Origin of the sequence: Shewanella corallii (assembly GCF_023349125.1) — a bacterium.
Taxonomy (GTDB): domain Bacteria; phylum Pseudomonadota; class Gammaproteobacteria; order Enterobacterales; family Shewanellaceae; genus Shewanella; species Shewanella corallii.
On sequence record NZ_JAKIKT010000002.1, the window covers coordinates 749,728 to 807,398 of the forward strand.

Annotated in this window: 48 protein-coding genes (2 of these 48 only partly in view); 39 read left to right on the top strand and 9 right to left on the bottom strand. The window is 50.1% G+C overall.

Annotated elements, in window-relative coordinates:
- A protein-coding gene (locus L2725_RS08610) for a LysR family transcriptional regulator (RefSeq protein ID WP_249248564.1) crosses the window boundary here: on the bottom strand, window positions 1-463 show its beginning. The gene continues 497 nt to the left of window position 1, outside the view; the window shows 463 of its 960 coding nt (coding positions 1-463); it begins with the start codon at window positions 461-463; the stop codon falls past the left edge of the window.
- Window positions 464-605: 142 nt separating this feature from the next.
- On the opposite strand from L2725_RS08610, the gene L2725_RS08615 reads away from it, so the two are divergent.
- The 23 genes from L2725_RS08615 (at window position 606) to L2725_RS08725 (ending at window position 23,759) form a co-directional block, all read left to right on the top strand.
- A complete protein-coding gene (locus L2725_RS08615) occupies window positions 606-1,571 on the top strand; it encodes a sodium-dependent bicarbonate transport family permease (protein ID WP_249248566.1) in 966 nt (321 codons plus the stop codon).
- Between the two features lie 413 nt (window positions 1,572-1,984).
- Entirely contained in the window at window positions 1,985-2,608 is a 624-nt protein-coding gene (locus L2725_RS08620) for a response regulator transcription factor (protein WP_249248567.1), read from the top strand.
- A gap of 181 nt (window positions 2,609-2,789) precedes the next feature.
- Window positions 2,790-3,047, top strand: a complete 258-nt coding sequence (locus tag L2725_RS08625; RefSeq protein ID WP_115136230.1) for a Flp family type IVb pilin — start codon at window positions 2,790-2,792, stop codon at window positions 3,045-3,047.
- An 80-nt stretch (window positions 3,048-3,127) separates the two neighbouring features.
- Complete coding sequence (locus L2725_RS08630; RefSeq protein WP_115136231.1) at window positions 3,128-3,406, top strand: Flp family type IVb pilin; 279 nt, start codon at window positions 3,128-3,130, stop codon at window positions 3,404-3,406.
- 74 nt (window positions 3,407-3,480) lie between these two features.
- On the top strand, window positions 3,481-4,845 hold the full coding sequence (locus tag L2725_RS08635) for a hypothetical protein (protein ID WP_115136232.1): 1,365 nt from the start codon (window positions 3,481-3,483) through the stop codon (window positions 4,843-4,845).
- Entirely contained in the window at window positions 4,845-5,714 is an 870-nt protein-coding gene (locus L2725_RS08640; protein ID WP_249248568.1) for a hypothetical protein, read from the top strand. The genes L2725_RS08635 and L2725_RS08640 overlap by 1 nt, the downstream gene beginning before the upstream one ends.
- Complete coding sequence (locus L2725_RS08645; RefSeq protein WP_249248569.1) at window positions 5,714-6,388, top strand: hypothetical protein; 675 nt, start codon at window positions 5,714-5,716, stop codon at window positions 6,386-6,388. The genes L2725_RS08640 and L2725_RS08645 overlap by 1 nt, the downstream gene beginning before the upstream one ends.
- Before the next feature lie 4 nt (window positions 6,389-6,392).
- Window positions 6,393-6,587, top strand: coding sequence for a hypothetical protein (locus L2725_RS08650; protein WP_115136235.1), 195 nt, complete (start codon window positions 6,393-6,395; stop codon window positions 6,585-6,587).
- Between the two features lie 12 nt (window positions 6,588-6,599).
- The gene (cpaB, locus tag L2725_RS08655) at window positions 6,600-7,490 is read left to right on the top strand and encodes a Flp pilus assembly protein CpaB (RefSeq protein WP_115136236.1); all 891 of its coding nucleotides are present in this window, start codon (window positions 6,600-6,602) and stop codon (window positions 7,488-7,490) included.
- Complete coding sequence (locus L2725_RS08660; protein WP_249248570.1) at window positions 7,487-8,797, top strand: type II and III secretion system protein family protein; 1,311 nt, start codon at window positions 7,487-7,489, stop codon at window positions 8,795-8,797. The genes cpaB and L2725_RS08660 overlap by 4 nt, the downstream gene beginning before the upstream one ends.
- An 8-nt stretch (window positions 8,798-8,805) precedes the next feature.
- Window positions 8,806-10,488 carry a TadA family conjugal transfer-associated ATPase gene (locus L2725_RS08665; protein ID WP_249248571.1) on the top strand — a complete coding sequence of 561 codons (1,683 nt, stop codon included), beginning with the start codon at window positions 8,806-8,808 and terminating at the stop codon, window positions 10,486-10,488.
- Entirely contained in the window at window positions 10,481-11,332 is an 852-nt protein-coding gene (locus tag L2725_RS08670) for a type II secretion system F family protein (protein ID WP_249248572.1), read from the top strand. The genes L2725_RS08665 and L2725_RS08670 overlap by 8 nt, the downstream gene beginning before the upstream one ends.
- A gap of 12 nt (window positions 11,333-11,344) precedes the next feature.
- Window positions 11,345-12,208, top strand: a complete 864-nt coding sequence (locus L2725_RS08675) for a type II secretion system F family protein (RefSeq protein WP_115136240.1) — start codon at window positions 11,345-11,347, stop codon at window positions 12,206-12,208.
- A gap of 19 nt (window positions 12,209-12,227) precedes the next feature.
- Complete coding sequence (locus L2725_RS08680; RefSeq protein WP_249248669.1) at window positions 12,228-12,557, top strand: DUF192 domain-containing protein; 330 nt, start codon at window positions 12,228-12,230, stop codon at window positions 12,555-12,557.
- The gene (locus tag L2725_RS08685; protein WP_249248574.1) at window positions 12,542-12,994 is read left to right on the top strand and encodes a tetratricopeptide repeat protein; all 453 of its coding nucleotides are present in this window, start codon (window positions 12,542-12,544) and stop codon (window positions 12,992-12,994) included. The genes L2725_RS08680 and L2725_RS08685 overlap by 16 nt, the downstream gene beginning before the upstream one ends.
- A 9-nt stretch (window positions 12,995-13,003) precedes the next feature.
- The gene (locus tag L2725_RS08690) at window positions 13,004-13,684 is read left to right on the top strand and encodes a TadE/TadG family type IV pilus assembly protein (protein WP_249248576.1); all 681 of its coding nucleotides are present in this window, start codon (window positions 13,004-13,006) and stop codon (window positions 13,682-13,684) included.
- A gap of 32 nt (window positions 13,685-13,716) precedes the next feature.
- Window positions 13,717-17,766 carry an IPT/TIG domain-containing protein gene (locus tag L2725_RS08695; protein WP_249248577.1) on the top strand — a complete coding sequence of 1,350 codons (4,050 nt, stop codon included), beginning with the start codon at window positions 13,717-13,719 and terminating at the stop codon, window positions 17,764-17,766.
- 77 nt (window positions 17,767-17,843) lie between these two features.
- Window positions 17,844-18,257: a hypothetical protein gene (locus L2725_RS08700; RefSeq protein WP_249248578.1), complete on the top strand. Its 414-nt coding sequence runs from the start codon at window positions 17,844-17,846 to the stop codon at window positions 18,255-18,257.
- Window positions 18,258-18,386: 129 nt separating this feature from the next.
- Window positions 18,387-19,019, top strand: a complete 633-nt coding sequence (locus L2725_RS08705; protein ID WP_249248579.1) for a hypothetical protein — start codon at window positions 18,387-18,389, stop codon at window positions 19,017-19,019.
- On the top strand, window positions 19,016-19,456 hold the full coding sequence (locus tag L2725_RS08710; RefSeq protein WP_249248580.1) for a hypothetical protein: 441 nt from the start codon (window positions 19,016-19,018) through the stop codon (window positions 19,454-19,456). The genes L2725_RS08705 and L2725_RS08710 overlap by 4 nt, the downstream gene beginning before the upstream one ends.
- Before the next feature lie 104 nt (window positions 19,457-19,560).
- Window positions 19,561-20,763 carry a hypothetical protein gene (locus L2725_RS08715; protein WP_249248581.1) on the top strand — a complete coding sequence of 401 codons (1,203 nt, stop codon included), beginning with the start codon at window positions 19,561-19,563 and terminating at the stop codon, window positions 20,761-20,763.
- Between the two features lie 39 nt (window positions 20,764-20,802).
- Window positions 20,803-22,272, top strand: coding sequence for a hypothetical protein (locus L2725_RS08720; protein WP_249248582.1), 1,470 nt, complete (start codon window positions 20,803-20,805; stop codon window positions 22,270-22,272).
- Window positions 22,273-22,298: 26 nt separating this feature from the next.
- Window positions 22,299-23,759, top strand: coding sequence for an OmpA family protein (locus tag L2725_RS08725; protein WP_249248584.1), 1,461 nt, complete (start codon window positions 22,299-22,301; stop codon window positions 23,757-23,759).
- A 93-nt stretch (window positions 23,760-23,852) separates the two neighbouring features.
- On the opposite strand, the gene glnE is transcribed toward L2725_RS08725, so the two are convergent.
- Window positions 23,853-26,735 carry a bifunctional [glutamate--ammonia ligase]-adenylyl-L-tyrosine phosphorylase/[glutamate--ammonia-ligase] adenylyltransferase gene (glnE, locus tag L2725_RS08730; protein WP_428985278.1) on the bottom strand — a complete coding sequence of 961 codons (2,883 nt, stop codon included), beginning with the start codon at window positions 26,733-26,735 and terminating at the stop codon, window positions 23,853-23,855.
- A gap of 218 nt (window positions 26,736-26,953) precedes the next feature.
- Here glnE and L2725_RS08735 point away from each other — a divergent pair, with 218 nt between their 5' ends.
- The 8 genes from L2725_RS08735 (at window position 26,954) to L2725_RS08770 (ending at window position 33,669) form a co-directional block, all read left to right on the top strand.
- Window positions 26,954-27,910, top strand: a complete 957-nt coding sequence (locus L2725_RS08735) for a hypothetical protein (RefSeq protein ID WP_249248585.1) — start codon at window positions 26,954-26,956, stop codon at window positions 27,908-27,910.
- 14 nt (window positions 27,911-27,924) lie between these two features.
- Window positions 27,925-28,824, top strand: a complete 900-nt coding sequence (locus L2725_RS08740; protein WP_248935465.1) for a DUF350 domain-containing protein — start codon at window positions 27,925-27,927, stop codon at window positions 28,822-28,824.
- 13 nt (window positions 28,825-28,837) lie between these two features.
- Window positions 28,838-30,547 carry a polyamine aminopropyltransferase gene (locus tag L2725_RS08745; RefSeq protein WP_249248586.1) on the top strand — a complete coding sequence of 570 codons (1,710 nt, stop codon included), beginning with the start codon at window positions 28,838-28,840 and terminating at the stop codon, window positions 30,545-30,547.
- An 80-nt stretch (window positions 30,548-30,627) separates the two neighbouring features.
- Window positions 30,628-31,041, top strand: coding sequence for a YjfI family protein (locus L2725_RS08750; RefSeq protein WP_115136254.1), 414 nt, complete (start codon window positions 30,628-30,630; stop codon window positions 31,039-31,041).
- Between the two features lie 12 nt (window positions 31,042-31,053).
- Window positions 31,054-31,743 carry a PspA/IM30 family protein gene (locus L2725_RS08755; RefSeq protein ID WP_115136255.1) on the top strand — a complete coding sequence of 230 codons (690 nt, stop codon included), beginning with the start codon at window positions 31,054-31,056 and terminating at the stop codon, window positions 31,741-31,743.
- A gap of 71 nt (window positions 31,744-31,814) precedes the next feature.
- Window positions 31,815-32,462: a hypothetical protein gene (locus L2725_RS08760; protein ID WP_249248587.1), complete on the top strand. Its 648-nt coding sequence runs from the start codon at window positions 31,815-31,817 to the stop codon at window positions 32,460-32,462.
- A 7-nt stretch (window positions 32,463-32,469) separates the two neighbouring features.
- Window positions 32,470-32,799, top strand: a complete 330-nt coding sequence (locus L2725_RS08765) for a hypothetical protein (RefSeq protein ID WP_115136257.1) — start codon at window positions 32,470-32,472, stop codon at window positions 32,797-32,799.
- Between the two features lie 60 nt (window positions 32,800-32,859).
- A complete protein-coding gene (locus L2725_RS08770; protein WP_248935470.1) occupies window positions 32,860-33,669 on the top strand; it encodes a potassium channel family protein in 810 nt (269 codons plus the stop codon).
- A gap of 40 nt (window positions 33,670-33,709) precedes the next feature.
- Here the strand turns inward: L2725_RS08770 and L2725_RS08775 are convergent, their stop codons facing one another.
- The 3 genes from L2725_RS08775 to L2725_RS08785 form a co-directional block, all read right to left on the bottom strand.
- Window positions 33,710-37,594 carry an Ig-like domain-containing protein gene (locus L2725_RS08775; RefSeq protein WP_249248589.1) on the bottom strand — a complete coding sequence of 1,295 codons (3,885 nt, stop codon included), beginning with the start codon at window positions 37,592-37,594 and terminating at the stop codon, window positions 33,710-33,712.
- Between the two features lie 286 nt (window positions 37,595-37,880).
- Window positions 37,881-42,314: an Ig-like domain-containing protein gene (locus L2725_RS08780; RefSeq protein ID WP_249248590.1), complete on the bottom strand. Its 4,434-nt coding sequence runs from the start codon at window positions 42,312-42,314 to the stop codon at window positions 37,881-37,883.
- Window positions 42,315-42,534: 220 nt separating this feature from the next.
- Window positions 42,535-44,013, bottom strand: a complete 1,479-nt coding sequence (locus L2725_RS08785) for a CYTH domain-containing protein (protein WP_249248591.1) — start codon at window positions 44,011-44,013, stop codon at window positions 42,535-42,537.
- Window positions 44,014-44,245: 232 nt separating this feature from the next.
- Here L2725_RS08785 and L2725_RS08790 point away from each other — a divergent pair, with 232 nt between their 5' ends.
- The 3 genes from L2725_RS08790 to L2725_RS08800 all read left to right on the top strand — a co-directional run bounded on the left by L2725_RS08790 (window position 44,246) and on the right by L2725_RS08800 (window position 46,920).
- Complete coding sequence (locus tag L2725_RS08790) at window positions 44,246-44,926, top strand: TIGR00153 family protein (protein ID WP_115136261.1); 681 nt, start codon at window positions 44,246-44,248, stop codon at window positions 44,924-44,926.
- 24 nt (window positions 44,927-44,950) lie between these two features.
- A complete protein-coding gene (locus L2725_RS08795) occupies window positions 44,951-46,225 on the top strand; it encodes an inorganic phosphate transporter (RefSeq protein ID WP_249248592.1) in 1,275 nt (424 codons plus the stop codon).
- Window positions 46,226-46,338: 113 nt separating this feature from the next.
- Entirely contained in the window at window positions 46,339-46,920 is a 582-nt protein-coding gene (locus L2725_RS08800; RefSeq protein ID WP_249248593.1) for a TIGR04211 family SH3 domain-containing protein, read from the top strand.
- A gap of 55 nt (window positions 46,921-46,975) precedes the next feature.
- Here the strand turns inward: L2725_RS08800 and L2725_RS08805 are convergent, their stop codons facing one another.
- Window positions 46,976-47,221, bottom strand: coding sequence for a hypothetical protein (locus L2725_RS08805; RefSeq protein ID WP_115136263.1), 246 nt, complete (start codon window positions 47,219-47,221; stop codon window positions 46,976-46,978).
- Between the two features lie 305 nt (window positions 47,222-47,526).
- Here L2725_RS08805 and putA point away from each other — a divergent pair, with 305 nt between their 5' ends.
- Window positions 47,527-50,703, top strand: a complete 3,177-nt coding sequence (gene putA, locus L2725_RS08810) for a bifunctional proline dehydrogenase/L-glutamate gamma-semialdehyde dehydrogenase PutA (protein ID WP_249248594.1) — start codon at window positions 47,527-47,529, stop codon at window positions 50,701-50,703.
- 74 nt (window positions 50,704-50,777) lie between these two features.
- Here putA and L2725_RS08815 read toward each other — a convergent pair whose 3' ends face one another.
- The gene (locus L2725_RS08815) at window positions 50,778-51,155 is read right to left on the bottom strand and encodes a DUF2541 family protein (RefSeq protein WP_249248595.1); all 378 of its coding nucleotides are present in this window, start codon (window positions 51,153-51,155) and stop codon (window positions 50,778-50,780) included.
- A 325-nt stretch (window positions 51,156-51,480) separates the two neighbouring features.
- On the opposite strand from L2725_RS08815, the gene L2725_RS08820 reads away from it, so the two are divergent.
- On the top strand, window positions 51,481-52,680 hold the full coding sequence (locus tag L2725_RS08820) for an ABC transporter substrate-binding protein (RefSeq protein ID WP_249248596.1): 1,200 nt from the start codon (window positions 51,481-51,483) through the stop codon (window positions 52,678-52,680).
- Between the two features lie 27 nt (window positions 52,681-52,707).
- Entirely contained in the window at window positions 52,708-54,783 is a 2,076-nt protein-coding gene (locus L2725_RS08825) for a methyl-accepting chemotaxis protein (protein ID WP_249248597.1), read from the top strand.
- Between the two features lie 153 nt (window positions 54,784-54,936).
- Here the strand turns inward: L2725_RS08825 and L2725_RS08830 are convergent, their stop codons facing one another.
- Window positions 54,937-55,296 (bottom strand): 50S ribosome-binding protein YggL, encoded by a 360-nt coding sequence (locus tag L2725_RS08830; RefSeq protein ID WP_249248599.1) that lies wholly within the window; start codon window positions 55,294-55,296, stop codon window positions 54,937-54,939.
- A 147-nt stretch (window positions 55,297-55,443) separates the two neighbouring features.
- Between L2725_RS08830 and L2725_RS08835 the strand changes: the two genes are divergently transcribed.
- Complete coding sequence (locus tag L2725_RS08835) at window positions 55,444-55,827, top strand: hypothetical protein (RefSeq protein WP_249248600.1); 384 nt, start codon at window positions 55,444-55,446, stop codon at window positions 55,825-55,827.
- A 20-nt stretch (window positions 55,828-55,847) separates the two neighbouring features.
- The gene (locus L2725_RS08840) at window positions 55,848-57,224 is read left to right on the top strand and encodes a class II fumarate hydratase (RefSeq protein WP_249248601.1); all 1,377 of its coding nucleotides are present in this window, start codon (window positions 55,848-55,850) and stop codon (window positions 57,222-57,224) included.
- A gap of 92 nt (window positions 57,225-57,316) precedes the next feature.
- Here the strand turns inward: L2725_RS08840 and L2725_RS08845 are convergent, their stop codons facing one another.
- Window positions 57,317-57,671 carry the end of a TonB-dependent receptor domain-containing protein gene (locus L2725_RS08845; protein WP_249248602.1) on the bottom strand. It continues 1,748 nt past the right edge of the window, so 355 of the gene's 2,103 nt are visible here — the last part of the coding sequence; its start codon lies beyond the right edge, outside the window; its stop codon occupies window positions 57,317-57,319.

Genomic DNA, 57,671 nt, shown 5'->3' on the forward strand with positions numbered 1-57,671 from the left:
TGGGAGGATGACTGAACAGGTAGAGGTCATCCAATTGTTGCTCGAACCGCGACATAACATGGGCCCGGTTACCTATGTTCAGGGTCACTTCAACCTTGGGGAAATGGCGGTAGAAGGCTCCCAATATGCGTGGCATCACATACTTTGCCGTGGTAACCAAGCCGATATTGATATGCCCCGCCCTGCCTTCACGGCTTTGGGCCAATAAGGCATTGAAGTCATCAAACCGGGTAAATACATCAGCCACCGCCTGGTAGAGCTCACGGCCAATCTCAGTAGGTTTAAGTTGCCCTCCCCGACTTTCCAGTAATGGCTCGCCCACCAGCTCAGTCAGTTTTTTAAGCTGCATTGAAACCGTTGGCTGGGTCAGATGCAGGGCTTTGGCCGCTGCCGTGATACTGCCTTGTCTGACCACCTCTTGAAAAACCTGTAGCAGCCGGAAGCTTAAATGTCGTAAATTCATGGCATGAATACAAAATATTGCAATACATAGATAATCATCTATGCAAATTTAAAACACAATTTATTTTCAAATATATTGCAATACTGTCAAAATTCACGCCGCTACACATCTACCAAGAATCAGACAGTTACAGGAAACTGCCATGCCTGACATAGTAATTGCGTTTTTTGCCCTTGGCCTGCTGGCCGGTTTGGTAAAATCAGATTTGAAAGTCCCTGAGTCCATCTACGAAACCCTGTCTATTCTGCTGATGTTGACCCTTGGCCTCAAAGGCGGCATGGCCCTTCATGGCCAGGGAGAGCAACTGGTGATCAGCGAGCTGGTGCTGATTGCTGCACTGGGGTTAATCATCCCTCTCAGTCTTTACCCGCTACTCAGAAAGCTTATCCGCCTCTCCCGGGAAAATGCGATCAGTATTGCGGCTCATTACGGCAGCGTTAGCGCAGGTACCTTTGCCGTGGTTATCGCCCTTGCGGAACACCTTGGCTGGCCACTGAAGCCGGAAACCACCCTCTATCTGGTACTGCTGGAGCTGCCGGCCATTATCGTTATGCTCTGGCTGTACCGCTTTCTCAATGCCCGCAAGCCCATCAAACGTGAAGGTCTGGGTATAGCCAAAGTCAGCAGCGGCAATATCCTGCATGAAGCTCTCACCAGCAGAGGTGTGGTCTTGCTTACCGGCGGTGTGGCAATTGGCTGGGCCTACGGTGAGTCCGGCCTGGCGAGTCTGGCGCCGGTATTGATGGGAGGCTTTAAAACTCTGCTGGCGCTGTTTTTGCTGGAAATGGGCTTGTGCACCGCCAAAGTGTGCCGCCCTCTGCCAATGCGTCAGTGGCGACTGATGCTGTTTGCTGCGGGCATACCCTTTGTATTGGCCTGGTGCGGCATATTACTGGGACTGGCACTGGGTCTGCCAAAGGGCAGTATTCTGGTGCTGGCGGGGCTGGCAGCCAGTGCCTCCTACATCGCGGCTCCGGCGGCCATCAGAGCAGCAGTTCCCGACGCCAACATCGGCCTGGCAATGCTGGCATCATTGGGCATTACTTTCCCGATAAATGTGTTGATTGGTCTGCCTCTGTACGCTCAGTTTATTGAAATGATGCTCTAACCCTCTAATACCCATTAATTAAGTAAGGATAAAACGCGCCAAATAAGGCGCGTTTTTCATAACTGTATATGACAATTTGTTGAATATTTGCTTAAAGCACGTTAGTGCCCCTAGGTTTTTTGCTCCAAATTTTTATCAAAGCTACCCAATGAATCCCGGATTTTTAAAAGTAACACTAGCCTTTTGGGTAACTGAATATGCATGAGGAATATGTCTAAATACGCTGAAACGTTCAAAAGTTCCATCTAAAAGGCACATCTATATTCAGTAGATTCATATATTTACTCAATCGGTATCGCCTTTGACGGGGTGAGAATCCGAGATAGCAGACGAGAGCCAAAAACAGACTAAAATGCAATTGGGTATCTCATCAGATCCGCTAGATTGAACTTGATAAAGCAGTCGGAGACATGATGAAAGAGCTCATACTGGTGGCCCCTACCGCCACTGAGAAGAAACGCTTTGAAAGCTGGGCGCCCCTGTTTGGATATCAAAAAGTCCATACCCTGATGCAGTTGGAGGAACTGAGTTTCAGCGGCAAAAGCCAGCTGGCCCAGACACTGTTTATACACTTCCCAGGCTCAGCCTGCCTGCAGTCATTGAAGGTGTGCCCTGAGCACGAAAACCTTTCGCAGGCCCGTCATCTCGCGGTTATCCCCAAACCCTCATCATCTTTGGAGATGGCGCTGATGAACTATGGCTTTCGTGGCGTGCTGGCAGCTACGGCCAGCCGCGATTTGCAGGCTGTCGTGCTGGAGAAAGTCACCAAAGGCGAGCTGGCATTCAGTAATACCGCCATGTCTGAGTACATACTCTCATCCTGCAAGCCCGGTAAGGTCACCGGCTACCAACTGCTTGACAGTGTTACGCCAAAAGAGAAGCAGGTCATTATTCTTGTGTGCGAAGGCATGACCAACGAGGAGATAGCCAAGTCCATGAATATCTCGATAAATACCGTCAAAATGCACCTGCAGAATATCTACAAGAAAACCAATCTTAAGAGCCGCTCGCAGCTGCTGCTCACCTTCGGAAACTAGCTCAAAATAGCCAATGTCTCACAAAGCGTAAGCCAAAAGTATACCCCCAACAGTGGGGTATTGCTTTTTCATTCACATCCTTACGGGCAATTGATCCGCCCTCGCCTCTTTAGCAGAATCCATTAACGAACTCGTTACACACAGTTACAAATGTCACGTTCGACAAACCTTGGAGGTTTTTATGTTAAAGCGTAAGCAGAAAGGTCAGGGCATGACCGAATACATCATCATCGTTGCACTGATCGCCGTAGCTGCTATCGGTGTCTACAGCTTCTTTGGCCAGACTATTCGTAATCAGATGGCTGGTTTGTCAGCAGAAGTATCTGGTCAGAATTCCCAGGACCAAATTGATGCAGCACAAGCAGCGGCTGACAACGGTGCCACCAACGCAGATCAAAACTACGATTTGGGTGATTACAACGCTGGTGCAGACCAGTAATAGCCTGAGTCACGTCGGCAGCAGTAGGCTTCTGTCGCTGCTGCCTGAAGCGTGAAGACGTGCAAATCTGGGGGCGAACAATGAAATTCAAAGCTTCCTTGGGTCAGGGAATGACTGAGTACATCATCATAGTGGCACTGATTGCCGTATCAGCAATCGGTGTTTACAGCTTTTTCGGTAAAACCCTGCGTAATCAAACCGCCGGGGTCACGAAAGAAATATCAGGTCAAAACTCAGAAACTGAGATAGCAAGCTCTCAGACCGCATCGGGACAAGCCAGTACCGTCGCCGACAAAGAGTACAACTTGGGCAATTACAACGAAGGCGGTAACGACGCCAGTGGTGATACCGTTGACTGATGAGTGAGAGGTGACACATGAAGGCGCGCATTGGACAAAGGATAACATCAAGGATTCAACACTCAGGACAAGCCATGGTGCTGTCACTCGTGCTGATGTCCTTTGCCATGATGACAGTTTTGTTCAGCTACAATGCCTCCCAGCTCAATCTCAAGGGCACAAAGCTCCAGCAAACTGCAGACAATACCGCTTACAGTGTCGCTTCAATTGCAGCCAGGGACCTCAACTTCAAGGCCTACACTAACCGGGCAGCAGTCGCCAATCAGATTGCGGTGGCTCAGATGGTGGGCTTGTCATCATGGTTTGAGATGACTGATAAGTTTGGAGAGAATGCCTGCTATGCGCTTTGCTGGGTTCCCTATGTTGGCCAGGTCATCAGGGTCATCCAACGAGTCGTTCGAGGAATGAATCAAGTTGCTCAGCCCCTGTTCAGGGTGATGGTTTATGCTGAGGACGCGATTCTCTATGCCCTTAGTGAATCTCAACGTATTGTCCATTTCGCCGGTATAGTCTCCACCGCCGCAGCCACCGGCGACGTAGTCAGAGCAAATGACCCTCAAGCCAGTTTGGACTGGGTTCAAAACCCCCTTCTGGCAAACGATATAAGAAATACTTGGTTTAGTGCCCAGAAGCGCCACTCTCGTTCTCGCTGGAGACGTAACTCCCAGTCCTATCAAGATTTTATCGGTGTAACAGCCAGCTCAAAAGATCCTTTCACCCAAGGCAGGTCATACCGTCTGGGTGGTATATGGTCGGTCAACCTGGGATTGGTAAAGTGGAAAACCTATAAAACTGGCGGAAGTGATCTGATTGAAAACCGCAGATATAGACGCAATCAGGCTGAAAGTTGGACTGGGGTAGACACTCTTAGCATGCATTATGCGTATTTCCGATGTTCCTGGCGGGGATGCGGGTGGCGGCGACGTGAGATACCTGTTGGGTGGGGTGGAACCCGTTCTGACAATCGCGTTGAGTTACGCAGACAAGGAAATCGAAATCTCTGGGGTGGCAGTGGTCGAACCAATCGCAGTGCCACCTGGCTTGCCAAACGTAATCAGCAGACTCGAGGTGGTTACAATGGCGTCAGACCCTTTTACGCCCTTTCCGACCGAACTGCCCGCCAGGGACGAACTGACAACCTTGCGGTTGTCGTATCCAAAGCTCAGAACAACGTTCGTACCACCAGCGTAGTGACAGCGGGGAATACCAGAGCTAACCCGGCGATCAATGAACAGATGTCTGGCGACAGGATGACGGCGCTGGCAGCTGCGCAAGCTTACTACTCTCGCCCCAGAGATCTAATGAGCACACTGGGTTGGCGCCGTTCTGATAACAAACATGAGTACGGTAACCTCTACAACCCCTATTGGCAGCCACGACTTTCAGATACGACCAATGGTGAAAGGGCTTTCGTTCTGACATTGACGGAGTTGCTGTAATGACAAACCGTAAGCAGAAAGGTCAATCTTTAGTGGAGATGTCTGTCGCCGTTGCTTTTGTGGTTATCCCTCTGTTGGTGCTTCTGCCCTTTATATCCAAGTTGACCGGCATGCAGCACAGAGCGGATCAGGCTGCTCACTACACGGCTTGGGAGCGCACAGTCTGGTACAACTCAGCCCCCAGCCGTATGCCAAATGTCAGCGGTGTTTATGCTGCCAGACGTACCGAAACTGATATCGCTAAACAACTTCCATGGCGCATCTATCAAAGAGATGGCAATGCCCTGTTTACCACCAGTCAAAGAGAATGGAGCTGGCAGGAAAACCTCCACCCCATGTTGCGGGTTCAGCTAGGAGAAAGGGGACAACTTGAGCCTCTTTTGGCAGACGCTACTGAAAATGCCCCCGATGAGGACGAGTTGGCGAAATTTACCGGGCTTCAATCGTCCGGTAGCCAACTCCCGGGCTCCCTTGGCAGGGCTGTTGGTACTGCAGTCAATTTACTCTCATTTACCGGATTCAGGTTAGAGCAAGACCAGTTCTACCAAACCCGCGTTGAAAGCCAGCTGGAACAACTCGATCTGGAGCCATTTGACGAACTCACGTTGAATATCAGTGGCAACTCCGCACTATTGGCTACCGGTTGGAATGCCGCGGGTCCACACCATTTGAAAAATCGTTCTGAACGCTTGGTACTGACTAATTATATGAATAATGGCGTAATTCGCTGGGCACAACGCCTGTTGGGCATTTTGCCATTTGGACGGGAGTTGAGGCCAAGCAGTCTTAAGTTGGGACACCTTGAGCCGGACGTCCTTCCTCAAAATCGACTTTGCAATTACGGCAGTCGCGACTGTGGAGAACGCTGATGAAACGCATAATTTGTCTGCTCTTTTTAGCTCAACTCTTTACTGTCCATGCTGAAAATTGGCCGGAGATCAATTTCCCGCCAAAAGCTCAGGTACAGATTGTCGCCGATGACATGGAATATAACGGCTATCCAATGCGGACCTGGGCCGTAATGGTGCCTGGTAACAAAGATAAAGTTATCAAATTCTTCATGAATCAATGGCAATCATCCAGTGAGAAGTTCAGTGCCGTAGACTTTAACGGTGACTTCATCATCAATAGCCTTCAACCTCCTTTTTTGTTGACCGCTCGAATTTCTGAAGACCTGGGGCAAACACGGGTGCTGGTGGGCATAACCAAGAATCTGGATGAGAACGCGCTTAATAAAGTTGCCCGAACTCGTTTTCCCAAGCCATCCAATACTGATGTCATCTCTGAGGTGAAGTCCAAAGACCCATTAAAACAGGGAACAACCACCATATTGCTGAGCGAACGAGGATTGAGCTCAACTTACCACTTCTACAAAGACTATTACCGTCGCGCAGGCTGGCAAGGAGTCAGGGACATTCTGGACACGACTGAGGGCAAAGCTTCTTTGAGATTCAATCGTGGAACCGAATTTGTCGACGTCAGCTTTTCCACCCGAGACTCCCATGTCTACATAGTTGCCAACCAAGTCAAGGAAGGGAACTAATGCAATGAAAATAAAGCTTTTTCACAAAACAACAGGCCAGGCCAGCGTGGAGTATTTGGTTATTTGCGCAGCCTTGCTGGCAGCACTGCTCTGGCCATGGGAAGGGGATACGTCTCCCATAGAGATGTGCGTTCAAGCACTCATTGATTGGTACGAGGCCTTTTCATATCACAAATCACTTTCAATTTTACCGGGTTGACGGAGTCTAAGGATGGCCAGGAAATTACTGGATTATAACTGGATTTTATTATTTGTTGCTTTGGTCCTTGGCGGGGCTTCGGCTTGGATGGCCAAAAATTACTTTGAGGCCAAAGAGCGAGAGTTAATAGAAAAAATCAACAACAGCGCCATTCGGATGGCTGATGTTATTGTTGCCACTCAACCTTTGCAAAAAGGCGACGTGATTTCCAGAGAAAACATGTCTGTCAGGCAAATCAGAGAGGACACTTTACCGCTGGACGCGATTCATCCAAGCCGATTTGCCGAAATCAACGGTGAGATGCTACTGGAAACCATGGCACCTGGTCGGCCTTTGCTGGAAACCTATCTCCCCAGTATGACAGTGGCTCAGTTCTCCGACCTGCTCAAACCCGGTGAACGTGCGGTGACTATTGATGTAGATGATATCAACTCCACAGCGGGCATGTTGGTTCCCTCAGACCATGTTGATCTTATGCTGGTGTTTGACGATGAGGAAAGCGACAAGCGCAAACGTCTGCAGCTGCTGCTTGAAAATGTGACCGTGTTGGCCACTGGTAGACGCAGCGTTGATATCCACCCCGAGCTCGCTGATACCCTTTATGACAATCCCTCCGCATACAATACCGTCACTCTGGCTATGACCATTGATGATGCAGCCAGAGTATCTTTGGCCAGAGACAAAGGTTCCTTTGTGACTCTACTGCGTAATCAACAGGAAAGTCAGCCTGTTGAGTTTATCTCCATGCACGATGGCGAAATATTCGAGCCATCGGACAATACTCAGCATAGAACGGTAGAGATGATCATTGGTGGCAGCGGCCTCAAGATCACAGATGAAGAATATGCCCTTCCAGATGACATTCAGGATCAACTCAGCAGGTATCAGAATAACTCACTATGAAATCAATTATATCTATATTAATTACCCTGTTTTTAGTTTTACCCGTGCAGAATGCCTCCGCCCACAACAACTCTCCTTTGGAGCTCTATATAGGTGCTGTAGAGCTGTTACCACTGAATAATATTGAGCGGGTAGTCGTTGGTAACGGCAAAGTACTGAGCGCTAAAGTGGTTGATGATGCGGGAATTCTGGTCATTGCAGAAGGCGCTGGCGAGTCGGATCTGCAAATCTGGCAACGTGACGGCACTCTGAGAAAGGTCAGCGTGACAGTCACTTCCGGTAATCCTATCAATGAGTTGAAGCAGCTCAAAGCAAAATTAGAAGCTTTCCCAGGTACCATTATTACAGAAAAGGATGGCGTTTTGCTGGTTCAGGGCACGGTTGATCCCGACTATGAAGCAGCCCTTGAAAAGATAATAAGCAATCAGTTAAAGGTTGTTTCGCTTGTTAACTACTACAGATATGAAAAACCCCTTCTCCCTATGGTGAAGATAAAGGTTCAAATTGTTGAGTTTAAAAAATCCACTTTAAATAACATAGGTGTTCAGTGGGATACAGGTATGAGCGGCCCAGCGTTTGGTGCGGCAAAGGCATTCACCAGTAACCCCATTTTCACTGTCGCATCACCCGGTCAGTATGCAGAGGGTATTACCGAAGCGATCGCAGGAAGCATAGGTAATCTGGACAGCCGAGGCTGGAGCTATTTTGGCATAGTCACAGGGATTGGCTCACAGATTCAACTCCTTGCGGAAAAAGGTGACGCCAGACTGCTGGCTCAGCCGAACCTGGCAACCCGCAGCGGAGAGACAGCCTCCTTTCTTGCCGGTGGTGAGTTTCCCATTCGCAGCCTGAATGAAGTTGGCGGTGTTGATATTCAATTTAAAGAATACGGCATACGTCTCGACATAGAGCCATTGGTGGATGATGACAACAATATCACCAGTAAAATCATGGCTGAAGTCAGCTCCATAGACCCGTCAGTTTCGGTTGAAGGTACCCCTGGTCTGCTTACCCGCCGGACTGAGTCTGTTATCAACGTTAAAGACAATGAAACCATAGTGATCTCAGGCTTGGTTAACAGCGAGATGTCTAAATTCGTCAATAAGGTTCCTTTCCTTGGTGATATTCCAATCCTTGGCGAACTCTTTAAGTCCCGCGATTTTAAAAACAATCACACTGAACTGGTTATTTTCGCCACACCTGTGGTGGTTTATCCGGGTCAGGAAGAACATGACAGTCAGTTGAAGCGAGGCCAGGAAATGGTTGGGCAAGCTGACGATATCGAAACGTTCCACATTCTGGATTAGGGGGTGCCATGTTTAGCGTATTTGTCAGCACCACCAAAGGCACTAAAGTCGGCGAGTTCAATTGTATTCATCCCTCATGCCAGATAGGGAAAGACCCGGATCAGCTCATTGTCCTCAGAGGATTTAAGATCTCACGTCATCACGCGACTCTGAGCCAGAATGACGAAGGAATTTTTATCGAAGATGCCAGCAGCCTCACTGGTTTTAAAGTTAACGGTGAAAAACATGACAGCTTTGGCCCCCTTTCCTTCCAGGATCAGGTGCAAATAGGGGACTACCATATTCGGGTAAAGAGTAGTGACCCCCGTCCAATAGCAGCTCAACCCCAAACGCCATCAGAACCGGAAGAACCAATAGTTGAATCCTCTCCCACCAAAAAGGTCTCAGCTGAGGATGAAGTGCGGCACCAACAAATTTTATTGCGCAACGAATGGCGTAAAAAAATTCATAATGAACTGCTCAAGCAGATGGACTTGCGGAGGGTCAATGTAAGTGAAATGAGTGATGTTGAGCTCAGAGAACAAAGTGAATCCCTGATAAATAAGTTGATCGCAAGCTATCAACTGCCTGCTGAGATAGAAGTCAGCGCGCTCATTAAAGAAGTGCTGGATGAGACCATAGGTCTTGGACCACTTGAAGGTCTGATTGCCGATCCCGATGTCACTGAGATTATGGTCAACAGTCATGACCAGATTTTTTATGAAAAAGCGGGTCAACTGTTCCTGTCTGAGATCGCCTTTTCAGACGACCAGGCCGTGCTCGGGGCAATCGAACGAATTGTAACTCCAATAGGCCGCCGGATTGACGAAAGCTCTCCTATGGTAGATGCAAGACTCAAAGATGGCTCCCGGGTTAACGCTGTTATTCCACCACTGGCACTTAAGGGCCCCTGCATCACTATTCGTAAGTTTATGCAAAAAAGGCTGAGCTGCGATGACCTGATTGGCTTTGGCTCAATGAGCGCAGAGATGGCTGAGTTTCTGGAGATAGCAGTAAAGCAAAAACGTAATGTGGTGATTTCCGGGGGAACAGGCTCAGGTAAAACCACTCTGCTCAACGTACTGTCCAATTTTATCCCTGATGACGAACGTATTGTCACCGTTGAGGACGCTGCTGAGTTGCAGCTTTATCAACCCAATCTTGTATCCCTTGAGGCAAGACCTCCCAATCAGGAAGGTAAAGGTGCAATTGCTATTCGCGATCTGGTAAAGAACTGCCTGCGGATGCGACCGGACAGAGTCGTCATTGGTGAATGCCGTGGCGGCGAAGCACTGGATATGTTGCAGGCCATGAATACTGGTCATGATGGTTCACTGACCACTGCTCACGCCAACTCCCCCCGGGACTGTATCTCCAGACTTGAGGTAATGGTGATGATGTCAGGAATGGAACTGCCTGTTATTGCTATCCGAGAACAAATCTCATCGGCGGTGAACGTCATTGTTCAGCAATCCAGGTTTTCCGATGGCTCTCGCAGGGTCACCAGTATTTGTGAAGTCACAGGAATTGAAGGCAGCATAGTTCAGCTTTCGGAAATATTCCGATTCCAACAAACCGGCTTTGACGAGAATGGCAAAGTGCAAGGCTACTACACACCAACCGGTACCTTGCCTGAGTTCTACGAACAGCTGCGCAAGCGGGGTATTAAAGTTCGTCTCAATATCTTTGAGAGGCAACTGAACCATGAATAGTATTTTGCTCGCTATGGTCTTGGTTTTTCTGTCAGTGACACTACTGATTTGGTCACTCAGACATCTCTCTGTCTCTTGGGCGCAAAAATATCAAGAAACCTTTACCACTACCGCCAAGGCCAACCTGTTTGACTTGTTTCTGTTTATTGAACCTAAACAGCTGTTTTGGATGAACGTGTTCACCCTTCTCACAGTGCCTGTCATAGGCAGGTTGTTTTTTGGTTCATGGATACTCGGGTTTATCTTCAGTATCGTACTGGCCTTTATTCCTCGGTTCGCATATCGCTTCTTGCACCAACGCCGCAGACGCAAGTTTGTTCATCAGCTTCCTGATGCCTTGAACATGGTCGCATCTTCAATGCAATCAGGAGCCAATCTATCCAGTGCAATCGAGTTTATGGCGGAGGAATCTGAGGCACCACTGAAGCAGGAGTTTCAACTTTTCTTAAGGCAACAACGCCTGGGCGTGGAGTTTAATACTGCACTTTCCAATATGTATTCTCGCATCCCGGAAGATGAGTTCCAGCTGGTTGTCGCTGGCATGCAGATATCCCGTGACGTAGGGGGCAACCTTGCCGAAGTGCTATTGAGGCTGTCTGACACCCTGAGAAAGAAGATTGAGATGGAGGGCAAAATTAACTCCCTCACAGCTCAGGGAAAAATGCAGGGCTTGGTAATGACAGCTCTGCCTCTGTTTATTGGATTGGTGCTTTACCACATGGAACCAGAGGCCATGTCTCGACTGTTTTCCGAACCCGTAGGCTGGGGGGTTATCGTAATGGTGATCTTTATGTTGAGTTTTGGCTATCTGGCGATAAAAAAAATCGTCACTATCGATGTGTAACGGAGCTCTCATATGATCACTCTGTTCAGTATAGGATTCAGTCTCGCCATCGCCTTCCTGGTGTATAGCTGCGCCCGTATCTACCATGAGGTTCCCGCAGAAAACAGGGAGTTTATGGACCCTCTCTCTCCAGGTCTCCGTATTATCTGGCCCATGGTGCGATTGTTCGCCTATTACCTGGGGGAAAAACTCAGCGTTGACTATCTGGAGCGAGTCTCCAAACACCTGCAATTATCCGGGTTGTCATACATCATGACAGCCGAACAGTACTTTGCGATCCGTATTCTCAGCACTTTATTTGCAATAGGTTTGTTTTACTTTGCCAGTTTACTACTGGATTCATTCAGCCTGCTATATCTGTTTCTGGCGGGACTGATGGGCTACTTCCTGCCGGTGCTCACCCTCAATGACCTGCGTAAAAAGCGGCAGGGTCTGATCGTTCGAGCCCTGCCTGTTTATCTGGATTATCTCACCATGGCCATTGAGGCAGGACTGAATATGACAGGAGCCTTGTCACAGGCTGTAGAACGGGGCCCGGAAGGCCCTCTGCGTATTGAGTTTGAGAAGGTAATCAGAGACATGCGTGCCGGTATGTCCCGCTCACAGGCTTTTAGAAACATGGCAAACCGGGTTCAAATTACCGAAGTAAATAGCTTGGTCAGTGCGTTGGCTCAGGCTGAGCGAACCGGTGCCAGCCTGGGGAAAACCTTGAGGATCCAATCCGATCAACGCAGAGTTGAACGGTTCCAAAGAGCAGAAAAGAAAGCACTGGAAGCCCCGGTAAAACTGGTGTTCCCGCTCATAGTATTCATTTTCCCTGTGACATTCATGATTCTCGCCTTTCCCATCGCGATGAAGTTTATCTATGAGCTATAACATGCCGACATCAGCCCTTATGCAGGAGGGAAACACCAAAATTTCCAGAGTTTATCTGGCTAAGTCCCCCTGGCTGCGACTAAGGGGATTATTAGGAAGACGCCCTTTAAAGCAAGGAGAAGGCCTGCTGATCTCTCCCTGTAATTCTGTACATACCTTTTGGATGTCCTATCCGATCGATCTCATCTATCTGGATAGCAACGGCCTTGTACTAAAAGTCGTCGAACAGTTACTTCCCTGGCGCATGAGTGCCTGTAAGTCAGCCAGGTCGGTGGTGGAGGTGACAGCAGGATATGCATCCAAAGTAGATATAAAACAAGGAGATCACCTCACATGGCTAAATTCTTGATCCCTCTGTTGATGTTGATTTTTATGCAAGGTTGTAGCTCTGCCCCGCCACCACATAAAGGCAACAAAGACATTATGACCATCCAGGCACAGGCGGAACAGGCTTATCGCAGGGCCATGTTGGACCAGGCTGAAAGTCTTTATCTGGAAGTACTCAACAGCGTACCTAACTATGCTCCGGCATGGTTTCGACTTGGCAATATTTATACCCGTACAGGACGCCAGGAAGCAGCAATAGCAGCCTATCAAAGGTGTCTGGAGCTGGAACCCAATAATCAAAAGGCTTGGTACAACATGAGCTTGGTTAGACTAAAGCAGTCAACTCAACTGCTGCAGGAGGCCTCTGGTCGGGGTGACCAGAAGTCAGCTGTGCACCAACAGATTGAGGCGCTGCTGTCCGAGTTAACCCAATTGCAAAGTGCAACCCGAGGAAGTTAAGGAGTCGTCATGAAACCACTCCAGCACCAATCAGGCCAGAGTATGGTGGAGTTCAATATCGCCTTGCCCTTCATGATGCCCATCATGCTGGTGATAATGATGTTGATTGTTCAATGGGCATTTATCTACTCAGCCAAAAGCACCCTGGATGCAGCGACAGCCAATGCTGTCAGGGAAGGAACACTCAACAATGGCAGCCTGGCAGATATACGCCAGGGGTTGGCACGGGGAATGATGCCGCTTTATGCAAATGGGACAACTCCTGCAGATACCTTTTCAGCCCTTGCCAGAGCGGTAGTGGCGACCAGGGTACAAAGCCAAATTACCATACTTAATCCTAATCGTAGTGTATTTAACCGCTTCAGAGTCAGAAGCCGCATCAACGGCCGCAACATATATGAGATCCCCAACAACAACCTGATGTATCGCAATCCCGCCCCCTTGCCTGTGGACGGAAACAGACGAATCAATATTCAGGATGCAAATCTGCTGCAAATTGAAGTTCGCTGGTGCCAACGATTGATAGTACCAGTAGCCAATGTAGTGATCAGAGAGATTGTCACCGACATTTGGTTTCGTCCCAGCCGGGACCAACTTGCCTGTAATGCTTTAGGACTGGTCACAGGTGACGTCTATTTAGCCATGACTTCTCAGGGCCTGGCACGCATGCAAACGCCATTTCGTATGTAGCGCCCTTTAAAAAACGAGACAGGGAAATATCAATGAAGCACTCGCAAAAATATTCAAAACTCTGGCAAGTCCTGTTGCTGAGTTCTTTACTGGGTTTGTCCGCCTGCAATAGTGAGCTGGAGCCCGGAGAAGGCGGTAATCCAACAGACCCTACTCCACCCCCTACCCCGCCGACTCCTCCTCCAAATCCTGAGCCTCCGGCGGAAGGAACATGGGCCAACAAAGATGAGGACAGCGACGGCGTACTGGATGAGCAAGACGATTATCCATTTGATGCAGATAAATCTGATGCACCGCTGTTTGTGGACAGCGAGCCCAACGATAATCCCTCTGTTGCAACCCAAACCAACAGCTATCCGCCATTCAGCATAAAAGGAGCTATCTCCACAAAATCTGATAACGGCGACCTGTTCTCATTTAAAGGTGAGCAGGGCAGTTACTATACCCTTAGGCTCAGTTATCAAAATCCGGATTTCAATCCCAGCATCTACTTTTCCGATAAGGATGGTAATGCGTTGAATTTCGGTGAAATCGAGATCACCCCCTCACTTAAAACACTGGCCATCAATGTCAAGATTCCTGCTGATGGCACCTATCATGTGGGTGTGATTGATCTGAACTTTGATGGGGATGATAGCTTCACCTACGAAGCCAGGGTTTTCGAGGATTTGGACGTTGATGGCATGTATGACGAAAGAGAAAATGCCCTAGCCATCAATAACCGCTCCAGAGATACAGACGGTGATGGTCTGTCAGATACTGAAGAGTTTCTCTATGGCAGATACTATCCAGCTCAGGGCTTTGACCCCGATGGTGATAACATACCAAACTGGTCAGATACAGACAGTGACGGTGATGGCCTGACCGACAGCCAGGAAGGTGCTGACGATATCGATAATGATCAAAGAGGGAACTTCCTTGACACTGATGCTGACGGCAACAATATCAACGATAGTGTTGAAGCAGGGGACGACCTCAGCAAGCCAGTAGACACGGATATAGATCTACTGGCAGATTTCAGAGATCTGGATGACGATAATGACGGCCTGCTGGATAACAACGACCAGGATCGTTTGTTAGCCGTTCCTCAGAGTGCTTCAGCAACCATCAGTTTGCCCAAGGTCAACCATAATGGTACTGATGTAGACTTTTTGAGGATTGGAGATCAGGTTTTTGTCGAGTTGGATACGTCTCTTTCGTCTCAATCTCACTTTCTGGTCATTACCCGGGATAATCAGCCACCACTGAATTTACCGACAAGCACTCAGGGGCTAATCTCTACCAGCTTACCAACGAATGCCAATGCTCTTTTTGTGTCCGATGGTAACAGCCGCACCAATATCAGGCCGCTATCGCCAAACCCTGCGGGTACTCCGGTGATTATTGCCAACTCGGCTTTAATATTGGAAGAGAACAGTAATCTGAATTTGAGTGGAGTCAGCTTTGAAAATAACCCAACTCTGACTGCTGCTGGTGTTCCTCTGCAACTACTCAACAGCTCAGACACCCAGTTGGCCGCACTGACCCCGGACAGTCTAAGCGATGGCAAACTGCAGGTTAATAATGCCGCTGGAACGGGTAACAGTGTCAGCTACTTTGTCACCATAGAGGCTGATATTGCAGTCACCCCCACATCCGGAGTCTCGGCAGCTGACCTTACACTCGAATCACTACCCAATACCGAATTTGCGACTGGCTCCAATGGCTCAGCTCAGGTCAGTGCATTTAAAAACAGGATGACTCCTGTAATCAGTTTTATTGCGGATGGCGATAATCCATTGGGCTTTAGCTATCTCAGTGCTTACTTGCTGCCAGGGGAAACTCAGACATCACTGGATCTGGACAGCACCACATTCAAATACCTGCTCGACTTTGTTGGCATATCGCGGATCAACACGGATGACTTATCCAAATTCAGAAGCACAATAAGTCAATACCCTGAATATCAACAAACCTATGAGCACTTTGAAAGTCTGCTGGAAGGCTCGGCGACGGCGCTGGATAAACTCCAGTCGGCGACAATGACCTTATTGGTACAAAATGCCAACAGTATCTATAAAAAGTACTCCGAAACCACATCAACCAACGCCCGTCAGGCGTTAAGAAATGAGCTGATCAGTGCGCTGGAAAATATAGGTTTGCAACAACAGGCGAGCAGTTCCGGCACCATAAAGCCCACTATTGTGAATTATGGAACTGATTACTTTGATTACAGCCTGGCTGCGACCAACTTTCTGGATAACTGGTTGCCTTCCGATCCAAGTTGCCCGGATAACTCAGATATCAGTGACGAACAAAAGAATAAGCTCAGATATGACGGCTGCTCTGAATTGCAGAACAGAACCAAGCTTTACCTGAGTACCCTGATCATTCCTCTGGGAGAAGATGGTGAATATGATGAAACAAAGCTGGACTCGCCGCTTCGCCCTCATGTGAGAGCAGCTTGGGACGGCAATATGTTAGGCCCCCAGGGAGGAACCTTTCTGGGCATAGAGTTCTGGTCCAAAGACCAGTATTACAACCAGTGTCCTTATCAGAATTGCCTTTACCAGGTATTGGCTCCCGGAGTAGGTGATGCCGTTGGACCATCTCCGTTCAGTTTTCAAAATAATTCCCCCTATGACGCCGCCAATCTGGCAGCCAGAAGACATTTGGCTATTCGCACCATTATCGATGGTGTATTGCTGAAGTTTTTCGATCTGATATTGGTAGGCATTGGGTATGAAAGTAGCGGTTTCGATGCAGTAGCAGTCTCCAAACTTGTTATCCAATACTCTCCCAAACTGGTAGAAGAAGTTGAAAAGCTCTATTTGGATGAAAATGTCACCGGCGACGACATAGGTAACTTTGTTAAAGAGATCGCGCTGGAGTTCTACAAAAACGAAGTAGAAGTTCTGGCTGACCCTGCCAATGCAGGAAAACTGGGGCCCATCACGACCGCACTGCTTGAGCAGTACCTGAAGATTTCGCCAGAGGAAATAGCTTACCTTGCTGCGGGAGCTGCACTGCGGAAATGGACCCCATTTGTTGGTCAGATTGATGCCATTCTAACCGGAGCCAGAGTAGCTGACATCCTGGTCGATCAGGTCAAAACGGTTAAGGATATGGCCTTTGTACCAGTTAAATCTGACTTCACCATGACCTGGGGCTTAAAGATCATAGATATCGAACCCAGCATCATGGAAGCCAAACCTATCCCACGACCGCTATCAATAATAGGAACTGGTTTTGGTATTAATGAGCGTTGGTACTGGTTTGATGAGGAGCCTGTGACTTTCCTGCTGGATGAGGGCCGGGGTGGTGCTCAGGAAGTGGAAGTAGAGCATGACTCTGTAAATGAAACCGGCACCCTGTTGAAAATCACTGTACCCGCAGACCTTTTGGACGGTGCCATAGGCCCTATCAATGTCAGAGTTGAGCACAGAGGTGAAGAAGCCGTTTCCCCTGTTAAGATTCAGATAGGCGAAGGACTGGAAATCGCACGGCTGAAAGAGGACAACGGCCAGCCAGGTGATACTGTTATTATCGAAGGCGTAGGGTTTGGTGAGCTGGCCAGCGAAAACACCGTAACCTTTGCGGGCCGTAACGGTGCCAGGGTTGAAGCAAGCGTCACCAGAGTCGATCCAGGCAAACTAACGGTTACCGTTCCCCGCGGAGTTATAACAGGTGAAGTGACTGTCCAGGTTGGAGCCCAAACCAGCAACGGATTGGTATTTACCGTGCCTTTCCTGTTGGACATTACCTATGGTGACAATGGTAACTTTAATGATGACATCTTCAAGCTGGTTGTTAATGACAGAGTAATCGCTGACGGCGCGGCGCCAAAACGTCAGGTAGGTCCTATCTCTGTGCCTCTTGCAGCGGGTGTACACACAGTCAAACTGGTCGGCATCAGAGCAGAAGATGAAATTGGCACTTATTACATTCAGTTCGGTGGCGATGTGATAAGTGTAGAAGGAGATGCTCTCGAAGGACGGGATCTGCTTAAGGACAGTGTAAAAACCTTCCGGGTGACTGTTGGCGAAGTTCAGTCACCGGTAAGGCCGCAAACTGCACCGCTGGCCGAACTGCAACCGGAATAGCCCAAGGCTGTGGGCAGTGGAGTTTTTCCGCTGCTCACTTTTGAGGGGAGAGAGTTCAATCAATGGAGATCTGATAATTGAAAAAAACCAAAGCGATTTCTCTGAGCCTGGCAATACTGGTATCTCCTGTTGCCTTTGCAGAGTCTGATGCTCAACTGACCCAACGCTGTCTGGACACCTTCGATAAGATTGCTGCAAACGATATCGACTGGTTTCTGGCGCAGATGCCATCAACACCTTCTGAGGCTCAAAAAAAACAAGCCGCAAGAGTGTTGCAACGGGCACACGACAAGTTCCAGAACCATCCGCCACAGAATATTGAGGTTAAGCAGGTAAGCTATAAAGCCCCCAGCAAAGCCAAACAAGAGCGATTTGGTGCCACCAATGAAGCCAGGGTCAAACTGCTGATTGAAAGTGAAATGCGTCGTTCACACACTTCATGTAAGTTCCTTAAAACAGATAAAGGCTGGTTCCTTTCCTCGCTGCCTTAAACCTAAACCGATATAAAAAATCCGGCGGATATCATCAATATAAATGACTCCTTCTATCCCGGAGCCAAATGGCTTTATGGAATAGACAAACAAGAGAGATTCTATCTGGTTGGCAAGCGGCAGACCCGAATGATTTGGTTCGGTCTGATAAGCCTTGTGCCTTTAAGTGCCATGATATTTATGCTGCTTACCTCCGGGCCTGCAAAAGAGTGGGTTTATGCCTGGGCATCGCCACCTCTGGCTTTGTTTGCTCTGTGGGCCCTGGGCATCAGAGACAGGTTCGTTTTTGTCGGCCATGAGGTCCTACACCAGCAAACCTGGTGGAGGCTTTCGCCAAAATTGATTTCCCGCTGGCCCGCATCAAATTGCTCTTTGACCATATCGCCTGTGACTCAGGTAGAAGGAAAGTATTGGCTGAGCTTGAATACAACTGAAGGCTCACAAACTGAGGTGTTCAAAGAATGTTTGGGGCCACTTCAGGCCAGTCGGGATTTAGCCTTGAGCCTGGCTGCCGGTAACGGGTTGGCGGTATACGACCAATTTTCTCAGTACCCGGAAAAAGTGCCTTTAAAAGCCAAAGTTCCTCAATTTGAAGCGCAGGAAATACTGCAAGCCGCCATACCTGAAAGCATCAAACCTTTATCCACTGGTCAATTTCAGCCCGACTTTCAAATTTCCGGCACCCGGGTCAGGCTGATTTGGCCCCTGCCAGTTTTTCTCGCGTTGGCAATGTTTCTGGCCTGGTATGGAGGAGCCATATGACCCAGGCGATACAAACGTTGCGTATCAAGAAGCACTTTGCCGAGAAAATACTGGGAGTATTGTTAATGCTGCTTCTGCTGGCTCAGGTCTGGTTTGGTATGCCTGCAGAGACACACCTGATATTTGCCTGGGCGCTGATGGCAACATTGTGCTGGCATATGTTATTCAACCGCCAGTATTTGATACTTGACCAAGGCAGAAACCGACTCAGCCATATCAACTCCAGTCTCTATCCCGTCAGGCGCCAGGATATAAAACTGAGTTCAATCTCCGCTTTTACTGTATCTCGCAGTCGCATGCAGCGTGGGCGATATACACTATATGTGGTGCTCAAAGCCGATGCACAGCTGGACATCACTTCCGGCTCTCTGAGGCAAGTGGAGGAGATTGCACAGCAGTTATCAAAAATGACTGGCCTACCACTTGAACAGGACTAACTGCCAGATAGTCTTTTAGAATTACTCCACCTACCCACAACACCTACCTTTGACCTATTCAGCAGCGGCACTTTCAATGGCAATGTCTGACGGGAGCAAAGGAGATGTTCCGCGGTAAAGGGTCAATTATGGGCAAACCAACCAATTTACTAACTCTTAGAGCTTCCTACCTGTCGGTGTTATTACCATTACGCCTGTTGGTATTTTGCTATTTGGTACTTCAGTTTGTACTCATCTGGACAAGTTATGGCGGCGTCCTCAGCCTGCTAACAGCAACCGTTACGTTTGTGCTGCTGTCATCTTTCAATCGACAGTGGCAGATAGACTCCAAAAACCAGTTGCTGACGGTATCGAGTGGGCTGAAGCTTTATGAGCTCCCTCACCTAGATCGAATTAACCTATCACGTAAAACTTTCTCTCTCAGCGAACTGGGGCTGCTGAACATAAAGCCCTGGAAACACCTCACCAGTGTCAGCTTTACTTCCCCCAACGGCGATACCATTTGGCTGGCGACAAATTGGCAAGCCGATGAACTCAAACGTCGATTAACCTTGATGGGTATAAATGTAGAGATAGAGTCCAAGCGAGAGCATGATGACGATGAGTTGTTGAGAGAGGAACTGCTCGACCGCTTGAGCGGCCGCTTTTCTGCTCCTGAATTCAAAACCAGCTTTCCAACCTCTACCTGGTGGCAACCCATCCCTGCAGTAAACAGAGTCAAAGTCTGGACGCCTCTGGTGCTCAGCTTGGTCATTGGAGCTGTGGTTCTGGTATCAGGCAGTAACCTAGTTGCCGCAGTAATCCTAGTTGGGCTTGGCACGATCACCAGTCTGTTGGTTCGCAAGGTGTCCAATCATGCCTTTTATAACCCCACCGGCGCTTCTCAGTATATCGAAGTCACCCCCGAAGCCATCAGTTTGCCAGATCACTACTTCCCGTCACATACATGGCGAGGTAGCAGCCAAGTGCTGCATAAATCAGAGATCAACAATATAGAGTTAATATGGCATTGGTACCGGCGTTTTTATGACACCGCAAAAATCTCAACCCGCACGGCCTCTATCAGTACTTTCAACATCACGCTGAATGGCGGACAACAAATTACCCTGAGTAATAGCACAGTAAATTGTGCCCCTTTGATGGTGTCGCTGTTCAGACAGGGCTACCAAATCCATCTCAAACAAGTCCCGGATCCCTGGCGACATGGGTTTAAAGTTGGCGCACTGATTTTTCTGGTGCTACTGGTATGGATTATTGGGTCCGGTGTGTATGAGCTTTACCAAAATGGTCAGTTTCCATTTGACTGAAACGCCACCACACAAACAGACAATGGAGTAATCACAACGATGAAAGTACCTTTCGCCTGCTCAGTTTTGTTATTTGCTACATTGGTTATCAATAGTGCTCCTTCCCACGCCACTGACACAGATGCGGCAGTGGAGGCTTTTCAACAGGCGACGGCCGATATTCTCGAAGAAGGCAGAGAAAATGGGCAAAAATATTCAGAGCTGATTCAGGAGATGGGCGACCTTATGGCTGCCAGTGAGAGCGCCAGAGTCGCCCTGAAATCAGGAAATGCAGGCACGCTGGAATCTCTGGCCAGAAGTAATGTGTCACTTGGGAAAAAGTATGTCGCCGAGTACCGCAAATTTTTAAGGAATGTCGCCCCAAACTCCAGCTGTGCCCGACAACCCCAGACCCGAAGAATGTTGGAACAGGTCGAGGAGTTGGCTCTTGCCGCCAATAACATAGCTCCCCTCGCCGCTACGCAAGACGAAATGGAGGCCTACGCCGCTTTCATGGAGCTGAACAAGTATCAGGTTTTGGTGGCCAGTGTGCCCAATATGTTTGAGGCTGCCCAGTTGTGTGTGGTTCAGGATGGCCTGCCAGCTCTGGTCGAGGGAATGCAGGAATTGGAAGCATTGCTGGGTAATACAGTGGCCAACGGTGAGCTGGATGCCAATACTCTGCCACAACAAGCCCCCGAGTACCCACAACCGGGAGAGGATAACTGGATAAAGCCCAGTGAACATATCGTTGAACAGGTCAGCTTCTATCCCGACCAGATCCCCTCTTTCAATGACCTCAGTATTGTATACGCTGAAAACCGCGACCAACTTACCCAATTGCGCTTTTCCAACGGGCTCTCTATAGACGATAACCTGATGCTGGTTCTGCCGCCGTCAGCGGGGGCAAATGGTTACTACAGCGCCAGCATCACTGGCACCGTCGAAACTCAGGACTATATCGCCACTCTGCATATCAGAATAGAAAGGCTTGCGAGCAAACCCATTGCCGGTTTTTCCGGCGTGACGGATTCGTTGAAGACCTGCATAGACACTTCAGCCAAACAGCAGATGGCCGAATACGCCCATCAACTGGAAGTGATCAACTGCGGGCTCCCGGCAGGCGAGTTTGTTTCCCTTGAGGCACTGAGTGAGATGCCAAATCTGACTATGGTCGCTCTTAGCGGCGGCAAACTAGGGCCATTAACACCTCTGGGTAACCTGCCAGAACTTTCTAACCTTACGTTGGTTCAGTCCGACATCCCACGCTTTGGCGACCTGTCTGGTATTAAGGCGGTCATGCAGTTTTCCAAAGTACGCTCCCAAGACTGGATTGCCCTGGCTTCAGCAAACACAGACAGCATTATGATGGAGCAAATTCCCGACTGCAGTTCCCTCGACCAGCTGGCAAGGGCACCTGAGGTGGCTTTTTTATTGGGTAAACCCAGTGCCGGGGAGCTGAACGAATACCTGAGGCAACTGGATGCCGGTGAGAAGCGTATTGGCATTATCGCCAGCTGCAGCGAGTAATAAGTAAAAGGAAATCAGGATTAACCATGAAAAGATTAATCAACTTACCTCTTTTTGTTTCACTGGTCGCCGGTACTTTCGCCACCCTTGCAGCAGAGGATAAGCCCAATACTGGGCCCTTTACGGCCCCACAGGATGCTGAACTCTATAAGTCTGCCCGCAGGCACTTCACCCTCTACCCTCTGCTGAATGAGGTGAAGAGCAGGAAGGAGTTCAGCAGTGTAGAGGTTGGAGGAAGGTTATTTAGAACCAGCTATCAACTTCCTCCCGACTATGAACCTTTCAACCTGCTTAATAACTACAAAAACCGTATTCAGGAGTTAGGGGGCGAAGTTATTTTCGAGTGCAGCAATGAGTCATGTGGTAACCCGGAAAAGGTCAAGCGCTTTATCAAACCATTGCACACAACAGGCGATGATGACCCACACATACTGACAGCGAGATTTAGTTTCGAAAACAAAGAGGTATATACCTCAATCTACTGCTACAAATGGGCGAGGGCAGTAAACCTGCAACTGGATATCATAGAGGTGACACCAGAACCTCTGGATCTGGTGCAAATTGGCGAGTCCTACCTCAGCACCGGCGTGCAGGCCATCGAAGTTGAAGATTTAGCCAATAAAGATGTAAAAGGCAGTAAAGATCACCCCATGGTGACACGTCTTCCCGGCGCCTTTATTGATGAGTACAGTCAGTTTGATTTTGGCCAAACTAAGGTAGTCACAGCAATCACAGACGGTAAAGTTCAAGCCCGCGAACTTGAGGGGCGAATCACTGATATCGCTTATCAACTTCCCCGCAGCTACTCAGAATACGAAGTCAATGCCAATTACCGGGCAGCATTGGGAAAACTAGGGTTTGTTTCCCTGTTTGAATGCAATGGCAAGCAGCAATGCGGTCCCAAAATGAAAATCTATTATGCAATCGATCCACTGATAAACAATGGCCGTGATGAAAGTCAGTTTTATAGCCTTTACAAACTGAACAGACCGGAAGGAAATGTGTATGCCATGACCTACATTCTCGGGTACTCCGGTGGCTTGTGGACCAATTTGCGTATCATTGAAGAATCAACCCTCAAAGATGACCGTCTGGTGATAGATCTTGAAGGCCTGACCGACAAAATGACGCAAACCGGCCATGTGGCCTTGGACGGGCTACTGTTTGAGTTCGATAAAGATGTGATGCTGCCGGAGGCCGCTGAAGTGGTGATGACTGTGGCGACTTACCTTAAGCAGCACCCAAAGCAGAGCTTTTACGTGGTTGGTCATACAGATGACCAGGGCAAGCAGGGCTACAACCAGCAGCTGTCAGAAAAGCGCGCTCAGGCGGTGATTACTGAGCTAACCAAAAATCATGGTATTCCTGCACCACAACTTACTGCTGCTGGCGTAGGTGAGTATTCCCCTGTCGCCAACAACATGACTGATGAAGGTAAGAAGCAAAATCGCAGAGTAGAGCTGGTATTGAGATCAGATAAGAAGTAGCTCTCGGCTCCAGTTAGCTCCAAAACAGAAAAAAGTGGCGCCCCTGAATTTCAGTAAGGCGCCACTTTTCTATTGACTCTGGAATTAAGTTGGCTACGGCTGCCCAAGGACTTTGGAATAGATCTTTTCCACCAGCTCAGCCTGCTCCTCAACCTGAGTTTTGGGCAACTCTCCCGCCAGCCCCTGCAAGGTCAGCCTGTGGCTTTCATCCCTGAGCAGGCAATAGACGTGGATAAGCCCTTCAGCTTCCTCAGCAGACAATATTTGCAACTCTGCCAAATCCTCAAATATCCGCACATTGTCAGACCATGCTGTTAACCCGCCGTTGGCATGGCTGTTTGCCAGCACCAGATATTGAGCAATAAACTCGATGTCGGCTATTCCCCCAGAGCTTTGCTTGAGGTCAAACTCGCCCTCCTTCACCTTGAGTAAATGCTCGCGCATCTTACTGCGCATCTCCCGAACTGCTTTTGCCAGCTCGTCTGCATTTCTGGCCTGGGACAATACGGCATGACGTATCTCTCTGAACAGCTCTGCCAGTTTCTGGCCGCCATAAACCAGACGGGAGCGCACCAAAGCCTGATGTTCCCAGGTCCAGGCTTCGTTGGCCTGATACTCACCAAAGTTGTCAATCTCACTCACCAACAGGCCCGAGGAGCCCGAAGGCCGCAGGCGCATATCAACTTCGTAGAGTTCACCCGATACCGTCCGCGTTGAGAACAGGTGCAATATACGCTGTGCCAGCTTCAGATAGAAATGGCTGGCATCGATCTGCCGGTCGCCATTGGTTTGTACGCCTGCAGGTGCATTGTGCAGGAACACCAGATCAAGGTCAGAGCCATATCCCAGCTCTATGCCGCCCAGTTTGCCGTAACCCACTACCGCAAACCCCATCTCGCCTTCGGTCAGATGCGCGGGTACCCCGTGACGGGCAGCGACCTGTTGCCAGGCCTGCTGCACCACCTGCTCAATAATGGCTTGAGCCAAATAGGTCAGATGATCACTGACCTGCATAATCGGCAAAATACCAGTGACATCGGCGGCAGCGATTTTAAGCTGTTGCGATAACTTGAACTGCCGCAACGCCTCCATCTGCTGCTCCATATCATCTTCAGGAACCCGCAGCAGGGCCTGCCTGAGTTCTGAAGGGTAATCATCCAGTGAAGTAGTGTCATACAGCTGAACAGGATCGATAAGCTCATCGAGCAACATGGGGAAGCGCGCCAACTGAGTGGCAATCCAGGGACTGATGCAACACAGGCTGATAAGCTGCTGTCTTGCACCTGGGTTCTCGCACAATAGCTCAAGGTAAGTGGTTCGGGTCAGGATTTGATCCAATACCCGGGACACAGGCGCAAATGCCTCACACGGCGCCTTATGGGCAAATAAATCCTCCAGCAACTTTGGCATAAGCCGGTCCAGGGTATCCCTGCCCCTTGGGCCTATGGATTTGCGGCTGGTGTTCTCCCGCCACTGACTCAATACAGGCCAAAGCTTCTCATCATTGATGCCATGACTGCTGAGCATAGTCCTGGCTTCATCGTCTTCATACTCGTGCCAGAGTGTCGCCGTCCAGTGCTCCCTTTCCGACTCCTCTTCATCACCGCCAACAGTGTCCTTAAAGTGACGATGGATATCAGCCATCGCGTTGTCGATTCGGCTGCGCAGCGACTCAGGACTCTCCTCTCCCATGGCCAGACACAGGCGTTGCCAGTCCCTCACGCCACAGCTGTCATCACCGGGTAAGGTCTGGGTTTGCTTGTCATCAATGGCCTGCAGGAGATTCTCCACTCGACGCAGAAGTGAGTAACCTGACTTCAACTCATCAATAGCCTTGGCATCGAGTTGTCCCAATGCCTTTAAGGTATCCAATGCTCCATAGATACTTTGGGTTCTAAGGCTGGGTTCACGGCCACCACGAATAAGCTGAAAACTTTGCACCACAAATTCGACTTCGCGAATACCGCCCGGCCCCAACTTAATATTGTCACTGAGCTGGCGGCGACGCACTTCGCGGCTGATCATCTGCTTCATTTTGCGCAGCGCCTCAATAGCCGAGAAGTCGATATACCTGCGGTACACAAACGGCCGCAACATTTCCTGCAATGCAACCGCTTCCGGCGTTGAAGGGCCCAATACACGGGCCTTGACCATGGCATATCGCTCCCAGTCGCGCCCCTGTTCCTGATAATAATCTTCAAAGGCATGACTGCTGACCACCAGCGGACCACTATCACCATAGGGGCGAAGACGCATATCCACCCGGAACACAAAGCCATCCATGGTGACCTGATCCAGCAGGTTCACCAGCTTTTGCCCCATTCGGGTAAAAAACTGCTGGTTGTCCAGCGTCCTTCGGCCACCAGCCCCTTTCTGGTGTCGTGTTTCACCGTGTTCAGGGAAAACAAAAATAAGGTCGATATCCGACGAGAAGTTAAGCTCTCTGCCCCCCAGCTTACCCATCCCCAGAATAAGCAGATGTTGTGGATTGCCTTGGGTATCACAGGGAGTGCCGTACTGAGCAGTCAACTGACGGTACACCCAGTCACGGGACGCAATAATCAGTGCCTCTGCCAGTGCGGAAATGTCCTTCAGCGAAGTTTCCAGCGCAGTCAGGCTCAAAAAATCCCTATAGGCCAGGGTCACCAACCAGCGATTGCGAAAATCCCGCACACACTTTTTGGCCGCATTCTCATCGGAGATCTGTGCCAACAAGGCCTCCAGCTCACTCAAATAGTGGCTCGACTCATCGGCCGTTTCTGGAGCGGTAATATGAGTCAGCCATTGTGGATGGCGGCAGATCTGCCCGGCAACATAGTCACTCAGGCCAAGTATGCTTTTCACCTGCTGGCTCTGGGCTTGCGACAGCCCCTGCCAGGGATCATCACAGGTCTGGGACAGCAATCCTGAATATCTGTCAGCTTCCATTTGCAGCACCTGCGGAAGTTCGGTTGCACCCTGTCGCTCAATTGCCATATTTTACCCTGAACACAAATTAGCCATCGACATATTATGTCGAGAATGATATAGGTGGTGGATACTTCACCAAGCATGGCTTAACTGTACTCCTCAACCATAGCGGAGACACGCCAAAACTGAATTTGGTGAAGATACACCAAAGTGGAAACAAAACGGAAACTCTGTCTGGTTATGCTCTGCATAACATGGGGTTACCGTCTGACAATGGAGAGACCATGGTAGGTATCTTGAGTCGTACGCTGGTGAGTCTGTTGTTACTTATGCTGCTTACAGCCTGTGGCGGTGGCATAGGAGACGACATAGATACTTATCAGTCGCTGGTCAAAGAAAGACTGGCAACCCTGAGCACGCAAATGAATGACGGCCAGGTTCGCAATGCATCCTTACTGAAACAGTATGGACAGCTTCTGGGGCAAGAGCAGCCTCAATATGCCATGTTGGCCGAAGAGATAGCCAAAGACGCTACGACCGAAGGCCCCATGTACCAATCCCTGAAAAGGCGTTATCAGGACAGCCTGAATCCGGCCAATTATCTGAATCAGGATGAGCAACTGGCTGAACTTGAGAATCTTTATCAGGCAACTGACCCCGCGCTCTTTAACGACATGCTGTCAGACCCGCTTAATGTGCTGGCTGATATGTCAGGCGGGACCCTGGCACGGGTCAATGCCATGAGCCGAGAAGCCCAGACTCTGGCCAATGGCGCTGAAGACTTCGGCGCTGGTAGTCAGCTGGTTGGCAACCCCGCCTATGGTCAGTGGCAGACCAATAGCAGTGGTATGTCGTTCTGGGCCTGGTATGGCATGTACTCGCTTTTTTCCGACCTGTTTGATCGCAGAGTTTACTACGGCGACTGGTCCCGCAAACGTGGCTACAGTTACTACAACGATATCGGTCGTTACCGCTACTCCTCACCCAAGCAGATTAAACGCCAGGAGTCTGTATTTCGGGATCAACAAAAGCGGTACAAAAATCAGGGCAAGCCGTTCTCCAGTCCCTATGCCAAAACCCGAAGTGGTGCCTCCGGCTTGTCGCGTCAAAGCGCTCAAGCTCCCTCTCCTTCATCGGCACCCAAGGCCTCTCAGCGCAAGTTCAGATCCAACTATGCCAAGAGCAGCAGCCACAGAAACTCCTCAGGTCGCACTTCCCGCAGCGTCAGCCGCGGTAAATAACAAGGACACGTAAGATGACATTTTTACAGGAAATAGGTATTTCAACCGAGCTGGCAATCATACTGGCTATCGACCTGACCATTGCCGTTATCCTGCTCACTGCCATGCGTTATCTGCAGGGCTGGACAGTTAAAGTCAACTCAGGGGAAGAGCTGGCACAACGGGATAACTTTGCCTTTGGTATCAGTACTGCCGGAGCGGTATTGGCATTGGGAATAGTCCTGACCGGCGCTATCACAGGAGAAGCTGCATCCTCCTATACCATGGAAGCCATAGGCATGAGTGCCTACGGCATTTTCGGCTTGATTCTGATTAAACTTGGGCGTTTTTTGCACGACAAACTGGCGCTGCACAACCTCAATAAAAATGAGCAGATTATCAAGGGGAATGTCGCCGTTGCCATTGTCGATGCAGGTGCTGCCATAGCAACAGCTACCATCATTCGCGCAGTGCTGATCTGGGCCGAAGACCTGACCCTGGATACCTTTATTGCCATCTTCAGCGCCTTTATGGTGTCTCAATTGATGCTGGTACTGCTGACCCGTTGGCGCGAAAGCCGCTACGCCAGCCGTAATCAGGATATGCCAATGCAAAAAGCGCTGGAACAGGGGCATACAGCACTAGCCATACGTCATGCCGGTTACCTGATTGCCATGGGTATCGCTTTCAATGCTGCAAGCCACTTTATGATCTACCTGCCGACCGCTTATGTTGGCAACGTGCTCAGCTGGCTGTGGTTCTCCATTATCATGCTGGTATTGCTGTCACTGCTGCTGGCACTGGTTAAGCGTCTGGTACTTGCCCGTATTAATATGGCTGAAGAGGTCGAACAGCAACACAATATTGGTGTGGCTGCGGTGGAAATGGCCATCAGCATTGCGATTGCTCTCTTGTTAGCCGCGCTGATGGCTTGAGGTCACAACAGGAATGGATACCAGTTTACGTCAGCCAACAGGGATCCGCTGGCTGGATGATGCCTTACTGCTCGGCATTATGGCGGTGTTGGCCGGTTGCGGCCTGATATATGAATACCTGCTGTCTCATTATGCAGGTCGCATTTTGGGTGCCCTTGAGGCTGCCATCTACACCATGATAGGTCTGATGATTGTCTCAATGGGCCTGGGAGCCTTTGCTGCCCGCAAGATTCGATGCGCCTTTACCGGCTTTGCAGTGCTAGAGCTGGCAGTCGCCCTGTGTGGCTCTCTCGCTATCATCATTACAGCGGCGGTTATCGGCTTTGGCCATGTTTTGCCTCAGACCATAGCAGATACTTTTAACCTGCCACCGGATATGCTGCCTGAAGGCGGGCTTATCGACACTTTCCAAACACTGAGCCGCTACCTGCCCTATGTTTGGGGGGTGATACTTGGGTTAATGATCGGGATGGAGATCCCCTTAATCGCCCGGGTCAGACAATCCCTCAGCGAAGCTCATCTTATCCATAACGCCGGAACCATTTATGGCGCTGACTACATAGGTGCTGGTATAGGCGCTGCTATCTGGGTGTTGACCATGCTGGCGCTGGATATTCAACTGGCCGCAGCCCTGACAGCCAGCTTTAATCTGTTGGCAGGCTTTGTGTTTATCTTTAGGTTCTGGCACCAAATACGTCATGTAAGACTGTTACTGGCGGGACATATTCTGGCATCCGGCGTATTGATGATACTCGCCATCCATGGTCCCTCCTGGGAGCAGGGATTCAATAATCTGCTTTACAAAGACAAGGTGGTTTACCACCAGGCGACCCGTTTTCAACAACTCACCTTTACCGAGCGATTGCGAGGTGAAGGGCTTGCTCCGGTTTACTCACTCTACATCAATGGCCGCCTGCAGTTCGCCAGCGATGATGAACATATCTACCACAGCTTTCTGGTACATCCGGTATTGGCAGCATCGGCCCGTCAAAACAAGGTGCTGATTATTGGTGGTGGTGACGGCTTGGCCCTGAGAGATGTCCTCAAGTGGCAGCCTGAAAAAGTTACCCTGATGGATCTGGATGCAGATATGGTGACTTTGTTTCGGGGTGACAACCCGGCAATGCCGGAAAAGCTGAAGCAGCAGTTGACTCAACTGAATGTAAATGCGCTGCAGGACCCCAGACTTGAGCTGATTACCGATGACGCCTTCAATGGCGTGGATGACCTGCTGAAACGGGGTGATAAGTTCGACGCCATCATAGTCGACCTGCCGGACCCCAGCCACCCGGACCTGAATAAGCTGTACTCGGACTTCTTCTATCGCAAGCTGGCCAATCTGCTCAGTGCAGACGGCGCCATTGGGATCCAGTCTACCTCCCCCTACCACGCCAAAAAGGCGTTTATCAGCATAGGAAAAACGCTGGGCAGCGCCGGATTCAATGTCAATCAGTATCACCATAATGTGCCAAGCTTTGGTGAGTGGGGATGGACCCTGGGCACCCTGAAAGGCCGGGATGGCCAGCAGAGATTAACGCAGCTGGAGCAGTTACCGGTTGACGATCACTGGCTGACGACAGGTTTGGTACGGGCTTCATTCGAATTCCCCGCTAATTTTTACGACGGCAGCGAAGATATAAAAATCAATACCTTAGGAACTCAGCATATCTATATGTACCACAGAGCAGCCTGGGGAGAAGCTCAGGGAATGAATCTTTTTTAAACAATTTGTCATTACCGCTTGACATAATATGTCCAGCGGTTAATCTTTAACCCAGACATAATATGTCAGAGAGGACAATCATGAACATCCACAGCATTGCAGACCATCTAGGAAAGTTGGGCGACAACTCAAGCACTGGCTTGAAATTCGATTGTTTCCCAATATCAGGCGACGTAGACGTACTGCAGGTCAATATCGAAGGACGCGAAGAGCTGCCGATATTCGTTTCCGTTACTGACAACCAGATCCTCTGCATCAGTTATCTGTGGGGTGAGGATGAAGTGAAGCAGGAAAAGCGTATGGAGATGTTTGAAACCATGTTGGAACTCAATATTCCCATGCCCCTGTCAGCCTTTGCCAAGATAGACAATAAGTACGTGGTGTACGGTGCACTGTCTATCAAGTCCAGTATGGAAGAGATTGAAGATGAACTCTCCCTGCTGTCTGACAACTGTTTGGAAGTCATCGATGAGATGGCCGACTACCTCAACTAAGGAGCCAAGATTATGGGTATTTTAAATAAGATACTGACTGCATTCCGTGGTGGCGCCAATGAAGTTGGCCAGAGTATTGTTGATGCCAACTCCACCCGAATTTTTGAGCAGGAGATCCGCGACGCGGAAAAGCACCTGACTCAGGCCAAGCGTGATTTGACCGATGTGATGGCCAAAGAGATGCATGCCGCCCGTGAAGTAGACCGCATCAAACGCGCAGTCGCTGAGCATGAAGGCTACGCTTCTCAGGCACTGGATCAGGGCAATGAAGCGCTGGCAATAGAAGTAGCTGAAAAGATAGCGACTTTGGAGCAGGAACTGTCAGAGCAACAGTCTGCCAATGACAGCTTTACTGCCCATGCAGCCAGACTTAAGGATCTTGTTAAAAAGACCGAACGCCAACTGGCCGACTACAAGCGCCAGCTAACCATGGTGAAAACGACTGAAAGTGTGCAGAAAGCCACTGCCACTATTACAGACTCCTTCACCAGCAGTAACTCCAAGTTGCTGAATGCCAAGGATTCACTGGAGCGCATCAAAGCCCGTCAGCAGCAGTTTGACGATAGGCTACAAGCAGCTGAAAACCTTGAAGCTGAAGGCAGCGATAAATCACTGCAGGACAAGCTGGCCGCTGCAGGCATTGGTGAACAGAAAACCACAGCCAACTCAGTGCTGGACCGGATTAAAGCCGGTAAAAAGTAAAGTATTAAGTCCCGACCTGCCGGCAGTACTCCTGCCGGCCTTTTTCGTTTATCAACCACAGGAGTTGAGATATGGGATTTCTGGACAAACTGTTTGGCGATAAAAAGTCTCAGGCACCAAAGCGGGTGTTGGACCACCCTAAAAAACTCAACCCGGGAGATATGATCTCTCTGGACGACAGCTTTGCCCTGCCGTCCCAACTTAAGGGACAGCAACTCAAAGTTGAACACGTCTCTTGTTACGAATATGAACATAATCGCAGTGCCGAATGGCAGCTTAGAGGGAACGATAACCTGCCGGTATTTATGTCGGTTGAAACTGACGATGAAGAGTGGCTTTGCTTCAGCGTTAAAGTCACCCGGGATAAAGTGGAGCAGCTATTTGATCTGGATGAATTTGCAGAAATTTTCGAGGAACCCGGCCAGGCTGTATTAAAACTCAAGCCCGAGGCTCGAAGTCAGCTTCCTGAACTTGCCCACTGGCTTGCCGATGAGTACCATCAGTCCACTTTTGCCGCATATGGCTACTACCATCAAAATGATTATCGCCTGATGTCCCCTCCCACCGGCCGGGGTGAACCTTTTGAAAGCTATCGTCTCGACAGTGCTGATGAATCCCGCGCTGTGGAAATTGAAGTGTATGAAAGTGGTGAAACAGATGTCATGCTGACTCTGTACCGCCCTCTGTCGGACATTCGTGACTTCTGGCCCGGAGCATAGATTTCCCATGAGTAAATCACCGCAGCAACTACCTGAAACCTGGCAGGTCAATCAGAAGGCTGCCAAAGCCACTCAGGTCGCCTTCGATCTGGATGAGAAATTTCAATACTCAATTCGCAAAGCAGCATTGGATGCCGGCGTCAGCCCTTCTGATCAAATCCGAACCATTCTTGGTCTGCCGGTAGCGACCCGCCCTAAGCGTCCACGTCTGACGGTTTCACTGAGTGAAGCAGACTATGCCGCACTGGCAGAAAAATATGGCCTGACCACAGACTCACAGCTTGAAATCAAGCGTCGGGTATTGGATGAACTGGTGCAATTTGCCTCTGAAGATTGAAATGTCGGGGTCGGCTCTTTTATGCTGACCCCATAATCAATATCAGGGAACCGGGAAATAATGAGTGAACAAAAGGAGTTGAGAGTCAGGCAATTTGAGATGCCAACGCCGATAGATCTGGCGATGATGGTGCTCTCTCTGGTTTCCGTAGTGCTGGTACTGGTGTTGGCTTTTGGAAGACTCAACCCACAAACCCGGGAACTCCTGCTGTTTATCGATACCAGCATCTGCATTATTTTCCTCAGCAATTTTTTTATTGGCATGGTGCGGGCCAGAGACAGATGGTTCTACTTTAAGCACCACTGGATCGACTTTGTCGCCAGTATCCCAGCCATTGAACCATTGCGGGTGATGCGCCTGTTCCAAATCCTGCGGGTAGTTCGTCTGATCAGGGTAACCCGCTCACTGATTATTCCCCTGCTTCGTCAACGCAAACAAACCACAATCGCCAGTTTGCTACTGGCATTGGTGCTTATTCTGTCACTCTCTTCCATGCTGATTTTGATTGTGGAAAGCGGCGTGGAGGGAGCCAATATTCAGACCGCGCAGGATGCGGTCTGGTGGACGCTGGTAACCATCTCTACCGTTGGCTATGGCGACTTCTACCCTGTGACTACTGCAGGCCATGTAGTGGGTACTATCGTGATTGTCTGCGGCGTCAGCTTCTTCGGTGTTATCTCAGGTTATATGGCATCAGTTTTCGTCGCGCCTGAGCAACAGGAAAACGCAAAAGAGCAGCAAAAGGAGATGCGCAACGAAGTAGAGAATGTGCTGAAACGCATGGAGGAAAACCAAAACCGTATTCTGGCAGAGTTGGATGAAGTCAAAGCTGAACTGGCGAAACACAGGGAACAGTTTCCGGACAAGTAACCCTTTCATTGTTCTGAGCCAAAAGAAATACTGTTGACCACTATAAATCCAGGTCCAGAAACAGCTGAGTTTGATGAGTAAAATCATCCTGTAAAGCGCTGCTGTCTCCACCATGGGTGTCTGTCCCCCAGGTAACCAGGCTACCATCCTGGTTTCGGGCAACGTAAGCAAAATAGGTGTGCCATATGTGGGTAACACCATTGAATTGACTCTGCACAGCACTTGAGTCGCCCCCCATATGGCTAACGCCCCAGGTCACAACATCACCTGACTCAAGAGCGGCAGCGAATGCCATCTCTCCGCCGCTGACAAATTTAACACCCACCAGATCTGCCTGCACTGCGCTACTGTCTCCGCCACCACTGCCATTTCCCCAGGTCACCAGCGTTTTATCACTTTTTAACGCTGCATAAGCAAAAGAGTTGGCAAATACCTGCTCTACATTGGTAAGGCCAGCCTGAACAGCACTGCTATCACCTCCAAGGCCAGACGAACCCCAGGTCACAACGCTGCCGTCCCCTTTCAAGGCCGCAAAAGAGTAATAGTTTGAGGCAATCGTTTTGACATTGGTCAAATCGGCCTGAACCGATGCGCTGCTGCCACCGGATCCCAGCGCCCCCCAGGTAATCACTGAGCCGTCTGTTTTCAACGCAGCAAAGGCGTTACGATTGGGAAACATCTTGGAGATATTGGTTAAATCAGCCTGCACAGCACTGGCATCACCACCATTGGTCGTATTCCCCCAAGCCACAACTGTGCCATCAACTTTCAGGGCAGCAAATGCCGAATCATTATTATAGATTTCAGCGACGTTAACCAAAGAGGCCGCAATGCCAGAACAATTTCCTCCACTGCCGCTTTCTCCCCAGCAAATCACAGTGCCATCCTGCTTTAATGCCGCAAAAGCTGTATTGGTCGAAAAAACTCTGATGACATTGGTCAACTGGGCTTGCACACCACTGGAGTCCCCACCTTTAGCACTGTCCCCCCAGGTAACCACGCTGCCGTCAGCTTTAACTGCCGCAAATGCCCAATCTGTTGCATAAACTGCGATCACTGAGTTCAATTGCGCGTGCACACTGCTGGCATCCCCCCCATAATTAGCATTTCCCCATACGACCAAACTGCCATTGGATTTTCGTGCGGCAAATGCCTTATTGGAAGTAGTCACAGACTCAACATCGACCAAATCAGACTGAACCCCACTCGAGTCTCCACCATAATCAGCCAATCCCCAGGCTCTGGCAAATCCATCAGTACGCAGTGCCGTCATCGCATAATCATTGGCAATCACCTCATCTATGTATTCAGGCCGGATCACCACCTGAGCTGATGCTGTTTTACAGGCATTCCCCCCGTTTACGCCGCTGCCATCGGCATTACAGTATCGATTTTTTACGCTTACCCTCACGCCTACTCCATAATCCTTATCATCATCCACCAAGGCATATTCAGCGTCACTGCCAGTAACAGGAATACTGTCCACTTCAAATTGATATTCAGTTCTTGTGGGATGATCACAGCCAGTACAACTGACTCCTGAAGCAACAGGCCCAGAGTAATCCAGTGACAAAGAGGTCACTGCCGGTTCTGCAGGAGCACTGATGGTCAGAGACACGGCTGCGGAGGCAAGATTGCCTTCGCCGTCTGTCACCTCATAAAAGAAGCTATCGCTGCCATAGCTGATGTCGTCGGGGGTATAGTTAAGTACCAAGTCGCTGGCACTCAGTGCAGTGGTTCCCAATACAGCGCCATACACCCGGGACAGGCTAATATTTCTGCCTGTGGAGTTGGACACAAATGCCGAAACATCAATCGCCTGCAAGCCAGCATCCATGGCATAGCTTCCCAGGGTGATGTTATTTGCCGTTAGCACCGCCTGTGAGCTTGAGGTGATTTGAATAACATTGGACGCCGTGGCCAGTCCATCTGTGACGCTGTAGCTGATTGAGTCAGTACCGGTAAAGCCATTGGGCGTGTATTCAAGCTGCAAGCCAGTGCTGCTGATAGTGGCCGGTGCCGTAGCGCTGCCCAGCTCACTCAGAGTGAGTGAATCCCCGTCAGCGTCTGAAGTGTACAGGCTCAAATCAATACTCAGGCTGCCACCGGCATAAGGGTCGATTGCCAGTGTTATGGGCTGCGCGACCGGCGCTTGATTATCAATGGACACATTGACCGTTCCCAGAGCAAAGCCTCCTTTGCCGTCTGACACCACATAGCTGAAGCTATCCGCAGGAATGGAGGCCGAAGCGGTATAAGTCAGTTCCAGAGTGCCGGAAATCGTAACGCTACCCAGTGCGCCATAAACCTGAGTCACAGACAAACTGTCCCCATCGGCATCTGATACCAAGCCGGTAAGGTCTATCACCCGTTGGGAAGACGCCTGTATTTGCTGCAGCGTCAACGTCAGAGTCGTTGCTGCGGCGGTGGGAATCTGGTTTGCCGGTGTGGCATCAGACACAGTGGCACTGATATGACCCAGCGCGCTGCCACCTTTGCCATCCGAGACTTGATAGACAAACTCATCAGCACCAACATAACCTCCGGGAGTGTACTCCAGAGTTAATCCACTGACAGCAACCCGGCTGTCACCACCAAATATGGCAATAGAGAGCGGGTCAGAGTCGGCATCAGCAACCAATCCCAGCGCGGCTAAATCCAAGGTGACCTGTGTGACACTGTCAGTTGAAAAACTGTAATCAGCCGCAGTAGGAGAGGTATTGTCAGGCGCGGGGCTGGCATCCGTCACATTGACAACCAAGAGACCGGCCGCCATCCCGCCTCGTCCATCCGAAACCAGATATGTTGCCGTATCGACCCCAATAAAACCGCCGGGAGAATAAGTCACCAGCTCCCCGGACAGTGCAAAGCGAGAGTCCGCCTGAAGCAGTTCAGTCACACTGACAGCGTCTCCATCCACGTCGCCATAAGCGCCGTTCAATGAAATGGTCAGATTAGTGAGGCTGTCGGTGCTCGAGTTCAAGTCATTGGCATAGGGCAGATTGTTATCCAGGTCACTCACAGCCACGACCAAAGTTCCTGTCGCAACAACGCCTGAGGAGACAAGGGTATAGACAACCTCGGTAACGCCTGCAGCCAATGCAGATAGGCTAATCTCGTTGTCGCTGGCTATTGATGCGCTGACAGCGCTGTTGGAGGGTGTGACCTGACTTATCTGCCAGCTGTCTGATGCTGTCACTGCACTACTGATATCCAGCGTGACACTTTGCCCTGTGGTCATCTCCTGCACCAGCGTTGACACACTTAAAGTAGCCGGGGGCGGGGTGTTATCGGTCACCGTCATCTGAATCAGGCCTGCCGCCCAACCGCCCTTGCCATCGGTCACTATATAGGTGGCACTGTCGATACCCACAAAACCATTGGCGTGATAAGTCAGGATGTGTCCGTCAACTACAAACCTTTCATCACTTTGAAGTAAATCGGTCACCGTCAGCTCATCACCATCCCTATCAGAGATATAACGGGACAGGTCAATCTCCAGCTTAGCCGTTCCATTTGAAATAAGTTGAATGTCTGCCGCAGAGGGCGATGTATTGACGGGGCTTGAGACCACTATCGCCATATACCCCTGATAGATGTTCCCCCCCGACTCCACTCTGTATGTCACATCAGCCATACCAGCGCCATCGGCAATCACCTCCAGTTCAGTGGCAGACAGCAAAGCCACCCTGACAGGGCCGGTAACCGACAACACATCGGTAATTTGCCATGCCTCTCCCGAACTGACTTCTGACGACAGGTCCAATGCCCGCTGCTCACCCACACGGAATTCTGAAACAACCAGATTAATGATAGGAGCCGGAGAAGGATTGGTTTCAACGACTGAAAGCAAAGACAGGCCAGACGGCTCTTCAGGCGAAGGCGACTCAGACTCGCTGCAAGCAGACAACAAGACTGTGAGCATAAATACACTAACAAGCTGGCGAAGGTGCGACACTCAATATCTCCATCTCAAGTGTTTGCATCATAAATAAATTATTAAACAGACCACTACTGTATTAATAACTTTAGTCCAGCCAAGAGCGTCTTCCAGTGGAAAAAGGACTCACTCAATAGGGAGAAAACAGCCTCTGGCCCAACAAGAACCAAAAACTCACTTATGTAAAGTCAATACAATTAAGCTCTGCTGACAAGAGATTGTCTTCTTAAACTGGACAGAGTAAAGATCAAATACAGGCGTTATCTGATCACTAAAGATCCAGGTCGATAAAGATCTGACTGTAACCGGTAAAGTCGCTTTGAACCGCACTACTGTCGCCACCTTCAACCGAGTCTCCCCAGGTGACTATCGTTCCATCCTGATTCTGTGCAACGAAACTGGAACTGTTACTCCATACTTTAGTGACAGTATCGAAATCTGAGCTGACACCACTGCTATCCCCACCAAAATCGGAGTCTCCCCAGGTCACCACAGAGTTATCAGACTTAAGCGCCAAAAAGGCTTCTTCAGTAGCTATTATTTGTTCTACACCAGCGAGGTCTGACTGCACACCACTGCTGTCGCCCCCTGATGCGGCTAATCCCCAGGTCACGACCGTGTCATCACCTTTCAACGCCGCGTATGCAAATAAGGTCGCAGACAAGCTTTCCACATTGGTAAGCTGCGCCTGAACACTGCTGCTATCACCACCTAACGAAGCTGAGCCCCAGGTGACGACTGTATTGTCTGATTTCAACGCAGCAAATGTATGAGTGGTGTTTGAAATACTCTCAACCCCGGAGAGGTCGGCCTGCACACCACTGCTGTCACCGCCAAAGCTGACGTTCCCCCAGGTAACGACGCTGCCATCATCCTTCACGGCCGCAAAAGCACGCCAATTACCATAAATCCTGGCAACATTGGTCAGATCTGCCTGAACTGAACTGGCATCCCCTCCCTGCAACGAGTTCCCCCAGGCAACCACACTGCCATCCTCCTTTAACGCTGCGAATGCAAAGCGGGTAGCAGAAATCGAATCAACATTGGTCAGATCAGCGGCTACAGCGCTGGAATCGCCGCCATTGCTACTATCGCCCCAGGTCACAACAGTGCCATCTGACTTTAACGCCGCAAATGCCGTATCCGTGCCAAAAACCTCAGCGACATTGGTCAGTTGTGCCTGTACTCCACTACTGTTTCCACCACTACCACCAGACCCCCAAGTGACCAGACTGCCATCGGATTTTAGCGCCGCAAAGGCAACTGTATTGGCAAATACCTTGGTGACATCCGTTAAATCCGCCTGCACAGCACTGGCGTCCCCTCCTAACGAATTATGCCCCCAGGCTACAACGGTACCGTCATCTTTTATGGCAGCGTAAGCCCAATTAGTATTAGCTATGGACACCACATTAGTTAGCTGTGCCTGCACTGCACTGCTATCCGCCCCCTTGGAATCATCTCCCCAACTCACTACTGTGCCATCTGTCATCAAAGCTGCGTGACTGTACTCTCCGTTTATCACATCAGCGACATATTTGGGCTGTATCACCACCTGCCCCTCTGTTATCAGACAAGCATTACTGCCATTTACACCGGAGTCATCGGCATTGCAGTATTGGTTTTTTACCCTTGCCCGTACAGAGATGGTTTTCTCCTTGTCGTCTCCGCTTGGTGAGTAGACTGCACCACTGCCACTGACCGGGACTCCGGCTACCTCAAAATGGAACTCAGTACGAGCGGGATGATCACAGCCGGTACAGGTCAGAGAAGCCGTAACATCCCCCTGATAGTCCAGTGTCAACGAGGTAATAACCGGCGCTACAGGTGCACTAAGGGTAAGTGTGACAGTTGCCGTTGCGGTATTTCCCTCGCCATCAGTGACTTCATAGAAAATGCTGTCTGTCCCATAACGGATATTGTCAGGTGTATACCGTAATAAAAGGTCACTGTTATTAAATGACGTTGTCCCCAGACTGGCTCCGTAAACGTTGGAAAAGCTTATGCTTCGACCAGAGCTGTTGGAAACAAAGGGCGTCATATCAATTACCAACAACCCAAGGCTTAATGGAAAAGACCCCAGTGAAACATTATTTGCCGTTAGCACCGCCTGTGAGCTTGAGGTGATTTGAATAACATTGGACGCCGTGGCCAGTCCATCTGTGACGCTGTAGCTGATTGAGTCAGTACCGGTAAAGCCATTGGGCGTGTATTCAAGCTGCAAACCAGTGCTGCTGATAGTGGCCGGTGCCGTAGCGCTGCCCAGCTCACTCAGAGTGAGTGAATCCCCGTCAGCGTCTGAAGTGTACAAGCTCAGGTCAATACTCAGGCTGCCACCGGCATAAGGGTCGATTGCCAGCGTGATGGGCTGCACGACAGGCGCTTGATTGTCGATGGACACATTTATCGTCCCCTGAGCAAAGCCCCCTTTGCCGTCTGACACCACATAGCTAAAGCTATCCGCAGGAATGGAGGCCGAAGCGGTATAAGTCAGTTCCAGAGTGCCGGAAATCGTAACGCTACCCAGTGCGCCATAAGCCTGAGTCACAGACAAACTGTCTCCATCGGCATCTGATACCAAGCCGGCAAGGTCTATCACTCGCTGGGAAGACGCCTGTATTTGCTGCAGCGTCAACGTCAGAGTCGTTGCTGCCGCGGTGGGAACCTGGTTTGCCGGTGTGGCATCAGACACAGTGGCACTGATATGACCCAGAGCGCTGCCACCTTTGCCATCCGAGACTTGATAGACAAACTCATCAGCGCCAACATAACCTCCGGGAGTGTACTCCAGAGTTAATCCACTGACAGCAACCCGGCTATCACCACCAAATATGGCAATAGAGAGCGGGTCAGAGTCGGCATCAGCAACCAATCCCAGCGCGGCTAAATCCAAGGTGACCTGTGTGGCACTGTCAGTTGAAAAGCTGTAATCAGCCGCAGTAGGAGAGGTATTGTCAGGCGCGGGGCTGGCATCCGTCACATTAACAACCAAGAGACCAGCCGCCATCCCGCCTCGTCCATCCGAAACCAGATATGTTGCCGTATCGACCCCAATAAAACCGCCGGGAGAATAAGTCACCAGCTCCCCGGACAGTGCAAAGCGAGAGTCCGCTTGGAGCAGTTCAGTCACACTGACAGCGTCTCCATCCACGTCGCCATAAGCGCCGTTCAATGAAATGGTCAGATTAGTGAGACTGTCGGTGCTCGAGTTCAAGTCGTTGGCATAGGGCAGATTGTTATCCAGGTCACTCACAGCCACGACCAAAGTTCCTGTCGCAACAACGCCTGAGGAGACAAGGGTATAGACAACCTCGGTAACGCCTGCTGCCTGCGCTGTCAGTGCAATCTCATTATCGCTGGCTATTGCTGCGCTGACAGCGCTGTTGGAGGGTGTGACCTGACTTATCTGCCAGCTGTCTGATGCAGTCACCGCACTACTGATATCCAGTGTGACACTTTGCCCTGTGGTCATCTCCTGCACCAGCGTTGACACACTTAAAGTGGCCGGGGGCGGTGAGTTGTCCGTCACAGTGACCTGGATAAGGCCCGCAGCCCAACCGCCCTTGCCATCGGTCACTATATAGGTGGCACTGTCGATACCCACAAAACCATTGGGACGGTACTCTACTGTGCCCCCGGACAAACTGAACCTGTCACTCACCTGCACCAGAGAATCAACGGATACAGTGTCACCATCGGCATCGCCGATATAACTGCTTAATGGGATAGAGATGTCAGTATCGCTGTCAGTGGACAGCGTCACATCATTGGCAAAGGGAGACGTATTGTCACCATCACTGACCGCTACCACTATCAGTCCGGTGGCAATTAAAGTGCTGGAGGTCACTTCAACGCTTACTTCGGCTACGCCTTCAGCCAGCGCATTTAACGTCAGCTCTGAGTTGCTGCCAATATCAGCATCAACCGCAGTGCCATCCACACTGACCTGACTTATCTGCCAGCTGTCTGATGCTGTCACTGCACTACTGATATCCAGTGTGACACTTTGCCCTGTAGTCATCTCCTGCACCAGCGTTGACACACTTAAAGTGGCCGGAGGCGGGGTGTTATCGGTCACCGTCACCTGAATCAGGCCCGCAGCCCAACCGCCCTTGTCATCGGTCACTATATAGGTGGCACTGTCGATACCCACAAAACCATTGGCGTGATAAGTCAGGATGTGTCCATCAACTGCAAACCGTTCATCACTTTGAAGTAAATCGGTCACCGTCAGCTCATCACCATCCCTATCAGAGATATAACGGGACAGGTCAATCTCCAGCTTAGCCGTTCCATTTGAAATAAGTTGAATGTCTGCCGCAGAGGGCGATGTATTGACTGGGCTTGAGACCGCTATCGCCATATACCCCTGATAGATGTTCCCCCCCGACTCCACTCTGTATGTCACGTCAGCCATACCAGCGCCATCGGCAATCACCTCCAGTTCAGTAGCAGACAGCAAAGCCACCCTGACAGGGCCGGTAACCGACAACACATCGGTAATTTGCCATGCCTCTCCCGAGCTGACTTCTGACGACAGGTCCAATGCCCGCTGCTCACCCACACGGAATTCAGAAACAACCAGATTAATGACAGGAGCCGGGGAAGGATTGGTTTCAACGACTGGAAGCAAAGACAGGCCTGACGGCTCTTCAGGCGAAGGCGACTCAGACTCGCTGCAAGCAGACAACAAGACTGTGAGCATAAATACACTAACAAGCTGGCGAAGGTGCGACACTCAATATCTCCATCTCAGATATCCCTATCATGAGTCAGTTGTCAGGCAAGCCTTTGCCGTACCTATAACTTTAGTTCAGGTCAAAGGTTCTGCCAGTGAGGGAGAACAAGGTCACAATGGAGTTGCGATAGCCAAGGTCAGATCAAAAAAGAGCCCGCAGGCTCTTTTGTCATCACTCAATGAAAGCTTATCGCCAGTAGGGCGTCATGGCCTGAGCCGATTTACGGGAAAAGTCCAGTGCCAGCAGCAGACTGTCCTTTTTATTGGTCAGCCAATCGCTGAGATCCAGCTCCAACTGATGACTGTATTCATCTAAGAGGTTATAACTGCCGAGGGTCCGTATACCATTAACCAAATCCCCCCAGGGAGCCCGAAAACTATCCCGGCTTTGGGCGTCATACAGTTCGCCATAGGCAAACCCAACAAGAATAGCTTCATCCAACTGCTCAATGGCGCTCAGGTAATCAGTGTCAGACAGGGACTGGGTAGGCGGCATCAACTCCAGAATGCTCTGCCAGGAGGCTTCCTGCATCTTATCCGCCATCGCTTTCAAGGATACCTGAGGCAGCACAACTAAACCTTTCTGCAAGTCCAGCAGCAAACGCACCATGGCCAGTTGCAGTTGACCGTACTGTGGCATTCGCTGCAGCGAATGCAATTTAGCTGTGAAGTCAAACCCCGTCAACTCAGCTGCTGCTTTTGCTTCGAAAGCATCAGATTGTTGATGTTTGGAAGCGAGACTCTCTTCAATAATACCTGCGGCGTACTGTGCCTTATCAACAAAGCCCAGATTGGCTTCAAGTAACTCGAAACCTGAATCATAACCGGCTTCCCACAAGCCAAACTGCTGCAAGGTCAAACGTTGCAGTCGGATAATGCTGCGCAGGCGCTGCCATAATTCGACACACTGCAGCGGCACATGAGCACTCTCGGCAATCATCTGCTCAAGCAATTGCCACCGCTCCACACAGGTTTCCAGTAAAGTTTGCACGGCTATGTTGATATCGCTGTCTTTGGTGAGCTCAACATACTTAAGGGCTTCCAGAGACAAGGGGCTGGACTGAGACGCCAGTCGGTAACCCCGCTGAGCTTTGCTGGCCTTGCCGAGGCGAACGGGTATCCACTCAGCAACCTGGGTCGCCAACTCAATCAAGGCTGACACCTCACCGGCCAGCAGCTCAAACTCCAGCTCGCAGATCTCTTCCCGCTCACCGGAAGCTACTATCGTGCCGGTATCCAGTGCGATCTCCACCATGCTGTTACCTACATATACATGCCAGAGCTGACGGGTGAAGTTTGTGTCAAACAGGCAATACAGTTCATTCTGCACCGTGGCAATATCTGCATCCACAGGCCAGATTTCATCGGGAAACAGACTCAAAGTCGGAGTATCCGCTTCTATATCTATGTTGTACTCTGGACGGGAGTGAATGCCGCCAGCCACACGACCAGCAGTTTTTATGGTTTGTTCTCTGTGGTCACCTTCACCTCTCACTCTGAGCCCCATATCCCAGCGACGCAGCTGAAGATCCTGGGTATCAAAGTAGCGGTTGGTGAGTTGTTTGGTCGGCAATAGCTCTGAATGCTCCAGATTGGAGAGCTTTGTAGTCAGAGTTTGAAGGTCTGCCAGGTCAAGGAAGAGCTTGAGTTCGATTTCTGCGGCCATGAAGTAGAAGGGTCAGTTAGTAATCAAAGATTCATCAAAACGTCATTATTTATTCATAATGTAATATTGCTGTCATAAAAGGTCTCTAGGATTCGCTTCCAGAGTAGATTTATGACTCAATAGTATTAAAACTGTGCTTCGATATAAAAAACACAGTTTCATTAAGCGGACGCATGGGGTAACATTCGCCCGCTTTTTCCACTAAGGGAATAACCTTAATAGGTACACGGCTATGCCAGTAAACTCTATTTTGGGCGTGTTTGCAAAATCGCCAATCAAGCCTCTGCAAGAGCACATCGACAAAGTATACGATTGCGCATCTATACTTGTCCCATTTTTCGAAGCGACTATCGCAGGTGACTGGGATAGTGCCGTCGCACAGAGAAAACAAATCAGTCAACTGGAACGTGAAGCCGACGCGCTGAAGCGGGAGATTCGTCTGAATCTGCCTGGCGGTCTGTTCATGCCTGTTGAACGCACTGACTTGCTGGAACTGGTGACCCAACAGGATAAAATCGCCAACAAAGCAAAAGATATCTCTGGTCGCGTTATCGGTCGTGAATTACTTATTCCGGTAGCCATCCAAGGTCCCTTCATTGCCTATTTAACCCGCTGTCTTGACGCCGTTGAACTGGCGAAACAAGCCATCAACGAACTGGATGATCTGTTGGAAACAGGTTTCCGTGGTCGTGAAGTTGAATTGGTAGAAAAGATGATCAGTCAACTCGATGCCATCGAAGAAGATACTGATGATCTGCAAATTCAGGTACGTCGTCAGCTGTTTGCCATGGAAGCTGAACTCAACCCTGTCGATGTGATGTTCCTTTACAAGATTATTGAGTGGGTAGGCGACCTGGCTGATTTGGCCGAGCGTGTAGGTTCCCGCCTGGAGCTGATGCTGGCTCGCGTCTGATAACAAGGTTTTCAAGGTAACAACATGGTTGATGTATTAGTAACCCATGGCACGCTGTTAATTGGGATGGCGGCCCTGTTTGGATTTTTGATGGCTTGGGGTATTGGTGCCAACGACGTGGCTAACGCCATGGGTACCTCTGTAGGTTCCAACGCCATTACCATCAAACAAGCGATCATCATTGCGATGATCTTCGAATTTGCCGGTGCCTATCTGGCTGGTGGTGAAGTAACCTCCACTATCCGTAAAGGTATTATCGATTCAGCTTACTTCGTACCACACCCAGAACTGCTGGTGTACGGTATGATCTCTGCACTGCTGGCAGCCGGTATCTGGTTGATTGTCGCCTCTGCATTGGGCTGGCCTGTATCTACCACTCACTCTATCATCGGCGCCATCATTGGCTTCGCCGCTGTAGGTGTGGGCCCTGACGCTGTAGCCTGGGGTAAAGTAGGTGGCATCGTTGGTTCCTGGGTCGTCACCCCGGCAATCTCTGGTTTCATCGCCTTTGTGATCTTCCAGAGCGTTCAGAAGTTAATCTTCAACACCTCAGATCCTCTGGCAAACGCCAAGCGCTATGTCCCTTTCTATATGGGTCTGGCTGGCTTCATCATGTCTCTGGTAACTATTACCAAAGGTCTGAAGCACGTTGGTCTGCACCTGAGCACTAACGAAGCTTACCTGCTGTCTCTGGCTATTGCTGTGGTTGTTGGCGTTCTGGGTAAAGTCGCTATTGGTCGCCTGAAGATGTCTGGCGTTACCGGTACCGGCACCGACACTCAGTTTGGCGATGTTGAAAAAGTATTCGCTATCCTGATGGTTGTAACCGCATGTTGTATGGCATTTGCTCACGGCTCTAACGACGTAGCCAACGCTATTGGCCCTCTGGCCGCAGTAGTATCTGTAGTAGAAGCTGGCGGTGAAATCTCTTCCAAGGCTTCTCTGGCCTGGTGGATTCTGCCTCTGGGCGCCTTCGGTATCGTATTCGGTCTGGCTATCTTCGGTAAGCGCGTAATGCAGACCATTGGTAAGAACATTACCCATCTGACTCCAAGCCGCGGTTTCGCTGCTGAGTTGGCTGCTGCTTCTACCGTGGTTATCGCATCAGGTACCGGTCTGCCAATCTCTACCACTCAGACTCTGGTAGGTGCTGTACTGGGTGTAGGTATGGCGCGTGGTATTGCCGCTATCAACATCGGTGTAGTTCGTAACATCGTAGTATCCTGGGTAGTTACCCTGCCTGCCGGTGCTGGTCTGTCGATCATCTTCTTCTACATGATCAAATCAGCATTCGAATAAACTAAAGTTTATTACGCAGTTATACAGAGGGAAGTCATATGACTTCCCTCTTGCATTAGTGCCCCTGAATCCCTAGCATGTGGGGCAGTTCCATCTTTAAAGAGAATACTTTAGTGTTACGAATCCTTGCTTTGGTGACCATGCTGATAGCCTCACCAAATCTGCTGGCGGCGACTCAATCCGGCTATATTTCTGAAGATGTTTATATATTCATCCACGGTGGTCCTGGCACCCAGTATCGCATTCTGGGCAGTGTAGAAGCCGGTCAACCTGTCACTCTGCTGGGTGAAACCGACGGCGATTACAGTAAAATCAAAGACCATAAAGACAGAGAAGGCTGGGTACGCACTGACCAGATCCAATCTTCTCCTTCTTTCCGTGTTGTCGTTCCGCAGCTGGAAACCAAACTGGCTGATACTCAAAAACAGCTAAGTCAGGTTCAATCCGGCAACAAGCAGCAAAGCAACCAGCTGAGCACTGCCGCCCGTGAAATCAGCGAACTGAAAGCACAGCTGACACAGGCCACGGCAGAGCGAGACAGTGCCAAGGCAGAGCTCAACTCACTGCTGGAAGATCAGGATTATGAAATGTGGCGCCAGGGAGGCATGATTGCCGGCGTAGGTCTGTTACTGGGTCTGCTGATAGCCTACCTGCCACGTCCTCAGCGTCGTAACAAGAGCCGCTGGATGAACTGATTGATCCGTTGATTGACCAGTCACTCAATAAAAAAACCACCCGCGGGTGGTTTTTTTATTTTTTGAATTCCTTAAATGCTGTCATCAGTCGGTTACCATACTTACCTGTGCTCACATACTCATTGGCATCCAGGTATTGTAGATAGCAGCCAGTCATAGCTATTCGGAAGTTGTTAAGAGTCATGCCTCTGGACAGAGTCTGTGGCAGCGCCAGTACCAGTCCGACTGCAGTCATTGCATAGCAAAACATCAACCAGATCAGCATTAAGGGTGTACGAATAAAGGGCTTAAAGCGCAGCATATAAACCTCTTATCTGCGGCTAAAGAAGCCCCATGTTACGCCCGTCAAATCTGAGTTTCAGTGAATTCTGTTTAATACATGGCAGATTGTCGGCATTAGACTTCAATAGCAGTCATATCCTTGCCTGTATCCAAAAATTTACAAATCCTCCACTGCCCAACCTCAAATCTGAAACACAAGGTGTGCCACAGCTCACATTTTCATAGTATAATTTTTTTCGTACGATGTAATATTGTATACAAAAATAAAACACATTGGCTACATTGCTGTTTTTATAGATTTTTTTTGGCGATGGATACTTTCCTATGTTTAAAGCAAGCGAGGTATTGAGTGGTCGTTATGACAGTGCCACTCTGGATGAGCTGTTCACAGCAATAACCAATAACTACATAGTGGACGAAGAAGCCTATCTTAAAGAGCTTCTGACTATGGTTCCTTCAAGTGATGATGATATTCGTCGAGTCACTGCCAATGCCCATCAAATGGTGACCAAGGTTCGCCAGTTTGAGAAGAAAGGCCTGATGGTAGGGATTGATGCTTTCCTCCAGCAATATAGTCTGGAGACCCAGGAAGGCATTATCCTCATGTGTCTGGCCGAGGCTTTGTTGCGGATCCCCGACTCTGCAACCGCTGATGCGCTGATCGAAGATAAGCTCTCAGGCGCCCAGTGGGATAAGCACCTTAAAAAGAGCGACTCCATGCTGGTTAATGCTTCGACCTGGGGGCTGATGCTTACTGGGAAAGTGGTCAAGCTGGACAGAAAGGTCGACGGTACCCCAAGTAATATGTTGAACCGTCTGGTCAACAAGATGGGGGAGCCTGTGATTCGCCAGGCCATGTACGCTGCCATGACGATTATGGGTAAACAGTTTGTACTGGGGCGGGATATTCAGGAAGCGTTGAAAAACAGCGAAGACAACCGTGAGCTGGGGTATACCCACAGCTACGATATGCTGGGTGAAGCGGCCCTGACCAAAGCTGACGCCGACAAGTATTTCAATGACTATGCCAATGCTATTAGAGAGCTGGGCAGCTATAGCTACGACACTAATTATGCTCCCCGCCCAACCATCTCTATCAAGCTTTCTGCCCTGCATCCGCGCTATGAAGTCGCCAATGAAGATAGAGTACTGACAGAGCTGTACAACACTGTCATCAAACTGATCCAACTGGCGCGCTCAGTAGACATAGGAATCTCTATTGATGCGGAAGAAGCGGACAGGCTTGAACTGTCTTTGAAACTGTTCCAGAAGCTGTACAACTCTGAAGAAGCAAGAGGTTGGAGTTTGCTGGGTATTGTCGTACAGGCATACTCCAAACGCTGTCTGCCGGTACTGATCTGGCTGACCCGACTGGCCAAAGAGCAGGGCGATGAGATCCCGGTCCGTCTGGTAAAAGGCGCTTACTGGGACAGCGAGATTAAATGGTCACAGGTAGGTGGTGAAGGCGGTTATCCATTGTTCACCCGTAAAGCCGGTACCGATGTCTCTTATCTGGCCTGCGCCCGTTACCTGCTGAGCGATGCCACCAAAGGTGCCATCTTCCCTCAATTTGCCAGCCACAATGCCCAAAGTGTTGCCAGCATTATCGATATGGCAGGCGACCGACACTATGAGTTCCAGCGTCTGCATGGCATGGGCCAGGAACTGTATGACACCTACCTGAAAGAGAGCCATAACGCTCAGGTACGTATCTATGCGCCGGTCGGTGCCCATAAAGAGTTGTTGCCATATCTGGTACGACGCTTGTTGGAAAACGGCGCCAATACCTCATTTGTCCATAAGCTGGTCGACCCCAAAACCCCAATCGACAGTTTGGTCGAGCACCCGGTGACCAGACTTAAGACCTATAAAACTCTGGCCAATAACCGGATCCCAATGCCAGCGGATATCTTTGGCGCAGGACGTAAAAATTCCAAGGGACTGAATATGAATATCCAATCTGAAGCAAAGCCCTTTTTCAAGGCACTTGAGAAATATGAACAGCAGCAATGGCATGCAGGCCCGCTGATCGATGGTGAGACCGTCTCCGGCACAGTGCATGATGTCCTCAGCCCCTACGATACCCGCCAAAAGGTCGGAACCATTGCCTTTGCCGATGACGCAGCAATTGAGCAGGCGATCTATTCCGCTCAACGAGCCTATCCAAGCTGGTGTCGCACTTCAGTTGAAGAACGTGCCAATGCACTGCAGAAACTGGCGGATTTGCTGGAAGAAAATCGCGAAGAGTTGATCGCTCTGTGTACCCGGGAAGCTGGCAAGACCCTGCAGGATGGTATTGATGAAGTGCGCGAAGCAGTGGACTTCTGTCGTTACTATGCCATTCAGGCCAAGAAGCTGATGGCTGAGCCAACTCTGATGCCGGGTCCCACCGGAGAGTTGAACGAGCTATTCCTTCAGGGCCGCGGCGTCTATGTCAGTATCAGTCCATGGAACTTCCCGCTGGCGATCTTCCTGGGTCAGGTCACCGCGGCGCTGGCTACAGGCAACACAGTAATAGCCAAGCCTGCTGAGCAAACCAGCCTGGTTGGATATCGTGCGGTACAGCTGGCCCATGAAGCCGGTATTCCCGAATCAGTGCTGCAGTTCCTGCCGGGAACCGGTGCCACAGTGGGCGCAACACTGACCGCAGATGAGCGTATCGCCGGGGTGGTATTTACCGGCTCTACTGAGACCTCTCAACGTATTAATATCACCCTGGCTCAGCGTAAATGCGGCATTGTGCCATTTATTGCTGAAACCGGTGGCCAGAATGCCATGATTGTCGACTCAACTGCCCTGCCTGAGCAGCTGGTCCAGGACATCAAAGACTCCGCCTTTACCAGTGCAGGTCAGCGCTGCTCGGCATTGAGGGTACTGTATGTGCAGGACGACATAGCAGAAGGCATTATTGAGCAGCTTAAAGGCGCAATGGATGAGCTGCAGTTGGGTTACCCTGGCGCCTTCAAAACCGACGTTGGTCCGGTAATCGACACCACGGCGCAAACCAATCTGAACGCGCATATCGACAAAATCTCTTCCACAGGTAAGCTTATCCACAGCGTAAACCTGACTGAAGAGTGCCAGCATGGTCACTTTGTTGCGCCTACTGCGGTTGAGATTAACTCCATCACTCAGTTGGAAAAGGAACACTTTGGTCCAATCCTGCACGTGGTGCGCTACAAAGCCAAAGATATCGACAAAGTGGTAGAGGAGATCAACTCCACCGGCTATGGTCTGACATTCGGCATTCACAGCCGCAATGAATCCTTTGCCCGGGAGCTGGCTGATCGCCTGAATGTGGGTAATGTCTACATCAACCGTAATCAGGTAGGTGCTGTCGTCGGTGTACAGCCATTTGGCGGTCGCGGACTGTCCGGTACCGGTCCCAAAGCCGGTGGTCCACACTATCTGTTCCGCTTTGTGACAGAGAAAACCCGCACCAACAACATCACAGCCATTGGCGGTAATGCCACCCTGCTGTCTTTGGGTGATGCGGACTAAAATCCAGCAAAGCTAGCCTTAAATACAAAAGCCGGAGCAATCGCTCCGGCTTTTGGTATCTGGCTTGCAAGAAATTAATCGCGACCCAGTACCTTGATACCGGCGCTGCCATCTTTAGCCTCACCGAACACCTCAATGCTCTTCACGCAGCGCTTGTAAGCGAACTTGCGCCAGTCGGTAGACTCGTTCTTCTTCAGGTCGCGATAGAAGTTGATGGTACGGGTTTCGCCATTACGGAAAGTAAATACCGCCTTACGCAGACGTGCTTTACGCTCAGCCTTGATCTTGATGGCATCGGTATTGCGGCAAACCAGCAGTGGGATCTTGGCACCATGACGACCATCTTCCAACAGAATAGTACGACCCAAAGTGATATGACCATCAGCCATTGCAGGGGCTGCAGCACTCAGTGCTGCCAGTACTAAAGCAGACAAAGCAATCAGTTTTTTCATTGTGTTTTCTCATCAACAGCAGGAATTGGGCGGCACAATAGCCCCCGTTGCCCTTTGATACCACTGACAAATGACAAAAATTAGAAGTCGCTAACATTATTGAACTAATCACAGGTGCCAACAGTTAACGTTAATCTTGCGTTCAGTCAGCCTCAATACCGAACAACTCTTCAATCAGCTAAAAATCAGCCAGTTAGGAACAAACTCCTCACGACTATCCAGCAAACAATTCGGCACTGACATCCTGCAGCCAGAAGTCCAACTCCCAGTTCCATATCTATGTTCTATATTTACAGTACTTTATCCAACATAAGGCTTACCCGGTATGAACCTAGGACTTCTGAGTACACTGTGCAGCGTGAAACCAAAGGTATCATTTCTGCTGTTATCGGTATTTACCCTGATAGCGGCCAGCTTCCCTCAGGCACAGGCTGACACTATAAAAATTGGTATGTCGACGGCATTGGAAGGCCCGGCTCAGGGTTTGGGGACCAATGTAAAAGCAGGAGTCGAAAGCTATTTCGGTAAGGTTAATGCTGCCGGAGGGATCAATGGCAAACCCCTGCAATTGGTTGCACTGAACGACGGATATGAGCCGGATAAAGCCGCCGATAATATGCAGCAGCTTATTGAAAAGGAAAGTGTATTTGCAGTTCTGGGGAATGTTGGTACGCCAACTGCCGTGGTAACAGTCCCCATTGCCAACAAAATGAAAACGCCACTGATTGGTGCCATTACCGGTGCAGGTCTGCTGCGCAAAGACCCACCGGATCGCTACGTCATCAACTATCGGGCCAGCTACGCTCAGGAAACCGCAGCCATGATTGATGGCCTGCTGGCTCAGGGAATTAAACCGGAAGAGATCGCCTTCTTTACCCAAAAAGATGGCTATGGCGATGCAGGTTACAGCGGTGGCGTTAATGCGCTGAAACGCAATGGTTTCAGTAATACTGACTCTCTGGCTCATGGGCGTTATCAAAGAAACACCACCAATGTCGAAGAGGGCCTGTTAACCGTATTGAGTGCCGACGTGGAGCCAAGAGCCATCATTATGGTTGGGGCTTATAAGCCATGCGCTGAATTCATTAAGCTGGCGAAAGAGGAGTTACCCAACGCCCTGTTTTTAAACGTTTCCTTTGTAGGCAGCATTCCCCTGAAGCAGGAACTGGGAGATCAAGCCGAGGGCATTATCGTTACTCAGGTGGTTCCTCACTTTAATTCATCACTCAATACCGTGAAGGAGTTTCGCAGCGATCTGCAGAGGTATGGTAATGGCGTCGCACCCGGCTTCCTCTCTCTTGAAGGCTATCTTGCAGCCAAAATGCTGGTGATGGGGATTCAGAATGCCAATAGCGTCAGCTCTCCTGAGAGCATTGTCGATGGACTGAACAGTCTGAATCAGTTTGATATGGGTATAGGCGTCCCACTGTCCCTCAGTGAAGACAAGCATCAGGCCAGCGATCAGGTATGGCCCACCAGGATCAAAAACGGCGAGTACGTGGTACTGGATTGGTCTGATATTTAGCCTTAGTCACGCTGAATGAGGTCACTTATGAAGACTGCCGGCAAAGCAAGATTCATCTCCATTAAAGGTCTGATGCTGTTTCTGGTGCTTACCAGTTTGGGAGCAACGGGCGTTTTGCTGGCATTCTCTATGATGATGTCCGAAAAAAACGTGCAGGGGATACATCAGATCTCAACCATCTCCAGTGCACAGGAAGCCATTATTTCGGCTAATAAGTCAGTCAATGGGCTATTTACCCGCATCAGTAACATCACCTCCACTAAACAGATGGCTGAGCTTGAAAGCCTGCCACCGGCGAAACCTTTAAAACAGCAATTTGACTTAGCCTCCTCAAAGTTGGGAAAAGCTCTCGAAGACAAGCAACAGATGTCCAGGTTGAGCTCTTCCTTCAACAAGCTGTTTGCCGACACTGAGAATATTGCCGTCAGACAGACGGAATATCTCGAACAAAAACAGCAGTTAAGTTCGCTGCAGAATAGCTTTAATTCAGGCGCTGCGGAACTGGAGAAAGCCCTGTCCAAACTCCAGGGAAAAACGAGGCTCTCTATCGGGTTGCAGCAGCGCAGATTGAAAAGACTGGCAGCCTCAGGTTTTGATGAAAATGACCCAGACAGTGCCAGAAAGCTGTTTGAATCCACCAATAACTATTTGGGAAGCAAGCAATCCGAGTCTCTCGCCAATATAGAAAAACTGAGCTTTACCTCTCAATATCTTATCTCCATCACCTGGGAGTTGTTCAGTACCAGCAGCATCGATGAATTGCTCAGCATCAAGAATAACCAGGCAGTGCAAGCCATCGACGAACTGAACTCTCTACTGAAACTGGTGGACAAAGATATTGGTAGCTCAACCAAGTACAGCGCACTGTTGGCGGATATAGATAAACGGCTTCTGGAGGTTGTGACCATTGCTTTCGGTGATGAGGACTCCATCTACCAAAGAAAGCTGGCGTTGTTGTCCATAGACGAGCAGATAGTCAACCTTATCTTCGAGGCCTCTTCATCCAGTCAACAGCTGGATACAGTGTTTGGTAAGGTTGAAGCTCAGGTGCTTGACTCCCGCCAGCAGATCAACAGCTCCACTCTGGAAGATTCACGGGAAAGCAGATCCTTACTGCTATCTATCAGTACCGGGGTCATACTGTTTGTTCTGGTGATGGGTTTTGTTGTGGCCAGCTATATCACCAACTGCCTCAATGGCCTCTCTCAGGCACTTGAAAACATAGCAAGGGGTGAAGGCGATCTAACGGTTCGACTGAGTGCTCCCAAGGTCAAAGAACTGTCGGATATCAGCAACAACTTCAACCAGTTTGTCGCCACTATAGAAGCCGCCATCATTAAAGTTTCTGCCGTCACAGGAAAGCTGGATCAAGCCAGCTTGTCTGCAGCCAAACAAACGTCAGTGCTGGACAATAAGATCAATGCCCAGCTCAGTCAGGTAGAAAACGTCTCAGCCGCCACGTCGCAAATGCACTCTTCTATCGAAAACACCCTGGATAAAACCCGTATGTCCGGCGAGCTGTCCCAACAGGCTCATGAATTTGCGGCCAGTGGTGAACAGGTTGTTGAAGATGTTATTGAGGCAATGAAAGAGATCTCCGCAGCCAGTGATCGTATGTCCAATATTATTGGCGTTATTGATGAAATTGCTTTCACCACCAACCTGCTGGCGTTGAACGCAGCAGTTGAAGCTGCCAGAGCCGGTGAGCAGGGGCGGGGCTTCGGTGTCGTCGCCGGAGAGGTTCGGGGGCTGGCTCAGCGAAGCTCAGGAGCTGCCAGAGAAATTTCAGAGCTGATTGAAGATTCGTTGGAAAAGGTGGAGTCAGGCACCAGGCTGGTCACAGAGTCAGGAGAGCTGCTGAAGCAGATTACTGTCTCAAGCAGCAATGTCCGAGATAATGTCCAGGAAGTGATGCAGGCGATGCAGGAGCAGAAGCAGCAGGTGCAGTTTGTTGATAACGCCATGAGTAGCGTTGAGACAACCAATCAACAAAGCGCTGCTATGCTGCAGCGGGTAAATGCAAACTTCGAAGAGGTAAAACAGCAATCTACGGATCTGCTGGAAATGATTGAGAAGTTCCGATTTGGCAAGCCCAGGGAGTAACCCTGTTTCAACCCTTCACAGTCAAAAGCTCACCCCACAGCTCAGGCCTTCCGCCCCCTCAGCCTGAGTGACCTGAAGAAGCAGAGCCAATTGTCAGCGCTAACAAAAAGGGCTCCCTGAGGAGCCCTGTCATAAACCTAAGCGGTTCATCCATTAACTGAAATCAGCAAACTCGCCGTAGGTCAGATCAAGCAGCTCGCCCAGTTGAAACTCAGTCACTTTAGCGTGCCCTTTCAACCAGTCATTCAATACTTGACGGTCTTCTTCGGAAGGAGAACCATAGCGGGTTTCCGGCATGATAATGGCGTCACATACGCCGTTGGATGCACCACATACGCAGCACAATTCGCGGGATTCCAACAGCGCCATCAGCTCATCAGTGAACTCGTCATATTCCTGCTCAGCATCGCAGGTCAGCTGGCTTTGCAGCTGAAAACCATACACGGCAAACTCACCCAGATAGAGCTTCTTACGCAGGCGGCGGGACTTGTTATCTACTTTGTCCAGTTTCATTTTAAAACTCTCGACTTATCAAAAAAAGCAAGCTTACTGCGACACAAGCCATAGTGCCAGCGGGATCTGCACCTCTCTCCCCTTGACATTACACCACTTTATATGTTGAATGATATTAATTATCATTTGCAACAAGCGTAAAACAAGATGCACCCATGTCGACCTCGTTTCAGTCAGTTCCAACATCAGGATCCCGCCATCAATGCCTTGAGAGAAAAAGTCCGCTATGCCACTGAGGAAGATAATCCCGGGCTGGTGCTACTTTGGCTCAGCGCCGAGGAAACAAGCCTGAATAATGATATGGAGGCGGCCAGAGTACTGTTTCAGGCACAGTATCAATTGTTGCTCGACACCCTGGCGGATGACCTGAACCCACCGCATTGGCGCCTTTGGTGCCTGGATAATATCTATCGGCCTCTGCAGGGGCTGTCCCGCCTGGCCAGCACAGCCAGACAGCAGGCTCACCTGCGCAACCTGCTGGTGGAGCTGAGGCTCACCACCCAATATTGCCGCACCGCTTTACATCAATAATCACCACTGAGTAACTAAGTATGGAAACCAGAATTGAAACCGACAGCATGGGGGCTTTGGAGGTTCCCAGGCATGCGCTGTATGGCGCTCAAACCCAGCGTGCCATCAATAATTTTCCAGTCAGTGGCCGCACCATGCCGGAGAGTTTTATCAGAGCCCTGCTACTGGCCAAAGCTGCAGCAGCCCGGGCCAATGCCAAGCTGGAACTGCTGCCGGCGCCCTTGTGTGAAGCCATTGCAGAAGCCGCCGATGAGCTCAGAGACAGCGGCGATTTGATGCAACATTTCCCGGTCGATGTGTTCCAGACCGGCTCTGGCACCAGCAGTAATATGAACGCCAATGAAGTGCTGGCGACATTGGCCTCAGCCAAGCTGGGTCAGACTGTCAGCCCCAACGACCATGTTAACTTTGGCCAAAGCAGCAACGACACCATCCCAAGCAGTATTCACATCAGTGCCGCCATCGCTCTGGAAAACCAGTTGTTGCCAGCTCTGACCCACCTCACCCGCACTATTTTGCAGAAGTCAGAAGAGGTGGATAAGTACGTTAAAACCGGCCGAACTCATCTGATGGATGCCATGCCGGTACGCATGAGCCAAAGCCTGCTGTGCTGGGCAGATCAGCTGGAACAAAATGTCGCCAGATTGGTGGAGCAGTTGCCACAGCTGCAGACTCTTGCACAGGGCGGTACTGCGGTAGGGACAGGCATTAACGCCCACCCCAAGTTTGGCAGCCGCTTTTGCGAGGAATTGAATCTGGAAACCGGACTCAAATTCCATCCCGCAGGGAATCTGTTCAGTCGTATCTCCACCCAGGATACTGCGGTCAGTCTGTCAGGGCAGCTCAAGGCCACCGCCGTCAGCATGATGAAAATCAGCAATGATCTGAGATGGATGAACTCCGGCCCTCTGGCAGGACTGGGAGAAATTGAACTGGAAGCACTGCAACCCGGCTCATCGATAATGCCCGGCAAGGTCAACCCGGTAGTTCCGGAATCTGTTTGTATGGTGGCCGCTCAGGTGATAGGCAATGACGCCACAATCACCATTGCCGGCCAGTCCGGAAACTTTGAACTCAACGTCATGCTGCCTGTGGTGGCAGACAACCTGCTACAGAGTATCGAGCTGCTTACCAAAGCCTGCTTGTTGCTGGCAGACAAGGCCATTGCCGGTTTTAAAGTGAATGAAGATAAACTCAACCAGTCACTGTCACGCAACCCGATTCTGGTTACAGCTCTGAATCCGGTTATTGGTTACCTTAAAGCTGCCGAAATTGCCAAAAAGGCCTATACCGAAAATCGCCCTGTGATTGATGTGGCAGCGCAAGAAACCCAACTCAGCCGGGAAGAGTTATTGGTGTTGCTGGATCCGGCCAAACTGACCCGCGGTGGACTATGACCTCTGTCGCGTAAAGGTTACAACGCCATCCGGCAAAGTAAAAAGCCCTCCAATCGGAGGGCTTTTTCCAGGCTGTCAGATTTTTTAGGCTATCAGAAGGTAAAGGCCAGTTCGGTCTTAATGTTGCGTCCCAGGCCATAATTCCCCAAACCACCACCAGTGCCGGCCAACACCTGATACTCCTCGTCAAACAGATTATCCACGGCGACATTGACCGCCAGCCAGTCGGTGATATCCCAGTTGGCATACAGACCTACCAGAGTGTAATTCTCATGGGTCTGCTCAACATAACGACGACTGGCAGGGTCATAGACCTGCACCTGTCTGTCATCCACAAACAGTACCTGAGTCGACAGCCTGACCTGATCATCAAACAGATAAGTCCCCAGGGACACAGCCAGCTTATCTGCCGGCAGGAACCACAATGGCTCACCGGCTTCATCTTCG

What these genes read in the sequence shown, in the direction of transcription:
- L2725_RS08615 (WP_249248566.1), top strand. Translation starts at nt 606, where the DNA reads ATGCCTGACATAGTAATTGCGTTTTTTGCCCTTGGCCTGCTGGCCGGT.
- L2725_RS08620 (WP_249248567.1), top strand. Translation starts at nt 1,985, where the DNA reads ATGAAAGAGCTCATACTGGTGGCCCCTACCGCCACTGAGAAGAAACGC.
- L2725_RS08625 (WP_115136230.1), top strand. Translation starts at nt 2,790, where the DNA reads ATGTTAAAGCGTAAGCAGAAAGGTCAGGGCATGACCGAATACATCATC.
- L2725_RS08630 (WP_115136231.1), top strand. Translation starts at nt 3,128, where the DNA reads ATGAAATTCAAAGCTTCCTTGGGTCAGGGAATGACTGAGTACATCATC.
- L2725_RS08635 (WP_115136232.1), top strand. Translation starts at nt 3,481, where the DNA reads ATGGTGCTGTCACTCGTGCTGATGTCCTTTGCCATGATGACAGTTTTG.
- L2725_RS08640 (WP_249248568.1), top strand. Translation starts at nt 4,845, where the DNA reads ATGACAAACCGTAAGCAGAAAGGTCAATCTTTAGTGGAGATGTCTGTC.
- L2725_RS08645 (WP_249248569.1), top strand. Translation starts at nt 5,714, where the DNA reads ATGAAACGCATAATTTGTCTGCTCTTTTTAGCTCAACTCTTTACTGTC.
- L2725_RS08650 (WP_115136235.1), top strand. Translation starts at nt 6,393, where the DNA reads ATGAAAATAAAGCTTTTTCACAAAACAACAGGCCAGGCCAGCGTGGAG.
- cpaB (WP_115136236.1), top strand. Translation starts at nt 6,600, where the DNA reads ATGGCCAGGAAATTACTGGATTATAACTGGATTTTATTATTTGTTGCT.
- L2725_RS08660 (WP_249248570.1), top strand. Translation starts at nt 7,487, where the DNA reads ATGAAATCAATTATATCTATATTAATTACCCTGTTTTTAGTTTTACCC.
- L2725_RS08665 (WP_249248571.1), top strand. Translation starts at nt 8,806, where the DNA reads ATGTTTAGCGTATTTGTCAGCACCACCAAAGGCACTAAAGTCGGCGAG.
- L2725_RS08670 (WP_249248572.1), top strand. Translation starts at nt 10,481, where the DNA reads ATGAATAGTATTTTGCTCGCTATGGTCTTGGTTTTTCTGTCAGTGACA.
- L2725_RS08675 (WP_115136240.1), top strand. Translation starts at nt 11,345, where the DNA reads ATGATCACTCTGTTCAGTATAGGATTCAGTCTCGCCATCGCCTTCCTG.
- L2725_RS08680 (WP_249248669.1), top strand. Translation starts at nt 12,228, where the DNA reads ATGCAGGAGGGAAACACCAAAATTTCCAGAGTTTATCTGGCTAAGTCC.
- L2725_RS08685 (WP_249248574.1), top strand. Translation starts at nt 12,542, where the DNA reads ATGGCTAAATTCTTGATCCCTCTGTTGATGTTGATTTTTATGCAAGGT.
- L2725_RS08690 (WP_249248576.1), top strand. Translation starts at nt 13,004, where the DNA reads ATGAAACCACTCCAGCACCAATCAGGCCAGAGTATGGTGGAGTTCAAT.
- L2725_RS08695 (WP_249248577.1), top strand. Translation starts at nt 13,717, where the DNA reads ATGAAGCACTCGCAAAAATATTCAAAACTCTGGCAAGTCCTGTTGCTG.
- L2725_RS08705 (WP_249248579.1), top strand. Translation starts at nt 18,387, where the DNA reads ATGATTTGGTTCGGTCTGATAAGCCTTGTGCCTTTAAGTGCCATGATA.
- L2725_RS08710 (WP_249248580.1), top strand. Translation starts at nt 19,016, where the DNA reads ATGACCCAGGCGATACAAACGTTGCGTATCAAGAAGCACTTTGCCGAG.
- L2725_RS08715 (WP_249248581.1), top strand. Translation starts at nt 19,561, where the DNA reads ATGTTCCGCGGTAAAGGGTCAATTATGGGCAAACCAACCAATTTACTA.
- L2725_RS08720 (WP_249248582.1), top strand. Translation starts at nt 20,803, where the DNA reads ATGAAAGTACCTTTCGCCTGCTCAGTTTTGTTATTTGCTACATTGGTT.
- L2725_RS08725 (WP_249248584.1), top strand. Translation starts at nt 22,299, where the DNA reads ATGAAAAGATTAATCAACTTACCTCTTTTTGTTTCACTGGTCGCCGGT.
- glnE (WP_428985278.1), bottom strand. Translation starts at nt 26,735, where the DNA reads ATGGCAATTGAGCGACAGGGTGCAACCGAACTTCCGCAGGTGCTGCAA.
- L2725_RS08735 (WP_249248585.1), top strand. Translation starts at nt 26,954, where the DNA reads ATGGTAGGTATCTTGAGTCGTACGCTGGTGAGTCTGTTGTTACTTATG.
- L2725_RS08740 (WP_248935465.1), top strand. Translation starts at nt 27,925, where the DNA reads ATGACATTTTTACAGGAAATAGGTATTTCAACCGAGCTGGCAATCATA.
- L2725_RS08745 (WP_249248586.1), top strand. Translation starts at nt 28,838, where the DNA reads ATGGATACCAGTTTACGTCAGCCAACAGGGATCCGCTGGCTGGATGAT.
- L2725_RS08750 (WP_115136254.1), top strand. Translation starts at nt 30,628, where the DNA reads ATGAACATCCACAGCATTGCAGACCATCTAGGAAAGTTGGGCGACAAC.
- L2725_RS08755 (WP_115136255.1), top strand. Translation starts at nt 31,054, where the DNA reads ATGGGTATTTTAAATAAGATACTGACTGCATTCCGTGGTGGCGCCAAT.
- L2725_RS08760 (WP_249248587.1), top strand. Translation starts at nt 31,815, where the DNA reads ATGGGATTTCTGGACAAACTGTTTGGCGATAAAAAGTCTCAGGCACCA.
- L2725_RS08765 (WP_115136257.1), top strand. Translation starts at nt 32,470, where the DNA reads ATGAGTAAATCACCGCAGCAACTACCTGAAACCTGGCAGGTCAATCAG.
- L2725_RS08770 (WP_248935470.1), top strand. Translation starts at nt 32,860, where the DNA reads ATGAGTGAACAAAAGGAGTTGAGAGTCAGGCAATTTGAGATGCCAACG.
- L2725_RS08775 (WP_249248589.1), bottom strand. Translation starts at nt 37,594, where the DNA reads ATGCTCACAGTCTTGTTGTCTGCTTGCAGCGAGTCTGAGTCGCCTTCG.
- L2725_RS08780 (WP_249248590.1), bottom strand. Translation starts at nt 42,314, where the DNA reads ATGCTCACAGTCTTGTTGTCTGCTTGCAGCGAGTCTGAGTCGCCTTCG.
- L2725_RS08785 (WP_249248591.1), bottom strand. Translation starts at nt 44,013, where the DNA reads ATGGCCGCAGAAATCGAACTCAAGCTCTTCCTTGACCTGGCAGACCTT.
- L2725_RS08790 (WP_115136261.1), top strand. Translation starts at nt 44,246, where the DNA reads ATGCCAGTAAACTCTATTTTGGGCGTGTTTGCAAAATCGCCAATCAAG.
- L2725_RS08795 (WP_249248592.1), top strand. Translation starts at nt 44,951, where the DNA reads ATGGTTGATGTATTAGTAACCCATGGCACGCTGTTAATTGGGATGGCG.
- L2725_RS08805 (WP_115136263.1), bottom strand. Translation starts at nt 47,221, where the DNA reads ATGCTGCGCTTTAAGCCCTTTATTCGTACACCCTTAATGCTGATCTGG.
- putA (WP_249248594.1), top strand. Translation starts at nt 47,527, where the DNA reads ATGTTTAAAGCAAGCGAGGTATTGAGTGGTCGTTATGACAGTGCCACT.
- L2725_RS08815 (WP_249248595.1), bottom strand. Translation starts at nt 51,155, where the DNA reads ATGAAAAAACTGATTGCTTTGTCTGCTTTAGTACTGGCAGCACTGAGT.
- L2725_RS08820 (WP_249248596.1), top strand. Translation starts at nt 51,481, where the DNA reads ATGAACCTAGGACTTCTGAGTACACTGTGCAGCGTGAAACCAAAGGTA.
- L2725_RS08825 (WP_249248597.1), top strand. Translation starts at nt 52,708, where the DNA reads ATGAAGACTGCCGGCAAAGCAAGATTCATCTCCATTAAAGGTCTGATG.
- L2725_RS08830 (WP_249248599.1), bottom strand. Translation starts at nt 55,296, where the DNA reads ATGAAACTGGACAAAGTAGATAACAAGTCCCGCCGCCTGCGTAAGAAG.
- L2725_RS08835 (WP_249248600.1), top strand. Translation starts at nt 55,444, where the DNA reads ATGCACCCATGTCGACCTCGTTTCAGTCAGTTCCAACATCAGGATCCC.
- L2725_RS08840 (WP_249248601.1), top strand. Translation starts at nt 55,848, where the DNA reads ATGGAAACCAGAATTGAAACCGACAGCATGGGGGCTTTGGAGGTTCCC.